Origin of the sequence: Bacillus sp. FSL W8-0102 (genome assembly GCF_038007225.1) — a bacterium.
In the GTDB taxonomy this organism is placed as follows: Bacteria; Bacillota; Bacilli; order Bacillales; family DSM-4216; genus Bacillus_O; species Bacillus_O smithii.
In genome coordinates, this window is sequence record NZ_JBBOWT010000001.1 from 3,121,688 (window position 1) to 3,179,358 (window position 57,671).

At 42.4% G+C, this 57,671-nt stretch carries 46 protein-coding genes, 1 tRNA gene, 3 rRNA genes and 3 pseudogenes; 22 read left to right on the forward strand and 31 right to left on the reverse strand.

Features of this window, described 5'->3' with window-relative positions:
- Positions 1-314: 314 nt before the first annotated feature.
- Positions 315-419, forward strand: a complete 105-nt coding sequence (locus tag N1I87_RS14815) for a YjcZ family sporulation protein (RefSeq protein ID WP_082142338.1) — start codon at positions 315-317, stop codon at positions 417-419.
- Between the two features lie 39 nt (positions 420-458).
- Here the strand turns inward: N1I87_RS14815 and N1I87_RS14820 are convergent, their stop codons facing one another.
- From N1I87_RS14820 to N1I87_RS14840, 5 genes are all read right to left on the reverse strand, one after another.
- Positions 459-1,118: a uracil-DNA glycosylase gene (locus N1I87_RS14820; protein WP_341102590.1), complete on the reverse strand. Its 660-nt coding sequence runs from the start codon at positions 1,116-1,118 to the stop codon at positions 459-461.
- A 443-nt stretch (positions 1,119-1,561) separates the two neighbouring features.
- Complete coding sequence (locus tag N1I87_RS14825; protein ID WP_341102593.1) at positions 1,562-1,846, reverse strand: DUF5316 family protein; 285 nt, start codon at positions 1,844-1,846, stop codon at positions 1,562-1,564.
- Positions 1,847-1,992: 146 nt separating this feature from the next.
- A 5S ribosomal RNA gene (gene rrf / locus N1I87_RS14830) occupies positions 1,993-2,108 on the reverse strand.
- 76 nt (positions 2,109-2,184) lie between these two features.
- Positions 2,185-5,117 (reverse strand): 23S ribosomal RNA (locus tag N1I87_RS14835).
- A 135-nt stretch (positions 5,118-5,252) separates the two neighbouring features.
- Positions 5,253-6,807, reverse strand: a 16S ribosomal RNA gene (locus N1I87_RS14840).
- The 16S, 23S and 5S rRNA genes sit together here, the layout of an rRNA operon.
- A 791-nt stretch (positions 6,808-7,598) precedes the next feature.
- On the opposite strand from N1I87_RS14840, the gene N1I87_RS14845 reads away from it, so the two are divergent.
- Complete coding sequence (locus tag N1I87_RS14845) at positions 7,599-8,852, forward strand: methyl-accepting chemotaxis protein (protein WP_270584712.1); 1,254 nt, start codon at positions 7,599-7,601, stop codon at positions 8,850-8,852.
- 562 nt (positions 8,853-9,414) lie between these two features.
- On the opposite strand, the gene N1I87_RS14850 is transcribed toward N1I87_RS14845, so the two are convergent.
- Positions 9,415-10,059, reverse strand: coding sequence for a spore coat protein (locus N1I87_RS14850; RefSeq protein WP_341102597.1), 645 nt, complete (start codon positions 10,057-10,059; stop codon positions 9,415-9,417).
- 346 nt (positions 10,060-10,405) lie between these two features.
- Entirely contained in the window at positions 10,406-11,518 is a 1,113-nt protein-coding gene (locus N1I87_RS14855) for an RNA-guided endonuclease TnpB family protein (protein WP_003353982.1), read from the reverse strand.
- A gap of 87 nt (positions 11,519-11,605) precedes the next feature.
- Between N1I87_RS14855 and N1I87_RS14860 the strand changes: the two genes are divergently transcribed.
- Positions 11,606-11,746 (forward strand): ribbon-helix-helix protein, CopG family, encoded by a 141-nt coding sequence (locus tag N1I87_RS14860; RefSeq protein ID WP_003352379.1) that lies wholly within the window; start codon positions 11,606-11,608, stop codon positions 11,744-11,746.
- 191 nt (positions 11,747-11,937) lie between these two features.
- Entirely contained in the window at positions 11,938-13,326 is a 1,389-nt protein-coding gene (locus N1I87_RS14865) for a hypothetical protein (RefSeq protein WP_341102600.1), read from the forward strand.
- Between the two features lie 974 nt (positions 13,327-14,300).
- Here the strand turns inward: N1I87_RS14865 and N1I87_RS14870 are convergent.
- From N1I87_RS14870 to N1I87_RS14880, 3 genes are all read right to left on the reverse strand, one after another.
- Complete coding sequence (locus N1I87_RS14870; protein ID WP_003352599.1) at positions 14,301-14,939, reverse strand: class D sortase; 639 nt, start codon at positions 14,937-14,939, stop codon at positions 14,301-14,303.
- Entirely contained in the window at positions 14,936-15,958 is a 1,023-nt protein-coding gene (locus N1I87_RS14875; protein ID WP_341102602.1) for a processed acidic surface protein, read from the reverse strand. Before N1I87_RS14875 ends, N1I87_RS14870 begins: the two co-directional genes overlap by 4 nt.
- A 641-nt stretch (positions 15,959-16,599) precedes the next feature.
- Complete coding sequence (locus N1I87_RS14880) at positions 16,600-17,976, reverse strand: ISLre2 family transposase (protein WP_341102605.1); 1,377 nt, start codon at positions 17,974-17,976, stop codon at positions 16,600-16,602.
- A 234-nt stretch (positions 17,977-18,210) separates the two neighbouring features.
- Between N1I87_RS14880 and N1I87_RS14885 the strand changes: the two genes are divergently transcribed.
- The 5 genes from N1I87_RS14885 (at position 18,211) to N1I87_RS14905 (ending at position 22,305) form a co-directional block, all read left to right on the forward strand.
- A complete protein-coding gene (locus tag N1I87_RS14885; protein WP_341102608.1) occupies positions 18,211-18,756 on the forward strand; it encodes an RNA polymerase sigma factor in 546 nt (181 codons plus the stop codon).
- Entirely contained in the window at positions 18,749-19,255 is a 507-nt protein-coding gene (locus N1I87_RS14890; protein ID WP_048624000.1) for an anti-sigma factor family protein, read from the forward strand. Before N1I87_RS14885 ends, N1I87_RS14890 begins: the two co-directional genes overlap by 8 nt.
- Positions 19,256-19,268: 13 nt before the next feature.
- Positions 19,269-20,120, forward strand: coding sequence for a hypothetical protein (locus tag N1I87_RS14895; protein WP_341102611.1), 852 nt, complete (start codon positions 19,269-19,271; stop codon positions 20,118-20,120).
- Positions 20,121-20,233: 113 nt separating this feature from the next.
- Positions 20,234-21,472: an MGDG synthase family glycosyltransferase gene (locus tag N1I87_RS14900; protein WP_341102613.1), complete on the forward strand. Its 1,239-nt coding sequence runs from the start codon at positions 20,234-20,236 to the stop codon at positions 21,470-21,472.
- An 86-nt stretch (positions 21,473-21,558) separates the two neighbouring features.
- On the forward strand, positions 21,559-22,305 hold the full coding sequence (locus tag N1I87_RS14905) for a polysaccharide deacetylase family protein (protein WP_340403698.1): 747 nt from the start codon (positions 21,559-21,561) through the stop codon (positions 22,303-22,305).
- 42 nt (positions 22,306-22,347) lie between these two features.
- On the opposite strand, the gene N1I87_RS14910 is transcribed toward N1I87_RS14905, so the two are convergent.
- The 5 genes from N1I87_RS14910 to N1I87_RS14930 all read right to left on the reverse strand — a co-directional run bounded on the left by N1I87_RS14910 (position 22,348) and on the right by N1I87_RS14930 (position 27,081).
- On the reverse strand, positions 22,348-23,655 hold the full coding sequence (locus N1I87_RS14910) for a VTT domain-containing protein (RefSeq protein WP_341102616.1): 1,308 nt from the start codon (positions 23,653-23,655) through the stop codon (positions 22,348-22,350).
- Between the two features lie 197 nt (positions 23,656-23,852).
- Positions 23,853-24,440 carry a DNA-3-methyladenine glycosylase gene (locus tag N1I87_RS14915; protein WP_003352608.1) on the reverse strand — a complete coding sequence of 196 codons (588 nt, stop codon included), beginning with the start codon at positions 24,438-24,440 and terminating at the stop codon, positions 23,853-23,855.
- A 185-nt stretch (positions 24,441-24,625) separates the two neighbouring features.
- Positions 24,626-25,804, reverse strand: a complete 1,179-nt coding sequence (locus tag N1I87_RS14920) for an RNA-guided endonuclease InsQ/TnpB family protein (protein WP_341102633.1) — start codon at positions 25,802-25,804, stop codon at positions 24,626-24,628.
- The gene (locus tag N1I87_RS14925; RefSeq protein WP_270584269.1) at positions 25,767-26,417 is read right to left on the reverse strand and encodes an IS607 family transposase; all 651 of its coding nucleotides are present in this window, start codon (positions 26,415-26,417) and stop codon (positions 25,767-25,769) included. The genes N1I87_RS14920 and N1I87_RS14925 overlap by 38 nt, the downstream gene beginning before the upstream one ends.
- 439 nt (positions 26,418-26,856) lie before the next feature.
- Positions 26,857-27,081 carry an AbrB/MazE/SpoVT family DNA-binding domain-containing protein gene (locus N1I87_RS14930; RefSeq protein ID WP_003352614.1) on the reverse strand — a complete coding sequence of 75 codons (225 nt, stop codon included), beginning with the start codon at positions 27,079-27,081 and terminating at the stop codon, positions 26,857-26,859.
- Between the two features lie 559 nt (positions 27,082-27,640).
- Between N1I87_RS14930 and N1I87_RS14935 the strand changes: the two genes are divergently transcribed.
- A complete protein-coding gene (locus tag N1I87_RS14935) occupies positions 27,641-27,799 on the forward strand; it encodes a hypothetical protein (RefSeq protein ID WP_341102637.1) in 159 nt (52 codons plus the stop codon).
- A gap of 340 nt (positions 27,800-28,139) precedes the next feature.
- Here N1I87_RS14935 and N1I87_RS14940 read toward each other — a convergent pair.
- The 4 genes from N1I87_RS14940 to efeO form a co-directional block, all read right to left on the reverse strand.
- Positions 28,140-28,212, reverse strand: a tRNA-Lys gene (locus N1I87_RS14940).
- Between the two features lie 170 nt (positions 28,213-28,382).
- The gene (locus N1I87_RS14945; protein ID WP_341102640.1) at positions 28,383-30,134 is read right to left on the reverse strand and encodes an FTR1 family protein; all 1,752 of its coding nucleotides are present in this window, start codon (positions 30,132-30,134) and stop codon (positions 28,383-28,385) included.
- A gap of 30 nt (positions 30,135-30,164) precedes the next feature.
- Positions 30,165-31,472 (reverse strand): iron uptake transporter deferrochelatase/peroxidase subunit, encoded by a 1,308-nt coding sequence (efeB, locus tag N1I87_RS14950; RefSeq protein ID WP_341102643.1) that lies wholly within the window; start codon positions 31,470-31,472, stop codon positions 30,165-30,167.
- Positions 31,472-32,326 (reverse strand): iron uptake system protein EfeO, encoded by an 855-nt coding sequence (gene efeO, locus N1I87_RS14955; RefSeq protein ID WP_341102646.1) that lies wholly within the window; start codon positions 32,324-32,326, stop codon positions 31,472-31,474. The genes efeB and efeO overlap by 1 nt, the downstream gene beginning before the upstream one ends.
- Before the next feature lie 345 nt (positions 32,327-32,671).
- On the opposite strand from efeO, the gene N1I87_RS14960 reads away from it, so the two are divergent.
- Positions 32,672-34,039 carry an ISLre2 family transposase gene (locus N1I87_RS14960; RefSeq protein ID WP_003355652.1) on the forward strand — a complete coding sequence of 456 codons (1,368 nt, stop codon included), beginning with the start codon at positions 32,672-32,674 and terminating at the stop codon, positions 34,037-34,039.
- A 261-nt stretch (positions 34,040-34,300) separates the two neighbouring features.
- Complete coding sequence (locus N1I87_RS14965; protein ID WP_003352623.1) at positions 34,301-34,888, forward strand: nitroreductase family protein; 588 nt, start codon at positions 34,301-34,303, stop codon at positions 34,886-34,888.
- Positions 34,889-35,640: 752 nt separating this feature from the next.
- On the opposite strand, the gene N1I87_RS14970 is transcribed toward N1I87_RS14965, so the two are convergent.
- From N1I87_RS14970 to N1I87_RS14990, 5 genes are all read right to left on the reverse strand, one after another.
- On the reverse strand, positions 35,641-36,360 hold the full coding sequence (locus N1I87_RS14970; RefSeq protein ID WP_048624009.1) for a YebC/PmpR family DNA-binding transcriptional regulator: 720 nt from the start codon (positions 36,358-36,360) through the stop codon (positions 35,641-35,643).
- 440 nt (positions 36,361-36,800) lie between these two features.
- Positions 36,801-37,184 carry a hypothetical protein gene (locus N1I87_RS14975; RefSeq protein WP_327804531.1) on the reverse strand — a complete coding sequence of 128 codons (384 nt, stop codon included), beginning with the start codon at positions 37,182-37,184 and terminating at the stop codon, positions 36,801-36,803.
- A 12-nt stretch (positions 37,185-37,196) separates the two neighbouring features.
- The gene (locus tag N1I87_RS14980) at positions 37,197-37,727 is read right to left on the reverse strand and encodes an NAD(P)H-dependent oxidoreductase (protein WP_341102649.1); all 531 of its coding nucleotides are present in this window, start codon (positions 37,725-37,727) and stop codon (positions 37,197-37,199) included.
- A 33-nt stretch (positions 37,728-37,760) separates the two neighbouring features.
- A complete protein-coding gene (locus N1I87_RS14985; RefSeq protein WP_341102651.1) occupies positions 37,761-39,383 on the reverse strand; it encodes a DHA2 family efflux MFS transporter permease subunit in 1,623 nt (540 codons plus the stop codon).
- Positions 39,384-39,419: 36 nt separating this feature from the next.
- Positions 39,420-40,055, reverse strand: coding sequence for an HlyD family efflux transporter periplasmic adaptor subunit (locus tag N1I87_RS14990; RefSeq protein WP_341102653.1), 636 nt, complete (start codon positions 40,053-40,055; stop codon positions 39,420-39,422).
- Between the two features lie 1,004 nt (positions 40,056-41,059).
- Between N1I87_RS14990 and N1I87_RS14995 the strand changes: the two genes are divergently transcribed.
- Positions 41,060-41,515: a MarR family winged helix-turn-helix transcriptional regulator gene (locus tag N1I87_RS14995; RefSeq protein WP_048624015.1), complete on the forward strand. Its 456-nt coding sequence runs from the start codon at positions 41,060-41,062 to the stop codon at positions 41,513-41,515.
- A gap of 52 nt (positions 41,516-41,567) precedes the next feature.
- Here N1I87_RS14995 and N1I87_RS15000 read toward each other — a convergent pair whose 3' ends face one another.
- The gene (locus N1I87_RS15000) at positions 41,568-42,671 is read right to left on the reverse strand and encodes an ABC transporter ATP-binding protein (RefSeq protein ID WP_341102656.1); all 1,104 of its coding nucleotides are present in this window, start codon (positions 42,669-42,671) and stop codon (positions 41,568-41,570) included.
- Between the two features lie 113 nt (positions 42,672-42,784).
- Between N1I87_RS15000 and N1I87_RS15005 the strand changes: the two genes are divergently transcribed.
- Positions 42,785-43,039: an alpha/beta-type small acid-soluble spore protein gene (locus N1I87_RS15005; RefSeq protein ID WP_048624017.1), complete on the forward strand. Its 255-nt coding sequence runs from the start codon at positions 42,785-42,787 to the stop codon at positions 43,037-43,039.
- A 192-nt stretch (positions 43,040-43,231) separates the two neighbouring features.
- On the opposite strand, the gene N1I87_RS15010 is transcribed toward N1I87_RS15005, so the two are convergent.
- Positions 43,232-44,410 (reverse strand): RNA-guided endonuclease InsQ/TnpB family protein, encoded by a 1,179-nt coding sequence (locus N1I87_RS15010; protein WP_341102659.1) that lies wholly within the window; start codon positions 44,408-44,410, stop codon positions 43,232-43,234.
- Positions 44,373-44,669 (reverse strand): annotated as a pseudogene (locus tag N1I87_RS15015) (recombinase family protein); the annotation flags it as partial. The gene N1I87_RS15010 and the pseudogene N1I87_RS15015, both read right to left, overlap by 38 nt.
- 131 nt (positions 44,670-44,800) lie before the next feature.
- On the opposite strand from N1I87_RS15015, the gene N1I87_RS15020 reads away from it, so the two are divergent.
- Entirely contained in the window at positions 44,801-46,003 is a 1,203-nt protein-coding gene (locus N1I87_RS15020) for a transposase (RefSeq protein ID WP_063210481.1), read from the forward strand.
- Positions 46,004-46,113: 110 nt separating this feature from the next.
- Here N1I87_RS15020 and N1I87_RS15025 read toward each other — a convergent pair.
- Positions 46,114-46,500 (reverse strand): annotated as a pseudogene (locus N1I87_RS15025) (IS607 family transposase); the annotation flags it as partial.
- A 313-nt stretch (positions 46,501-46,813) separates the two neighbouring features.
- Here N1I87_RS15025 and N1I87_RS15030 point away from each other — a divergent pair.
- From N1I87_RS15030 to N1I87_RS15045, 4 genes are all read left to right on the forward strand, one after another.
- Positions 46,814-48,190, forward strand: coding sequence for an ISLre2 family transposase (locus N1I87_RS15030; RefSeq protein ID WP_341100688.1), 1,377 nt, complete (start codon positions 46,814-46,816; stop codon positions 48,188-48,190).
- Between the two features lie 263 nt (positions 48,191-48,453).
- Positions 48,454-49,230, forward strand: a complete 777-nt coding sequence (locus tag N1I87_RS15035) for an arginase family protein (protein ID WP_341102661.1) — start codon at positions 48,454-48,456, stop codon at positions 49,228-49,230.
- Between the two features lie 283 nt (positions 49,231-49,513).
- Positions 49,514-50,098 (forward strand): 3-oxoacyl-ACP reductase, encoded by a 585-nt coding sequence (locus N1I87_RS15040; protein ID WP_341102663.1) that lies wholly within the window; start codon positions 49,514-49,516, stop codon positions 50,096-50,098.
- A 429-nt stretch (positions 50,099-50,527) separates the two neighbouring features.
- Complete coding sequence (locus N1I87_RS15045) at positions 50,528-50,902, forward strand: cytochrome-c oxidase (RefSeq protein WP_341102665.1); 375 nt, start codon at positions 50,528-50,530, stop codon at positions 50,900-50,902.
- Between the two features lie 229 nt (positions 50,903-51,131).
- On the opposite strand, the gene N1I87_RS15050 is transcribed toward N1I87_RS15045, so the two are convergent.
- Entirely contained in the window at positions 51,132-51,377 is a 246-nt protein-coding gene (locus N1I87_RS15050) for a hypothetical protein (protein WP_341102666.1), read from the reverse strand.
- A gap of 675 nt (positions 51,378-52,052) precedes the next feature.
- Between N1I87_RS15050 and N1I87_RS15055 the strand changes: the two genes are divergently transcribed.
- From N1I87_RS15055 to N1I87_RS15065, 3 genes are all read left to right on the forward strand, one after another.
- Entirely contained in the window at positions 52,053-52,412 is a 360-nt protein-coding gene (locus tag N1I87_RS15055; protein WP_270584631.1) for a P-II family nitrogen regulator, read from the forward strand.
- 5 nt (positions 52,413-52,417) lie between these two features.
- On the forward strand, positions 52,418-53,722 hold the full coding sequence (locus N1I87_RS15060; RefSeq protein ID WP_341102669.1) for an ammonium transporter: 1,305 nt from the start codon (positions 52,418-52,420) through the stop codon (positions 53,720-53,722).
- Between the two features lie 320 nt (positions 53,723-54,042).
- Entirely contained in the window at positions 54,043-55,011 is a 969-nt protein-coding gene (locus tag N1I87_RS15065; protein WP_341102671.1) for a bile acid:sodium symporter family protein, read from the forward strand.
- Between the two features lie 1,003 nt (positions 55,012-56,014).
- Here N1I87_RS15065 and N1I87_RS15070 read toward each other — a convergent pair.
- Positions 56,015-56,602 carry a hypothetical protein gene (locus N1I87_RS15070; RefSeq protein ID WP_341102674.1) on the reverse strand — a complete coding sequence of 196 codons (588 nt, stop codon included), beginning with the start codon at positions 56,600-56,602 and terminating at the stop codon, positions 56,015-56,017.
- An 85-nt stretch (positions 56,603-56,687) separates the two neighbouring features.
- Positions 56,688-56,948, reverse strand: a pseudogene (locus N1I87_RS18110) (flagellin); the annotation flags it as partial.
- Between the last annotated feature and the right edge of the window lie 723 nt (positions 56,949-57,671).

Below are 57,671 nucleotides of genomic sequence, written 5' to 3' on the forward strand. Positions count from 1 at the left end.
CTCCACTTCCTTTTCCTCTCTGCAAGCGAGAAAGATCATCGCCTGCTTGACGGACGAATATTCCCTAATGAAAAAAACAAAGATTTTTGGAAAAAGAAATACTTGTAAATTGAAAGTCATTAGCATGCTTTGCTAATGGCTTTTTTGAAGCAAAATTCCTTACCTAAGCAAGAATTCCAATTCAAAGACAATGATGGGCTCAGCTCGCTAAACATATTTCATATGACTAAGTTTTTTTAATTGGCTATCTTGTCCAAACACAGTGACAAGCTATTTCATAAATTATACTAACCAATCTGTTGGGGGGTGAAAGTATGTCTGGCTACGGAGCAAGCGGTTTTGCTTTGATTGTCGTGCTGTTCATCTTGTTGATTATCGTAGGCGCCTCTTTTGTAGGTGGCGGATACGGAGGCTATTAGATCACATTTTTGTAAAGGGAGGATGCTCATCCTCCCCTTTTACATAGCACCGTTTAAACGAATCCCTTCTTCTTTTATATAATTTTTCAATTGATCTAAGTCCTCATAAATCTCCTGAAGCAAACGTCGATTATAAAAAACGGCAGCGGGATGGTACAGCGGAAAAATCTTATATTTTCGATCTGTCCATACCATTTCGTTGCTATCCAACCTTTTTAATTTTTGCACCGGCGTGATCATCATTTTGCCATGAATCTTTTCCAGGTTTCCTTTCATCCCCGTTACTCTTTCCAACGCAATTTTCCCCAACGTAACAATAATTTTTGGCTGAATGGAACAGATGTTATAATCCAATAAAGGAGCATGGGCTAAAATTTCCTTTTGAGTCGGCGTCCTGTTATATTTCTTTACTATTATTTGTCCATCTTTCTCTTTCTTCACGACCTTATAAGGGCGGCTTCTAACAGCGCTGGTAATAAACACATCTTCACGTGAAATCCCCAAGTAATCTAAAAACTCGGATAATTGTTTTCCCGCTCGGCCGCTGAAAGGGATTCCGTTATGGATTTCCGTTTCCCCCGGAGCTTCGCCAACGAGCATAATCTCCGCCTTCTCCGGCCCCTGGCCATAAACAAAACCTTCACAAGGATATTTTTCGATTCTTTTTTGGCACTCTTTCACCAGCGATTCAGGATACATTCCTTGCTCCCCTTTCATGAACCGATGAATCGATTTCTGAATCTATACACAGATGCTTGTATCAGTATTCCTTTTTAAGGCATTGAACTTGTTACTGATTCAATAAGCAGCGAAAGAATTCCCAGAAATATCGTTATTGAAGTTGATATCAAATGAACCTTTTTTAATATTTCGAACGATTTTTCACGAGCATTTAATGATAAATAGAATCGGTGAACGATCAGCCCAAAAATAATGGAGCCACTCCAAACGATTAACCCGTCATATGTTACAAGTTTTCTCCAATCCACTATCCAAAAGTATAAAACAGTCGATTGGATTATTACTAAGAATACCGTGGATAGAAGCAATAAAATTCTTTTCAACATTGATTCTCCTATCGTTTTCCATAATCTCCTCTGAGAAGTGTCCACTAACAAAAGAAGAAGAGTGACACAAAAATTTCAGTGTAAAGAGTAAGTAAGAAAAAATCCGATGATGCTTGGAAGAGCTATAAGGATGATATTTTTAGAAGTGTCTATTCTCCAGTTTCTATCTTCCTTTGTTTCGGTTGCTGCGTTAGCACGAATTCTATCTCCACTTACTCCCAATCCGGATAGTACTACGGCTAATACGATCAAAAGGACAGAAACAATAAAAAAGATTCGGCTTACATTTAAATTGCTTACAGCACCTGTTATCCAAATGATAAGACTTACAATGATTCCTGTAATAAATGACTTAAGCATGTTTTATCTCTCCCATAACTTCTTTTCTTTATGAATCTAAACAACATTTAATGGAAAAGACATCCATCTCTTTTACCATCATCTTACCATGAAATCAGAATAAAAAGAAAAGGAGAACAGCACTTAGGCTATTCTCCTTTTCTTTTGCCTGGCAGCGTCCTACTCTCGCAAGGGGAATCCCCTCACTACCATCGGCGCTGAAGAGCTTAACTTCCGTGTTCGGGATGGGAACGGGTGTGACCTCTTCGCCATCGCCACCAGACGGTATGCAGTTGTCGGAACGATTGTTCCTTCAAAACTAGATAGAAGAAGCAGTTTCACCGATTTCGCGCTTTCTTTTGGTTAAGTCCTCGATCGATTAGTATCCGTCAGCTCCACGTGTCACCACGCTTCCACCTCGGACCTATCTACCTGATCATCTTTCAGGGATCTTACTTTCCGAAGAAATGGGAAATCTCATCTTGAGGGGGGCTTCATGCTTAGATGCTTTCAGCACTTATCCCTTCCGCACATAGCTACCCAGCGATGCCTCTGGCGAGACAACTGGTACACCAGCGGTGCGTCCATCCCGGTCCTCTCGTACTAAGGACAGCTCCTCTCAAATTTCCTGCGCCCGCGACGGATAGGGACCGAACTGTCTCACGACGTTCTGAACCCAGCTCGCGTACCGCTTTAATGGGCGAACAGCCCAACCCTTGGGACCGACTACAGCCCCAGGATGCGATGAGCCGACATCGAGGTGCCAAACCTCCCCGTCGATGTGGACTCTTGGGGGAGATAAGCCTGTTATCCCCGGGGTAGCTTTTATCCGTTGAGCGATGGCCCTTCCATACGGAACCACCGGATCACTAAGCCCGACTTTCGTCCCTGCTCGACTTGTAGGTCTCGCAGTCAAGCTCCCTTCTGCCTTTGCACTCTGCGAATGATTTCCAACCATTCTGAGGGAACCTTTGGGCGCCTCCGTTACCTTTTAGGAGGCGACCGCCCCAGTCAAACTGCCCACCTGACACTGTCTCCCACCCCGATCAGGGGTGCGGGTTAGAATTTCAGTACAGCCAGGGTAGTATCCCACCGGCGCCTCCACCGAAGCTGGCGCTCCGGTTTCCAAGGCTCCTACCTATCCTGTACAAGCTGTACCAAAATTCAATATCAGGCTGCAGTAAAGCTCCACGGGGTCTTTCCGTCCTGTCGCGGGTAACCTGCATCTTCACAGGTACTATAATTTCACCGAGTCTCTCGTTGAGACAGTGCCCAGATCGTTACGCCTTTCGTGCGGGTCAGAACTTACCTGACAAGGAATTTCGCTACCTTAGGACCGTTATAGTTACGGCCGCCGTTTACTGGGGCTTCGGTTCGCACCTTCAAGCAAAGCTTTAAGCGCTCCCCTTAACCTTCCAGCACCGGGCAGGCGTCAGCCCCTATACTTCGCCTTACGGCTTCGCAGAGACCTGTGTTTTTGCTAAACAGTCGCCTGGGCCTATTCACTGCGGCTTCTCGGGGCTATGCACCCCAAAAAGCACCCCTTCTCCCGAAGTTACGGGGTCATTTTGCCGAGTTCCTTAACGAGAGTTCTCTCGCACACCTTAGGATTCTCTCCTCGCCTACCTGTGTCGGTTTGCGGTACGGGCACCTTTTTCCTCGCTAGAGGCTTTTCTTGGCAGTGTGGAATCAGGAACTTCGGTACTATATTTCCCTCGCCGTCACAGCTTGAGGTGAATGGCAACGGGATTTGCCTCGCTGCCCCTCTCACTGCTTGGACGCACATCCAACAGTGCGCTTACCCTATCCTCCTGCGTCCCCCCATCGCTCAAACGGAAAAGAGGTGGTACAGGAATATCAACCTGTTGTCCATCGCCTACGCCTGTCGGCCTCGGCTTAGGTCCCGACTAACCCTGAGAGGACGAGCCTTCCTCAGGAAACCTTAGGCATTCGGTGGAAGGGATTCTCACCCTTCTTTCGCTACTCATACCGGCATTCTCACTTCTAAGCGCTCCACCAGTCCTTCCGGTCTGGCTTCTCTGCCCTTAGAACGCTCTCCTACCGCGGACACCCGAAGGTGTCCACCCGCAGCTTCGGTGATACGTTTAGCCCCGGTACATTTTCGGCGCAGAATCACTCGACCAGTGAGCTATTACGCACTCTTTAAATGGTGGCTGCTTCTAAGCCAACATCCTGGTTGTCTAAGCAATTCCACATCCTTTTCCACTTAACGTATACTTTGGGACCTTAGCTGGCGGTCTGGGCTGTTTCCCTTTTGACCACGGATCTTATCACTCGCAGTCTGACTCCCAAGGATAAGTCACTGGCATTCGGAGTTTGTCTGAATTCGGTAACCCGATGAGGGCCCCTAGTCCAAACAGTGCTCTACCTCCAAGACTCTTCCCTTGAGGCTAGCCCTAAAGCTATTTCGGAGAGAACCAGCTATCTCCAAGTTCGATTGGAATTTCACCCCTACCCACACCTCATCCCCGCACTTTTCAACGTGCGTGGGTTCGGGCCTCCAGTAAGTGTTACCTCACCTTCACCCTGGACATGGGTAGATCACCTGGTTTCGGGTCTGCGACCCCATACTCATGCGCCCTGTTCAGACTCGCTTTCGCTGCGGCTCCGTCTTTCCGACTTAACCTCGCATGAGATCGCAACTCGCCGGTTCATTCTACAAAAGGCACGCCATCACCCGTAAACGGGCTCTGACTACTTGTAGGCACACGGTTTCAGGTTCTCTTTCACTCCCCTCCCGGGGTGCTTTTCACCTTTCCCTCACGGTACTGGTTCACTATCGGTCACTAGGGAGTATTTAGCCTTGGGAGATGGTCCTCCCAGCTTCCGACGGGATTCCTCGTGTCCCGCCGTACTCAGGATCCACCAGGGAGGGAACGAAGTTTCGACTACAGGGTTGTTACCTTCTCTGACGGGCCTTTCCAGACCTCTTCGTCTACCTCGTTCCTTTGTGACTCCACAATTGGTGTCCTACAACCCCAGAAGGCAAGCCTTCTGGTTTGGGCTGTTCCCGTTTCGCTCGCCGCTACTCAGGGAATCGCTGTTGCTTTCTCTTCCTCCGGGTACTTAGATGTTTCAGTTCCCCGGGTTGCCTTCCTTACCCTATGGATTCAGGCAAGGATGCTGCCCCATTACGGGCAGCGGGTTTCCCCATTCGGAAATCTCCGGATCAACGCTTACGTACAGCTCCCCGGAGCTTTTCGGAGTTAGTCCCGTCCTTCATCGGCTCCTAGTGCCAAGGCATCCACCGTGCGCCCTTTCTAACTTAACCATGTTGGTTTTATCCTAGATGGCGATACTCGGTTTATGCTGCTTCTTTCTTCTATCTAGTTTTCAAGGAACAACTTGGAAGGATGAAATCCTTCAAAACTGAACAAAACGAAAGCGCTCCTTCATATATCCTTAGAAAGGAGGTGATCCAGCCGCACCTTCCGATACGGCTACCTTGTTACGACTTCACCCCAATCATCTGCCCCACCTTCGGCGGCTGGCTCCCGTAAGGGTTACCTCACCGACTTCGGGTGTTGCAAACTCTCGTGGTGTGACGGGCGGTGTGTACAAGGCCCGGGAACGTATTCACCGCGGCATGCTGATCCGCGATTACTAGCGATTCCGGCTTCATGCAGGCGAGTTGCAGCCTGCAATCCGAACTGAGAATGGTTTTTTGGGATTAGCTCCACCTCGCGGTTTCGCGACCCTTTGTACCATCCATTGTAGCACGTGTGTAGCCCAGGTCATAAGGGGCATGATGATTTGACGTCATCCCCACCTTCCTCCGGTTTGTCACCGGCAGTCACCTTAGAGTGCCCAACTGAATGCTGGCAACTAAGGTCAAGGGTTGCGCTCGTTGCGGGACTTAACCCAACATCTCACGACACGAGCTGACGACAACCATGCACCACCTGTCACTCCGTCCCCCGAAGGGGAACCCTCTATCTCTAGAGGTAGCGAAGGATGTCAAGACCTGGTAAGGTTCTTCGCGTTGCTTCGAATTAAACCACATGCTCCACCGCTTGTGCGGGCCCCCGTCAATTCCTTTGAGTTTCAGCCTTGCGGCCGTACTCCCCAGGCGGAGTGCTTAATGCGTTAGCTGCAGCACTAAAGGGTGGAAGCCCTCTAACACTTAGCACTCATCGTTTACGGCGTGGACTACCAGGGTATCTAATCCTGTTCGCTCCCCACGCTTTCGCGCCTCAGCGTCAGTTACAGACCAGAGAGCCGCCTTCGCCACTGGTGTTCCTCCACATCTCTACGCATTTCACCGCTACACGTGGAATTCCGCTCTCCTCTTCTGCACTCAAGTCTCCCAGTTTCCAATGACCCTCCACGGTTGAGCCGTGGGCTTTCACATCAGACTTAAGAGACCGCCTGCGCGCGCTTTACGCCCAATAATTCCGGACAACGCTTGCCACCTACGTATTACCGCGGCTGCTGGCACGTAGTTAGCCGTGGCTTTCTGGTCAGGTACCGTCAAGGTACCGCCCTGTTCGAACGGTACTTGTTCTTCCCTGACAACAGAGCTTTACGATCCGAAGACCTTCTTCGCTCACGCGGCGTTGCTCCGTCAGACTTTCGTCCATTGCGGAAGATTCCCTACTGCTGCCTCCCGTAGGAGTCTGGGCCGTGTCTCAGTCCCAGTGTGGCCGATCACCCTCTCAGGTCGGCTACGCATCGTCGCCTTGGTGAGCCGTTACCTCACCAACTAGCTAATGCGCCGCGGGCCCATCTGCAAGCGGCAGCTTGCGCCGCCTTTCAACCTTCCTTCATGCGAAGGAAGATATTATCCGGTATTAGCCCCGGTTTCCCGGAGTTATCCCCGTCTTGCAGGCAGGTTGCCCACGTGTTACTCACCCGTCCGCCGCTAACTTTCAAAAAGCAAGCTTCTTGAAAGTCCGCTCGACTTGCATGTATTAGGCACGCCGCCAGCGTTCGTCCTGAGCCAGGATCAAACTCTCCAAAAAGAAATTTGACTTGGCTTGTTTCTATCGAAACATTGGTTTACGCTTCGTTTTGTTCAGTTTTCAAGGATCATCATAACAAATTATATTTTATTACAATAATACTAATTTGTCAACATCTGTAGAACCATGTTTATTTAAGTCTACCATGGAGCGTCACTCATCAAGCGACGTATTACATAATATCACCCGATTTAAATAAAGTCAATATCTTTCTTTAACTTTTTTTATTGCTTGCTACCGGGAATCATATTGCTGCCACTGCGCAACGATATTTACATTTAACTGTCATTAAAAAGTTTTAAATAAATTAAGTAACCACGACCGCAATTCCATTCGTTTAAAAACGGAAAATGAAACGATTTCCTCATATTCTTATTTTATGAATCTTTGACTATATGGGTGCAAGTCCACCGCACTTCTTTTAAAAACAAATGAAGCATCCATCTCTCCTTTTTTATTCCATGCCATCATGTCATTCGGCGGCTAGTAACGAAAAAGGCTATATCTTTCACAAAAAAATGCCTTTCAATCATTCAACATAATTTTTTTCCGCCGTTTGAGAAATTCTAAAGTCAAACCGTATTCTAAAATTTTTCGTCATAATTTGCATTTTCTACTATAAACGAAGTAAGAAATAGCCATAAAAACCTCCTGATTGTAACAGTTCAGAAAAAGCTTTTTTTATAATTTTCTCCAGTTGTTTTATTCGGAAAATTTTGTCTTATATTTTATCGTTTTGATATAATGAAAATAGTAAAAATAGGTAAAAAGAAATATGAGGAGGGACCGATTTGTTTAAAAGCTTACGATCCTTTTTTGTTTTTTCTGTTTTTTTATTAGTCTTTATGACAATGGGACTGACCATTTTTCTCTTCACAACCTTTTCCGTCACAACGGCTATGATTCTTTGCTTATGTTGGGGACTGCTGATTTCTTATTTTTTTCTTTCCTATACTTCGAAACATGTTCAACAGCCGCTGCGGGAGTTCGATGTAACGATCCGTTCCGTCACAGATAAAGTCGATTTATCTAAAAGATCCGGGTATCGCTCACAAAATGAAATGGGGATCGTTTCACATGGATTGAACAAAATGTTGAAAGGTCTTCGAAATATTTTATTGGATGTAAAAGAGTATGCCGTACGGTTTTCCGATGAGTCGGACGAAATCGCTAAAGCAAGCCATATGTTGGCCGGAAATGCTGACACCCTTTCCTCCGTTATTGAAGAGTTGTCAAACGGAATTACCGATCAAGCCAACCGAGCCGATATCTCAAAAACGACAATGGAAAAAATGGTGAAAGACATAAAAGAGGTTGAACAAGGGTCTAATTATTTAAACGAAGTGGTCAACACGGCCGATCATCGTGTCTACGAAGGAAGAGAAAAAGTCAAGCAAGTCAATGCCACGATCATGGAAAGTGTCAAAATGGCTGAATCTTTGAACGAAGCCACTTCCCAGCTGAAACAAGCTTCCTCCAAGGCAAACAACATTCTGCAATTAATTGGCAACATCGCCAATCAAACTAATTTATTAGCATTAAATGCGGCCATTGAAGCAGCCAGAGCCGGAGATCAAGGAAAGGGATTTGCCGTTGTCGCCGAAAAAATTCGTTCTTTGTCAGAAGAAACTTCCAAATCAGTTGAACAAGTAAACGAAATGCTGAAACAGATACAACATTATGTCCATACTTCCGCTTTAGAATCCAAAGCGATACACGAAGTAACCAATCAACAAGAACAATTATCCAAACAACTTGACAACGCCTTTCAAAATATCTCTGATATCATGCATACTGTATCAGAAGAAACGAAAAAAATGACGGATGCCAGCCACGATACGCTGAAAGGAATCGAAAAAGTTTTTTCAGAGATGGAAGCGGTATCATATGCTGCCGCTTCATTAGCTTCCGGTTCACAACAAGCCGCCGCTTCCATTCAAGAACAATCAGCGACGACAAAAGAAGTTGCAAACAGGATCAAAGAAGTGGCGGATCTCGCTGTAGAGTTAAGACATCTGTCAGAACGATGGAAAGGTTTAAAGTGACTATGTCTCCTGAAATTGATCTTTCCCTGCCGGCATATCGATAGCCATCCATTCACCGAAAATCGAGTTAGAGGAGAGGAAAAAGCCCCCTCCTCTCACGCCGTCATATGTACTGCCCCCGGCTATTATATTAATCGATGGCCTTTTTCACTATCCTGTTCATATGAACTCTTCAACCTTTTTTGCATTTTCAAAATGAATAATCAAGGTTTTTTACATAAAATCAACGATACAAGGTGAAAATTAGCAACCAAATGCTCCTTTCATCCAAAAATCCCTTGACCATGCAACAGTTAAAATTCCATGTATTAGACAGTTGTATACAACATCGAGCCATAATATTCGGAGCCCCCTAGCAGGAAGCTCCAATCAAAATTTGAACGAAATCAACGCGAAACGTGCGAGACTACTCTAGGAAAAACAAGCCAGGTGAGACTTCAGGCATGATACGGGCGAGGAGGATCACGGATCACCCGCTGAAGGCAAATGAATTCCGCTATCCAACAACGCCCGACAGAAATCTTGACATGAAAGGATGCCCCACTTTTAGGACTGATCCTTTTTAGTGTGTTTGGTTATAGCCTGTCGCTTGATTTTGCGGAAGGTTTGTTTGTACCGGCGCAAAGCGATTGACAGTTGTCTCCGTCGTTTGTCTATCAAATTGCGGTACTTGATAATAACCGCGTTTATTTTGATACAGGAAAATTTCATACGCCATTTCCAAATAGTTTGGAACATTGTCAGCCAATATTCGTCTTAGAACCGGATTGACCGTTTCGGATGCCGCTATCGTGTGAAGAAAGGCAGCCGATTTCATCATTTGCAGCATTTGAGTAGAAATTTTTTGGTCATTGATTTCCGTTACGGATTGCACTGCTTTAGCCGGATTGGAAGGCTTTATCCCATAAACGGTGCTATGATCTTGTTTCATCATATATGTCTGCTTTGGATGGGACGGTTTATTCCCCGTTTTCAAAGCTTCTACTGTAATGTTGTAACTATCGGACACAAATTGATACTGACGGTTCATCATGTCCACTAATTCCGGATCTTTTGCCAATTGGCGTAATATCATATATTGGTCGAGAAGGCTGATCGTGTTGGACAGCAATTCATGAATTTCAAACAACTCATGACCACCGTGATACATTTGTCCAGGTATATTTTGCATAGAAGGAGCGTTGTTTTGATGGATTGGCAGTTCCATTAGAATTCCCTCCTTTCAAGATTGGGCGGCATGCCCTTGTTTAGAATGCGATGAAATTTGAAGGATTATCGTTTTGAATTTTCCGCGAGTGCTCGGAAAAACAACGATTAAACGATGAATTCCTGACAATCAAACCGTCATAAGGAATCTTCCGGTTGTGCTTGAAAATATCATTTTAGGCGTACAAAATGTCACAAAGGGGAATGGGATGGCTATACCAAACGATGTGAACTACCCTCCACTTATCAACCTTACGGTTTGATTGAAGTGGGGGCTTCTCGGGTAATCCCGTCTAATGACAGAAAATTGACCGAGCTAACCCTCTCGTTCCGAAAGTTATTATTCTTTATGCTAATAAGCGTAATCCCTCATTTTTGATATTGATTGCTGAATTGTGATCGCGATCTAATACAAAGCCGCAAGAACATTTATATACACGTTCAGATAATGGCATTTCTTTTTCCTTGCCGCAACATGAACACTTCTTAGTGGAGGGAAACCACTTATCAATTTTCACAAGTTGTTTCCCCTGTTCTTTTAGCTTATACGCTAAGAAAGTAGTGAACATCCCCCAGCCGTTATCATGAACGCTTTTTCCAAAGTTGAGGGCTTGAGACATGCCTTTCATGTCTAAGTCCTCAATAATCACAGCGTCATAGTTTGTTGCTAATTCTTTTGACTTATGATGAAGAAAGTTTCTGCGCTGATTCGCTGTCTTTTCATGTAGCTTAGCCACTTTCAGGTGTTGTTTTTCCCATCTTGCAGAACCTTTCTTTCTTCGAGAAAGAATTCGTTGTGCTTTTGCTAATTTATCTAAGGCTTGCCGATAGTAACGTGGGTAATTGGCTTTCTTACCCTGTTCACTCTCGACATATAGACCATCCATAGCAAAATCCAAACCAACAACTTTCTGTATTTTAACTGGACGAATATCTTTCTCATATTCTGTCAAAATTGAAATGTAGTATTTGCCTGTCTTTGTTTTAGAAATAGTGCAAGATTTGATTTTATAATCAGCAGGTATCTCTCTATGCTGTTTCATTTTTATTGGCTTTTTGATTTTTGGCAGTTTGATATGACCATTTTCTAGCTTAATATTTCCGTTGACCATATTAGTTGTATAGGATTGTTTTGCTTTACGATTTTTGAACTTTGGAAAATCCGCATTTCCTTCAAAGAAATTCTTATAAGCAGTCTGTAAGTTCATTTGTGCATTTGCCAAAGCTAAAGAATCCACTTCTTTTAGGAATGGAAATTCACTTTTATATTTTGCAGGGGTCGGAAACTTTTGCTTTTTAAGCAATTCTTTATCATCCTTGAACTTTTCATACGTTTCTTTGCGTTCAGCTAACATCTTATTGTAGACAAAGCGAACACAACCAAATGTCTTAGCTAATAATGCGGATTGTTCTTTGTTTGGTAACAAACGAAACTTGAAAGCTTTGTTTTGCTTGGCCATATCAATTCACCTCACTTTGTGCGGAAAAATTTCGTATATATTGATTATACCGTAAAAAATCCGTACAATCAATATGAGGTGATAATCATGAGAGAAGAGAAAGAACGTGTAGAAATTCGTATGCCTAAGACGATATTAGAAAAATTGGAGCAATATCAAAAAGAAAATGGGATTCCAACTAGAACAGCCGCAATCTTAGAATTGTTGAGAAAGGGATTGGAAAAATAACTTTGGCTAAAGCCAACCGAAATTCATCTCCCACCTACTCATTGGTGCTATTCACACCTTCACATTCCTAGAGGATGGGAGACTTCTTTCGGAAAGACGTTAAAGACTGTGCTCGAGTTTGTGTTGCAATCATGGTACAATAAAATCAAATAAGAAAATAAAAAGTATTTTCACTATTGGAGGGGTAAAGAATGACAGAAAATTATACGCTAACCGTTCTCGATCATCATAAAGCGAACAAGTTGGATATAAAAAGAATGGCCGTGTACCATATGTTTAAGTTGATCGAGGCGTCGGATTCCAAAAAACAGACTTTCTTTCTGATTTACTTTAAAAACCGATTGCTTGCTGCTATAAAACCTTTGCGTTTCAACGATCATTCCCAATTGTACAAAGCCTTTCAAAACGGAATCGTATTTCAGGCCCCTCATCCTTTTATAGACACCCTCATTCACCAAAATCGCCCCTCTGCGATTCAAAGTTTCCAACATCTTCTGAAACAATGGCAACATCAATATTCTTCTCTCGAAATTGCCCACATTCTCCCTTTATTCGACTCCATTCTTGAAAAAGAGACGATTATCAAGCTGATTCGAGACATTTTTTATGAATACCGGCGAAACGGCAAATACTTTCTTGCCTATCGAGTCATACGCCTGTTAAAACAGTATGCTCCGGAAAATCCATGGGTAGAACAAATAGCCAACGATCTTGATTTCCGAAAATACGACGACATTTATCAAAACGATGATGCCTTATGGGAAAAAGATAAGCTTATGGCTGAACAACTCTTTTTTGAGCGTACCGCCTATGATGAAAAAGCCTATGCAAAGCTTCAATCCGAGCTTCTCAAACAAAATCGGTTGATCGATGCAGCGGCTTTATCCATCCATCGCCTGTTGCATTCCAGCACACCGGAGCAAGATTATGAATCATTGCGGACGACACTCTCGACCTTTCTATCCGACCAAGATACAGCCCTCGTTTTGCTCCAGCTTCATCAACAAGGTGCAGCATTTCCAGCCCTTGAGTATGATCTATTTGATCTGCTTCTCAAGCTTCATTGGTATGAACGTGCGGTCAACTTTCTTTTTGATCAGCACTCCCCGATTACGGAATATCAATCTCAACAATTTGCCTCTATCTTGGCTGATCCCGCCATTCAAATGGATGAAATTCAGTTGGAAAAAATTAATACCCTTCCTGTCAACAAACAGAACGCAGGGACAATAGAAAAAACGATCCGATTGATTATTCCTCTTCTGCTGAAAAAACACGATTTGAACTATGTAAAAAAATGGCTTCAGCCTTTTGAAGAAAAGCATATCCCTTTGCCTTCAGCAGCCAAAATCAATCGCATGCTGGCCATACAAGACGATCCTGATCAACAGTTTCTGCTTGGCGAACTGTATTATGAATTTCAACAGCCCAAGAAAGCAATCGACTGCTTCAGCTGGGAAATGGAGCTTCACCCGAACGATCCGAAACCTGTTCAGTGGCTGGCCAAAATATATAGTCATTTAGGAATGACGGAAGAAGCAAAAGCCTATCAATACATGTACTCCACCATGAAAAAATAAACATTGTATAGGTTCTTCCCGTTCCTTTTATCGTTTTCAAAAGCCGTTGGCCAATCATCATCATTCGATGATTTAGACATCTCTTTTCGTTCCAAACAAGTAAAGGGCCACGCACGACGCTCTTCAATCATCGGATGCCGTAGTCATCAGTCTATCCATAAACATTTTTCCATGAATCAAACCAATCGAGTAGGAGGGAGCGATTAACTCCCGTCCTCTCACACCACCGTACGTACGGTTCCGTATACGGCGGTTCAATTAAGATCATTGACGCAAGTCTTTATAACTTCCGTGAATAGCTGTTCTCTTTATGCCAGTGGTCACTCCACCCTCCAAGAGGTCTCCCACGGGATTCACCGCTTCCTCCCTCAAGTGAGGTACTACGTTTTCTGTGTTCATCATGACTCACTGAATACCAAGGGCTATTCTCTCTTAATTGTTCGGTCCTTCTTAGTTGTTCTAGACCAACTAATACTATGACCTCTGCTGACTTCTGACGGTTCAGCTACTTATCACTAAGTAGGTTATGAAGAGTACTTCACATATCCGCCAGACCTCCCCGGGTAAGTACATGCACTTTCACACCATCTATCCGCCTCATTTACTCGATATGACCTTCGACAGAAAGAGCTTTGTTTTGTTATGCAAACTCACTCAATCATACCTAGCCTTATATGAGGTTCGTGTTCCTCGGACCGGTGTTTTGCCTCCAGCTTCCTTCAGATTCCGCGTCACCACGGACACCCTTGCTCTTGGCTAACCTCTACTTCTGTCTTCGGGGTTCGGGACTTACAACCTATAGTTCATGTACATGCCGGGCGCACATAAAGAAGACGGACTGATCGTCCGTCTTCAAATATCAATAAAATAATGCCATTTGAATGGGTTGTTGCATATTTTTTCGGGAATTTTAAAAATGTATCATCTAAAGCATTATACTGTCTTTCATTGAGAAAAAGCAGAACAGCTCCTTCTTATCCCGCTTTCTTCTCTTGATGAATTCTTCTTTCCTTTAATTTTTCAGAGATTAATGCAGCCACCAGCACATAACGTTTCGGTGCGCTGCCAATATAGTGGAATGGATAGCATGTCGTCAGCGTCAATGTCGCCCGCGGCTTCGGAACGATAACGGTGCGATCGTTTTTTGGAACGATGCGAACTTTATAGACTTTATAAGTAAACGTTCCCGCAGATGTTTCAGCAATCAACAAATCATTTTCCCTAACCTTTCCCAATTTTCGAAATACCGTATCCCGATGACCGCTCAACACACAATTATCTTTTTCCCCCGGCAATACACTTTCGGCAAAATGACCGACACCTTTCGCCAGTTCATCCTCATTTGTCCCTTCGTAAATCGGCATACTGGCATGGAGCTTCGGAATAAAGAGTTCGCCAAACTTTTCACCCTGTTTTGGCCGGGCTGCATAGAACGGTTCTTCTTTTAGAGGCTGTACAGCTTGTTTTGCGTCGACCTGAACAGCCTTTTCATTTTCGTATTTTTCAGAAAAGAAAAGAGATTTCAAACTATTCCCGGTTAGGTAAAGGCCACCGATCAGGAAAGCAACAGCGGCGATAAAAATCAGTCCATTTTTTTGTAAAAAAAGATTCATGAATGGTTCACGCGCCATTTGCGCAGTAATACGGCACCAATCAACAATGCGAAAATTCCGGCGAGTAGCTGTTCCATATAATGGCCGGCCGTTTTCGGCATCAGTCCGCCTTTAACAGTATGTTTGATCAGATGTGCTTTCGGCTGCCCTTTTGCGGCGCTGCCATTTATGGCTTTATTCACCGTATTTTCAATCACATCCGAGCCAAACAGATCAGCCGTAAAAATCATATCTGCCAAAAATTCTCCATGATCATTATAAAGTTCAATGAGCAAATTGCTTCCATTCGTTTTTTCCAACGTAATCAATTGCTTCCAGGACAGCGGGGTTTTCCGGCCGTTTTTCTCTAAGTAAAAACGGGCATCCATATGAAAAAGACTCAAGAAGTCGTGAAAAATATCTGCAAGTTCGGTAAGTTGAGCGTCCGTTAGATCAGAGGCGCTATCGAATTCCCCAATCGCTTCCATCCGACGATTCAACTCTTCCAATGATGGCAGCAACTGTTGCTCGTCTAAGTTTAAAGACTTCAAATGATCGATCAGCCGTTGTGTCTCCTCTTTAGTCAATCCAAACGGGGAAAGGGCATCGGCAATCGAATCGACATCCAGCCAATTTTCTTTGTTTTCCGGCATAAGCGCATAAAACGAAACGGTGTCTTCCAACGGGTTCATAAATTTATAAACATCGCGGATATCTTGGCCTTTTTCCAGTTCGCCGTATTCCACAAGCATTTGCTCCAATTCATCTTCAGAAGAAAACCCATACCTTGTCAATAAATCTTGAAAATCATGATCGTTAATCGGATTTCCAAGAACTTGTCTTACCTCTTCCACCGAATCAAATGAATCTAAATCTTCGCCATAAAATTTTTCCAATTGACTATTGACTACTTCTTTCGACATTCCTATTTTTTGAAGATATTGAGTCAGTTCTTTCTCTGGCGGCGCAGCAAGCTCAAGCGAAGGATTTACAGACAAAACAATAGCGGCAGACATGATGACGGCAGCAACTTTTTTCAATAAAATCCCCCCTAAAATATTATGATCCCACTAAATATAAAGGAAAACGACAAGAATAAATAGAATTGTAAATTTTCAGGAAATATGATAAAATACTTTCCATTTTCACCATGATCCGACAAATCCCTTATGGAAAAATCAGCTTTGAAAGCATAGAAAACGTTCTATTCAATTATTTATTTGCCTTCTTTCCTCAAAAAAGTATTTCACGTCGTCATTACCTAAGAATGCTGAAAATGATTTTCGGCAAAAATGAACCTATCTTATTTGAACGGCGTCTTTTGTAAAGAACAGAAACGGACGATCGATTTTTGAGAAAAAAGACGAAACATTCCATATTATAAGGGAAATTTGAGTGATTTCCACCCGATTTTCCCCGATCTTCCGCATCTGAATTCCGGCACCGGCAAATGGATCCTTAAATCTCCTTATAAGAAGGCGTCCCATTATTTTAGCAAGAAATGTCGTTCCGATCTATCAACCATAGAAGGCTGAGTCAGTCAAGATTTTGTGGGAACTTTTTTGGTTCGCTAAAAAACAGGTGTAAGTCATAGGTTAGCGAACCATTTTTTTGAATTTCATCCGTAAGCGCTTTCGGACTCTCATCCCTTGCCATGACAGACCGATATGTATACCTTTTTTTACCATCCCTTGAATTCAGACAGGGCATGATAGATCGGAGTCCCGGACGATTGCTGTAAATATGGCACGTTATTCCGCGTGATCTCCGGCCAAAGACGGCGGACGCGTTGTTTCGCCTTGTTCACGATCGTCTGTTTGGTGGATGCCGTCGACACCGTTTCCTCCGCCGGATGCGACGATTCTTCTCCTAAACGACGTCCGAAAAGACGAATCCCATCCATCCGGGCAATCATTGCCTTGAAAAACGCCCTAAGTCCCTTGTCTGTCCAACTGCGGCGGTATTTCACCCGATACGCCAACTGGCTCATCACGCTTTCAGCCCTCCCCATCGGATACATGCCCGTTGTGTCCACTCCTTGCTCCTTCAGCCATTCCCGGTAATCACGGATGCATCCCGGCATCGATTCGATCCGGTGGATCAAGGCAGCCAGCTGTTGTTCTTTCGCTTCGTCCCCCAGCGTGCCGAGGGCGCTGTTCAGTTCCACAAGCAGCTTCTCTTCATCCTGCTTCGCCAGCTTTTGCCGAATCGCCTGCCACCGTGGATGGCCCGAGAGGCATTGGCGCAACTCACGCGCCACGTGGAATCGATCCAATTGGAAGCAGACCCGTCCCTTGAAATACTCCCGGCACGCGGTAATCCATGGAGCGCCGTCCCCGTTGATGACAAGAAGATCCCGACACGGATCATAGGCATATTCATTTATCAAAAATTCCTCGAAGCCTTCCCACACCTCCCCCTTGCCCTCATGGACGTAATGGCGCTGATTGACAAATTCGATCCGTGAGCCGTTGCGCTTCCACCCTTCGTGAACGGTTAGGATCTTGTCTTCCTTGGCCCGTTTTCCCTTCCCTTGGCGAGAAACAAACAGTCCATCGGCCTCCACAAACAGCACCCGTCCATATCGCTGGTTGACCGGGCAGTGCAGCGGAGCTTCAGCTTCGAGCACCAACTGGCGGATCGCCTCATGGCTCATCACCGGATACCCGACCATCTGGGCAAGCGTATGAGCCGCTTTGCGATAGGAAGAGCACTCCACAGCCAATCCCATCGCCGTTTCTTCTAGACAAGGGCTGATTGACTGCGATCCATCAAACGCTAAAAAGGAATCAAGCAAAAACGTGTAACGGTTTTGTTCTCGGTCTAAATAGTAGTTTCGCTCAAAGGTAACTTCGCCAAACAAGGTTTGAATCGTGGTGCGTCGTTTGTCTTTCAAGTGGTACCGGCGCTTGTCCCGGGTTTCCGCCAATTGTCGGTCGATGTCCTCCAACAGAGCCGTAAACAGCTCGGTGAAGGCGTTTTGCAAGGCTCGAAACAAATCAAGTTCGATCTCTTTCCATGTCAACGAATTTGTGGTAAGATGTTGTTGAATATTCATAGGACTCTCTCCTCCTGTTTGATGGTGTGAACAATGATCATCTTACCAGGGAGAGAGTCCTTTTTTCATGTTTCCTGCTTGGGATCCTACCGCGCTTTGCTTGGTGGCCCCGATGAGGGGGATTGCGAACCTACGTTCCCAACCCCCTCATCGGGGAATTCTAAGAATTTCTCCCACAAACATTTTACTCACACTAGAAGGCTCGAGCTTTTCTTCACAGGGGGTTGAAAAAAGGTGGATCAAGAACTCACCAATTTAATACAAAAGGCCAGGAGCGGGGATTTGGGGGCGTTCTCTACACTGGTTTCCAAATATAAAGGCCAAGTATTCCGCCATGCTTTTTCGATCGTGAATGACCGAATGGAAGCGGAAGATATCGCTCAGGAAGCTTTTGTAAAAGCTTACTCATCGCTATCCAAACTGGATAATGACTTTGCCTTTGTTTCTTGGCTGACAAGAATAGTAACGAATATTTGTTACGACAAATTAAAAAAAAGAAAAAAAATACAAAAATTGCAGCTGCAAAGCAAGGATCGAGCCGAACACATGAGTATGACCTCATCTATCGATCGGACACAATTGAAGCTTGAAATTCAGGAAGCGATGCAAAAATTATCCCCGGACCAGCGCACCATACTTTCGCTGCGCGACATCCAAGGATATTCGTACGATGAAATTTCCAAAATGTTAAGCATTCCCCTTGGTACAGTGAAATCACGCATCCATTCGGCCAGAATCGCGTTGAAAAAAGAAATTTTCGGAGGCGAGCACAATGAATGACCATGTTCATGAACTCCTGTCAGCGTTTATTGATGGAGAATTAAACGAAGAGGAAAGAAAAAAAGTAGCAGACCATGTAGCAGAATGCCGTCAATGCAGCACTGAGCTAAAAGAACTTCAATGGCTGAAAGAAGAACTGTTTGCCGTTTATCATTCCATCGAAATACCGAATGTTCAATTTGAACACTCTGTTGTCCGGAAAATAAAACAAATCTCCTCGCCGTATCGCCCAATGAATCGATATGTTCGTTGGACTATGAGTTTCATCGCCCTACTGATGGCTGCCTTCATTCTCTCGAAAATGGGGAACGTGTTTTATGTAGGAATTACACTGGCCACTTCCTTTGTGCATATCGGATTAAGCGTGACTCATGCACTGGCCTCGGTTCTTTCGTCCATTCCATTGCTCTTTCTCGCTTGTGTTATCATTTCCATGGTTATTTTAGGAACATCGATTTGGGCCATTCAGTTTTTGCTCAGGGTAAAAAGTCTAGAATAGGGAGATGTAGAACATGAAAGGGTTTAACATTTTGAGTGCCTTTCTTTCCATCATGGTTTTGACTTTGCTGATCGTTCACCCTGCTCTGGCAGCAGATAAACTTATAATAGACAAAAAAGATGTCATCGTTCCCGAAAAAGAAAAAGTGGAAAATGTGGTTGTACTTGGAAATGACGCCGAGATCAGCGGACATGTCAAAGTCGGAGTCATCGTCGTGAACGGTGACCTTACGATGAACAAAACAGCCGTTGTAGGCGGTCCTGTCATTGTGATCGGCGGTCATGTTCATCAAGAAAAAGGGGCTCGTATCTCCGAGCATCTCATCACCGTTAATCTAAACGATCCCATGCAAAACAGCTTTATCTTCGGCGGATTTCTTTATTTATTCACTTGGGGCATACGGCTTGCTTTTAGTATTATATTAGTGATTGGCACCGTACTGTTAGGAATCATTCTGAAACGCAGAACATTCAGTCACGAAGAACTTTTAATGAAAAGACCCGGTAAAACGTTGATTATCGGATTTATGGCAAGCTTAGCGCTGACAACGTTATGCACACTTCTGGCTCTCACCATTATTGGCATACCGGTTGCCTTGTTGGTATTTGTCGCAAGCGCTCTTTCCTTTTTTATCGGATTGCTTGTATTCAGCAAAGAATTGGGCAAACAATTGAAATTCATGGATGGCAAACCTGAATGGATGAAATTACTCTTCGGTTCAGCGCTGGCAGTCTCTATGATTAATTTTCCTGTCGTTGGAAGTGTCTGTCTGCTCTTGCTCATATGGTTTTCATTGGGCATTGCGATGACATGGCTTTTTTCAAAACCGCTCTTTGAAAGGAAAAAAAGCAAAACCTCTGATTAATTCATAAAGGGTTTTTGTTTTTTCTTTCTCAGCCCGCTTTTTTCTGACATGAACTTTTTATGGACAGCCTCAGTCTTTTTCTATTGATCACAAAGATTATTGGGGGAAGAAGAATGTCAAAAGTGACGAAAAACAAGATCCTTATTCTTTCAGGTACGTTCGGACAAGGACACCTCCAAGCTGCCAAAGCTCTGGAAGAAGCCGTTCAGCTATGTTTTCCAAATGTCCAACCTGTTGTTTTTGATTTTATTGCATGGGCTCATCCTCATATGTATCCAATTAGCAATTATCTTTACATAAAAGGATTGAAAGTCTTTCCTCAACTATATGGATTTTTTTATCAAAAAACCCATCCAAAAAGCGTATTTTCAACAAGAATACAGTCGTTGTTTTTCGTTGGATTAAGAAAGATGCTGCTATTGTTGGAGAAGGAGAAACCAGCGGTCGTCGTCAGCACCCATCCATTTGTGTCCGGAATACTTTCTAAACTGAAAGAATATGGATTAACGAATATCCCTTTTGTGACCGTGATTACAGATCATACGGATCACAGTTGTTGGATTCACCCTTTTACGGATCTTTACATAGTAGGTTCCAATGAAGGGAAAAAGAGATTGCTCAGACGAAATGTCCCGGAAGAGAAAATTGCCAGTACGGGAATCCCCATTCAGACAAAGTTTCTTTATCCTTATAAACGCGATGAATTTATTGTCAAGCACGGACTGGATGCCGAGCTTCCTACCGTTTTGATTATGGGAGGCGGAGATGGCCTTTTTGGCAAAGGTTTTCTCAATTTGCCGACGCTTGAATCCATCCCGGAAACTCTGCAATTGATTATTTTGTGCGGACGCAATCAGAAATTAAAACAAAAGTTGGAACTGGAACTAAAACAGTCTAAACATCGGATTCATTTATTCAGTTATGTAGAATATGTCCATGAACTGATGGCAGTTTCGGACATCATTATCACAAAACCGGGAGGAGTGACCACGTCAGAAGCTTTGGCCATGGAGCTGCCCATGATTCTCTATCATCCTCTGCCCGGTCAAGAACAAGAAAACGCTCGTTATTTAACAAAATCCGGAGCAGCCATTCTGTCTGAAAATCCCGATGACTTAATCCATCAAATTTCCAATTTGATAAAAAATAAGCCGCTCCTGCTGAAGATGAAAAAGAACTCTGAAAGAATCCAAAAAAAAGCCGCCGCATTCGATGCGGTGTTGGCCATTTATCAACTAATGGCCATGACAAGCCACCCTACTTACATCGTGGCAAATGGACTCCAATTGAAAAAACGGAAATCAGCACGTTTTTTTAAAAAAAGAACGTCTATCCTCCACATCAACGGCTGAACCGTTATAATAGGATAAAGATAGGGAGATTCCTGTGTCATCTATGAATCTTCCTAGGCCTTGTAGAGAAGAAAGGATTTTGATTTATGGAGAAAATCATGATCTGCTTTTTTGTCTTTTTATGTTTTTATATGTTTATTCCTTATCTATTATCCTTTTGGTTCGGTGTTGGAGCATTTCGAAAAGGGAACGGTGAAAGCCAAGTCGCTTTCACTTTCGACGATGGCCCCGATCCCGTGTACACAGCACAACTGCTTGATCTTTTAAAGAAATATGGGGTCAAAGCCACCTTTTTTGTCGTCGGATCGAAAGCGAAAAAATACCCTAAACTCATCTTACGAATGCATAAAGAAGGCCATTTGATCGGAATTCATAATTACGTCCATCGATCCAATTGGCTGATGACTCCTTGGTCCGTTGTCCGCAACTTGCGGGACTCCGCGGCCATTGTTCAAAATATCACCGGCGTTCGGCCGTCTTATTACCGTCCGCCTTGGGGTCTGATGAATCTCTTTGATTTTTTTCTGCACAAAGAATTTCGCATTATTTTATGGTCCGTTATGGCAGGCGATTGGCGCAATAAAGGAACGAGCTTAATTATACAGAATAAGCTTCTGAAAAGGATTAAGCCCGGGGACGTCGTTTTGCTGCATGATTGCGGAGACACGCCGGGCGCCCATATTGACGCTCCCTACTATATGTTAAAAGCATTAAAAGAAGTTTTGAAAGAGTTGAGGCAGCGTAACATTCAATTTGTCCGTTTAGATGAAATGATCGATAAACGTCCTATGAAAGTCCTCCCAAAACGCTCCCAACATCATCGAAAAAGATAAAAATTTTCTGGAAAACGGGCGGGAAGTTTCTTCTTCGCCCGTTTATTCTGCTTTCTCCATATGACTTCGTTTGGAAGCTTTGATCATATTTAAGAGCCTGGAAATTTCGATCATTAAAATGATCAAGCTTACCCAAACTCCTCCAAACGTATAGCCAGCCACTAAATCACTTGGATTTTCCGACCCTAAATAAATGCTGCTGACTGAGATCAGTGCAAATATCAGCATTTCTAATACAACAATCAAAACACTTCCCATTTTTCTTTGACTATGCCGAAGCACGATGTACAGAAAAAAGATGTAAAGCACAACCCATAAAAAACTTAATTCGCTCGGAAAAGATTGGCTGAACATGTTTGCAGCCGCAATATAGCTGAATAAAATATGGAGGCCTTTGCTTAAAATAAGAGCTCCCAGTATGCAAATGACATAATATTGGAATTCCAACCATTTGTTTTTTCCTTTGAAGAAAATCCATATAATCGTTAAAAAACCCACAAACAAAAGAGAGTTTCGCGACAATAGGGAATACATAGAATCGATCGTCTGTTTCCAACGAGGATCCACTATATACGAGACGACAGCCTTCGTGATGGTATTAAATTGCCCAAATTCATTTTCGATAAAATCTTGAATCATCCCTACCATCAGACTGAACATAGCGATAAACACAATGGCCATCCCGAAAATCAGCAGCTTCATGCCAAGGAAGCTGTGAAATCGTTTAAACATGGCTTCAAATAACAAAATCAAGTTTTCTCGAATCTTGCGGATGTTTACTTTAATGTATAAGTATATAGCGTACACAAGACCAATCACGATGCAGCCAATGATCATATATAATTTGGCCTCTTGATGAAATTGCTCCCATTTTGGGCCGAAAATTTTTCCCAAAAAAATGAACGTCCCTACCCACAGAAACACGCCGATATACGCAAAAACAACAAAAGATCGAAAAGGCAAGCGGGTGATTCCCGAAAATAAACTAGTCACATGACGAACGCCGGGAATAAAAAAAGAAAATAACAATAATCTTCTTCCGTATTTCTGATTCCATCTTGAAATTCTTTCTATTTTCTCCGGTCCTAAATGAAACTTGCTTCCATATTTATAGAAAAAAGGGGCTCCCAATTTAAATCCAATCCAATAGGAAATCGTGACTCCCACAATTCCCCCCAAGCCCCCAAAAAGGATAGCGAGAGCAAAATGGACTTTTCCTTGATAAGCAAGAAAACCGACATAGCTCATAAGAATTTCGTTCGGGACAGGAACAATGATCAGCTCCAGCATTAACGAAAAGAAAAGGACGATGTATCCATATTGATCGATTAAATGGATCAATAAGTGCAACTTTGAACTCCTCCTGATTTTGAAGCATTCTATCGTAAAAGACTTTCCATGATTTCCAAAAGTTCAGCTTCATTTAAAATCAAATGATCGGATAGATACTATCTATAGATCGCCCCTCTCCATCACATCGATTTTTTTCTTACCATCATCCCTGCGTCAAACACTTCTTCTGTCATCGTTTTTGGTGGAATTTTGATCTATTTCGAAACAAATCGGTTTCCACTTACCCAGAATCGCCATGGGTAGTCTTTTGCTTCTCCCGTATTTTCGATGCCGATTCTCTTTCCTTGTGAAATTGCCTCAGGTACAAATCCTTTTGCTATAAACAAGGGAGGTTTTTGAAGAGGACGGCCATAGTCTGCCATTGTAATCCCTAAAGCCTTCGTCAATTTGCCGGGGCCGTTTGTCAGCTGGCGCACGTCCTTAATCTTGCTCCTTCTTTGAAACATCAAATCGATGCCGTCATAAGGTTCAAGAGCACGAACCAGCACCGCTTCCGGCTGTTCTTTGCCGCCGCTTACTACATTAAACAAACAATGGGTATGCATCACGTATGTATAAGCCACCCCGGCTTCATGAAACATAATCTCCGTCCGTTTTGTCCTCCTGTTGCCATAGCTGTGGGCTGCGCGGTCGGTCGGACCCATATATGCTTCCGTCTCTACAATAAAGCCAGAGGCTATTCCCTCTTCCGTCTCTTTTACAAGCAGACAGCCAAGCAAGGCTTTTGCCAATTCAAGGGTCGGCTTCTGGAAAAATTCTATCGGCAATGGTTGATACTTCATATGCCCGTTACAGAAAACTTATAAAAAGTTATAATTTCCTACAACTTTTATGTTTCATTACTTCTTCATCGTGTCTGCTTTCACGTCTATCTATTAAACAGATCGCTACTTGCATTTGGTGTAACACTCCAAAGTCGTAAATTCCCGACTAACGAATCGGTACATGTCTGCATTAACTTGCATTGTTAAGATGCAGATTCTAAAACATTTTCACCATATTTTTTAAGATTTATAGACGCTTGATAATCTCGATCAACAATATTTCCACATTCGCATTCAAAAGTTCTATCGGATAACTTCAAGTCTTTTTTAACTTTTCCGCAACAAGAACACAACTTAGAACTTGGAAACCATCTATCCGCCAAAATGAAGCGAATATTATTCCAATTTGACTTGTATTCAATTTGTCTTCTAAATTCATGGAAACACTGTTGTTGAACAGATTCAGCTAAATGTTTATTTTTCATCATACCTTTTACATTCAAATCTTCTAAAACAATAAACATTGGTTTTCTGTTTACGATTTCAGAAGTGATTTGATGTATGTAGTTATGACGAATATTCGTTAGTCTTCGTGAAACTTTTAAAAGTTGCTTTTCACTTTTTATAATGTTGTTGGTTTTCCTGTAACGGTTTCCCTCCCTTCCTTTTTCATATTTTCTTGAAATTTTACGTTGCAACCTGCGCTTTTTCTTTTCTAATTGCCTAATTCTTTTTGTTTTATTAATATTTCCATAAACTTTACCATCAGAACAAACAGCTAAATCTTTTATTCCTAAGTCAATACCTATTCCTTCTGTTTTTGAAGGAGAATAACCACTATCTGTTTCTATCCCAACAGATACCCACCAATTCAAACCATCAAATGTAAATCGAGGATTCATATACTTAACATTTTCACCAAATGGAATACGTCCTTTTTCTGCTAATCGAATCCAATTTATCTTTTGTTTATTCGACTTCTTACTTGAAGCAAATCCTTCTACTTTTACATGTGTTTTTGTGAATTTAATTTTCACATTGTCTTGATAAAAACTGGGTGTAGATTTCTTTTTACTCTTAAATTTTGGATATTTTGATAGTCCTTTAAAAAATCGTTTGTAAGCATCACAAGCATCTTTAATAGCTTGTTTCGTTACATTATTACTTACATTATTCAGCCAATTAAATTCATCAAGATTTTTCATTTGAGTAAACTGTTTTCTCAAAGTTGAATCATTGATGAATTTACCACCATTTTGATAATTTTCTTGTTGCTTTGCAATTGTCCAATTATAAGCAAATCTAGCTGTATTCGCATATAGAAATAATTTAGTTTTTTGCTTATTATTTGGTTTCAACATCACTTTTATTGACTTTATCATTTAGCAACTCCTCATTTTCCTCAATTAATTCATCTACTAACTTTCTAGTTTTATTAGCACGTTTTCCTTGTAATCTACAACTAAATACTGTAACAATCTGTATTAAATCTTCTACAAGTTCTTGTTCATCTGTTTTTTCAGTGCTATCTAAAACTTCAATCTCACACCCATTAAGGTTTGCCATATACTCAACCAATTCAAAACCAAATCTAAGAAGCCTATCTTTATGGAATACTACTATTTTATCTACTTCTTTGTTATTTATCATTTTGATTAGTTGACGCAAACCTTTTTTCTTGTAATTAATCCCACTACCAATGTCTTGAATGATTTCATATTCAACATTTAACGATTCTAAATATTTTTTCATATTTTCAACTTGTCTTTGCAAATCATCTTTTTGTTTATTAGAAGAAACTCTGCAATAACCAACCACTTTTTGACTAGTTTCTTTAATACCAAGTACCTCTTTAAGTTGATCGTGAGAATAATATCTATAGCCGTTTGAGCCAGTATGATGTGGTTTTAATTTTCCACTTTTGTCCCAATTTCTTAAAGTTTGTGGCGTTCGATTGATTAATTTGGAAAATTCATGAATGCTATAATATCTCATGCTATATTCCTCCTTAAATTAAATATAGCATAAAAAAATTATAAAGTAAATAAAAATTTTATAACTTTTTATAAGTTATTTAAAACTGTTTATGCCCTTCCATTTCTTTTTCCTCCACTTTGCTGTTATTCCTAGCTTTCATGATAATATTATCGAAATCCCTTTCTCTTTTCATTACAAAGAAAAAACCTAAAAATAGCAAGGCGCCTGCCTTTAAAACGCCTTGCTTCAGAATGTAGACAAAAAGGCATCCGATTGGGCATAACCGGACGCCTTTTTGTCTACACTCTCTGAGGCCGCATCAAACTTAATCAGTCTTCAATACAGCCGAGGATAATTTTTTAAACAAAAAGTATTTACAATGTTATAACAATGTAATAACATATAACTAGAGAATAGAGTCTGCCCGCCCCCTATTCTCATGAATTCGTACAGGTTTCTACTTTCTTGTTATGTCAAAATATTTTTCCACAACGTCTATCACTCGTGATTCAAAATCACTATTGATAGGCGTGATTTTTTTGTTTCTTAGTACGATCTCACCTTTGTCTTTTCGCAACTCGACTTCAACGGTGTCGCCCTCATTTAATTGTATTTCTTTCAGCATATCAGCAGGCAAATTGACACCTAATGAGTTGCCGATCCTTCTGATTTTTCTTTCCATTCAATCACCACCAGCCTTTATTATAGCAATTTCGCCCGCTTAATATGCCAGAGACCATAATCATGCACAATTCCTCTGAAATTATTAAAGGGACTATCATCAGCCCCTTCCAAAATAGCAGCTATGACATTAAGGGAATTTGATATTGAATCCTCTTTTTTATGCCATCACAAACGCCTGAAATAGTGTAAAATGAATGATGTAAAGGGCCTCGCTTCCCCTTAATGTCAAAAAAACAACAAGAAATACTCATCATAAAAATATCATCATGATGGATGCGTTATATTCTGATTAGGGAAAACGGAAATCAAAAAACTGGAAAGTAAGCAGAAAATGATTGCAACGATCCATTTCAATGTTACCAAATCGGATCTTTAAGAAAGAGAGCATATACTAGAATGGTTAAAAAATGACTATTCTTATTGGGAAAAAGTTGTTTTTGATAAAAATTTTCCTTGTATTTTGAAACTGCTGCTGAGAAAAAAGGGATTTTTAAGGGGTCTGATAGGGACATGAAACATTAGGGATAATTAAAAATTGCAATAGGATGGCGAATAGAATGAATAAAAACACTTTAAGCCAAATTTCATTTGTTTTGTCGGGCATTTCGGTCCTTATATTCGGAATTATCAAAAGACAAGGGCTGACAGCATGGGGGCTTTTTGCTTTTTTCTTTGTTTTAGCGATTTTGCTTCGAAACTATGACAAAAAACGATGAGCAATAAAAAATGACCAGAAATCAAAGCATTATCCTTCCAGAGCGTAGACAAAAGGCATCCGAATAAACACATTCGGATGTCTTTTGTCATTTTCATGCTTTTAAAGATTGCGGTCAGACCACGCCAAAAAGCTTATTTTATGCTATTACCGGACTTTTCGATGGCCGGCAAGCCACCTTCTTCACATTCATCGCAGCAAAAGTATCTTTGCCAGCATTTCATCCATCTCTATTTTTTAATGACACACAAAAAAGCTATCGGCAAATCCCGGTTTCGGATTTGCCGACAAACGAAAAAGCAAGGCGCCTTTAAAACGCCTTGCTTTTTTGGACTTTATAATGGGGCATGCAGGGTTCGAACCTGCGACCTGCTGATTAAGAGTCAGCTGCTCTCCCAACTAAGCTAATGCCCCGTCTTCTTAAGAACATCTATTATGTTACCATAATTTACTTTATAAATCAAGCCTTTACGGATGAAAGTTTTACCTCAAAAAATCCGGGGAGCGCGAATGTTCCGATATGGATCGAATCGACATCAAGAGAAGGCGACCGGTGATTCATACGGAACGCTCCCCTTATTAGGTTAAGCCGCCTTCTCACTTTTACGGTTTGATTTCTCTACCCAGTAAGCCGCTCCTGCAATGAGGACAACCAGTACAATCTGCGGAAGGATCGTTTCCATTGTCGGATAAAAACCGATCCATTCAATATTAGGCAAAGATGCCAAAGTATGCGCCGGAAGCAACTTGGCAACTTGCAAGGCATGGACGCTTACTCCGAGAATTTTAAACGATAAGAAGTAAATCAGCACAGTAGCAACCAAGAAAAACGGCCGGACCGGGATTTTGACGCTAAAATGAATAATCAAAAACCCAACGATGAACAAGATGACCAACGCTATTCCGATTCCTGCCAGCAATCGGCCGACACTCATCGAAGGAGCCATCCCAACATAAAAAATAATGGTTTCTGCTCCTTCTCTGAAAATAGCAAGAAAACTGATCAACGACATCGTCCAAAGACGGCCGCCTTCAAGCGCTTGATTCATTTGCTGCTGGATATACCGATTCCATTGACGAACGTTGGACTTATTATGAAGCCATGCCCCTACCGTTAACATCATGACAACAGCAACGATTCCGGCAAACCCTTCAATATACTCACGGCTGGAAGCACCTGTCATTTTGGAAAAGGCCAAACTTAACACGATCGCAAACAATGCACTGGCGAGAATACCAGCGCCGGCCCCTCCCCATATCCATTTTTGTTTTTCCGCCTGATTCGTTTTTTTCAAAAAGGCGACAAGAGCCGCAATCACAAGCAATGCTTCCATGCCTTCACGCAGCAAAATCAAAGCAGCGTCCCAAATGCTGTAGCTTGTTTGTTTCATTAGAGACTCGAGGCGGGAATGTAAGTCATTGATGATGGCTTCTGCCTTATGGATATCACCGCTGTTGGAGCTTAAAATACTGACTGCCGTCGGTACTTTCGTCTCCATATCATTGTACAATGCAGCGTCCCGAGTTTGAACTTCCCCTTCTACCATCGGCCAAATCGTTAAAACCTCATTTAAGGAGGAAACGGCCTTTGATTTATCATCCTTTTGGATCGCTTGGACACTATCCTTTAATAGTCGGTTTAAATCAGAAAGAGTATACTCTTTTGAGTTCGTTTTGGCGGACGCCTTTCCGGATAAAAAGTCATCAACCGATTGTTTCAATGACTGAAGGCTGTCTGTTGCCTTTTTTTGATCCACTGGCTCTTGGGTAAGAGCAATTCGCAAAAAGGACATATTTTTTTCGATTTCTCCATAAGAGGCAACACTTTGTTGTCGAACAGCCATTTCCGCCTCTCGATTCCATACGGTCTCAAATTGGCGATATTGATTATAGGCTTGTTCCCATTTTTTACTTTCAATCAAAGTTTTCATTTGTTCCATCATCGGCTGCAGTTGACGGACTTTATCTTTTTCTTCCTCTTTATTGCCTTTTGATTGCTGTTCTTCCAAAAGAATCAGCTGGCTTGATAAAGCGGAGAGAGCATGACGGAGATCCCCTGCATTTTTTTCGTGTAAAGCTTTTTTCGTCTTTTCCAGTTCTTGGTTGATCTGCTTTTCCTGTTTGCCGCTTGGTTTTTGAAGCGTATTCCATTCTTGCTCAAATTGCTGGATATCCTTTTGAATGACATCCCAGTCAGCTGATGATTGCGTATGCGTTAATGCATCACCGATAGGAACATACAATTCATCATACCCTTTCTCGGCATAAGCAGGAGAAATCTTTAGAAAACAAACCAATATGCCGATCATGACGATGATGATGTGAGATCGTTTCAAAATATCATCTCCTCATTTCCAAACGAGACTCTATTCAAACAGAGACTCTCCGATATAGCCACCTTTTTTTACACCGGGGAAGCAGGCAAAAATGGCGCTTCCGCGATGGGTAATATATTCGTTTAATTTGTCGTTTTGAGAAAGCCTGGATTGAATGGGAATAAATTGCCGGCTAGGCTTGCGTTGGTAGCACATAAAGAGCAAGCCTGCGTCCAAACTTCCGGTTTTTGGATCCATCCCGTCGGCATAAGAATATGAACGACGCAAAATTTTTTCCGTTCCGTCATGATGCGCCAGCCGAACATGTGAATCGACCGGAATGTAATATTGACCATCTGGCCGTTTTTTCTTTAAATCAAGAGGATCGAATTCATCTTTTTGACCAAGCGGAGCCCCGCTTGCTTTATGACGGCCAAAAGTCTCTTCTTGGTCGCGCAAACTGGACCTGTCCCATACTTCAATATGCATTTGAATTCTTCTGACGACTAAATAAGATCCGTTGATTAGCCAATTAGGCCCGTCTCCCGGCTGAACCCATACATACTGGTTCATTTCTTTTGCATTGCGCACATCAGGATTGACCGTTCCATCTTTAAATCCAAATAAATTCCGCGGCGTATCTTTTTTGGAGGAAGCCGCTTGCTTGGAACGCTGAAACCCGGCTTGCGCCCAGCGGATCGTCGCTTTGCCGCGGGCGATTCTGACCAAATTTCGGACCGCATGGAAGGCCACCTGGGCATCATCGGCGCATGCTTGAATGCATAAATCTCCTCCGCACCATTTCTCATCCAACGCATCGAGAGGAAACTTCGGCAGTTCTTTTAATTCTCCGGGTTGCTTACGCTTTAAGCCAAAGCGATCCTTTCCATCTTTTACAAAAAGCGTGGGCCCCACACCAAAGGTAATCGTTAAATTAGAAGGCGAAAGCTCCGCTGCTTCTCCTGTATCTTTAGGGGGCAAAAAGTCGTTGCCGGAATTCTCTCCGACCGGCTTTCCGGCCGTCATCAAAGCGGCGGCTTTCGTCCAATCTTGAAAGAGTTGGATTAATTCTGATCGGCTCTCAGCAGTTACATCCATTGCAGCAAAGTACACATGATTTTGCATCGGTGTCGCAATTCCTGCTTGATGGGTACCATAAAAAGGAACGGTTTCGTCCTCTTTATCTTTTTCGGCCGCTTCCGGGAATAAGTTCGTCATCGTCAGCAAACTGCCGGCGCCGCTAGCCCCAAGCGCAAGGCCAATTCCTCCGGCTCCCGCTATTTTCAGCATATCTCTGCGGGAAATCTGCTTAGACAAAAAAGTTGGTTCTTCCGGTTGTTTCTTCGATTGTTCCGTCATTATGATCCCTCCACAACAATGCCCATTTTGGAAAGAGGCTCTGCCAGTGCATCAATCGCTTGGCTTAATTCTTTTACTTCTGCGGACGTTAACTCAGTGTATGGAACATATCCGTCGCCTTTTTTATGCTGATTGAGCAATTGGTTGACTTGATCAAAATGACTTCCGATTTCATCCGAAAGCTTCTTGTCTTTTTTCTCTAAAGCAGGCTTCAGCAACTCATAAATTTTTTCAGCTCCTTGGACATTTGCGGCAAAATCGTATAAATCAGTATGGGAATAGCGATCTTCTTCCCCCGTTACTTTCGATGTCGACACTTCATTCAATAAATCAACCGCACCGGTAATTAATATGTCCGGCGTCACTTTGACCGTTTCTACTTTGGCACGCAGCAATTTTACATCTTTCAACAATTGGTCTGCATATTGCTCATAGCCAACTGTCGTGTTCTCTTTCCACAAACCTTTTTCAATTCGATGGAATCCCCGCCATTCCGATGCCGGAACATCTCCTTCACGGGCGTCAATTTCAGGATCGAGGTCTCCAAATACTTCTGCAATCGGTTCTGACCGCTCATAATGCATCCGAGCCAGCGGATAAATTTGTTTTGCCTTTTCTATGTGACCGCTTTTGACAGCGTTTGTAAATTGTTCCGTGTCTTTTACAAGTTCATCTATTTCTCCAATAGTATAATCTCGATACTCTTTTGTTACTTGAGACAATTCATTTGACTGCTGTGTTGAAGCACTTTTGTCCGTCTTCTTAGGCTCAGAGTCTGTTTTAGAAGATTGAGAACAGCCGAATAACAGGCTGGATGATAACAATGTCACGAATGCAGCTTTCCAAATTTTCACTTTTCTTTTTCCTCCTCTATAGATGAATATGTATTCTATCAATCGAATAAAATATCAAACCGTTACAAATGTATTATATATAATAATGAGAATCATTTTCAATACTATTTTCATTCATTTTTCACAAAAATCCAACAAAAAGAGAAAAAACGTGTGAGTAAAATGTTTGTGGGAGAAATTCTTAGAATTCCCCGATGAGGGGGTTGGGAACGTAGGTTCGCAATCCCCCTCATCGGGGCCACCAAGCAAAGCGCGGTAGGATCCCAAGCAGGAAACATGAAAAAAGGACTCTCTCCCTGGTAAGATGATCATTGTTCACACCATCAAACAGGAGGAGAGAGTCCTATGAATATTCAACAACATCTTACCACAAATTCGTTGACATGGAAAGAGATCGAACTTGATTTGTTTCGAGCCTTGCAAAACGCCTTCACCGAGCTGTTTACGGCTCTGTTGGAGGACATCGACCGACAATTGGCGGAAACCCGGGACAAGCGCCGGTACCACTTGAAAGACAAACGACGCACCACGATTCAAACCTTGTTTGGCGAAGTTACCTTTGAGCGAAACTACTATTTAGACCGAGAACAAAACCGTTACACGTTTTTGCTTGATTCCTTTTTAGCGTTTGATGGATCGCAGTCAATCAGCCCTTGTCTAGAAGAAACGGCGATGGGATTGGCTGTGGAGTGCTCTTCCTATCGCAAAGCGGCTCATACGCTTGCCCAGATGGTCGGGTATCCGGTGATGAGCCATGAGACGATCCGCCAGTTGGTGCTCGAGGCTGAAGTTCCGCTGCACTGCCCGGTTGACCAGCGATATGGACGGGTGCTGTTTGTGGAGGCCGATGGACTGTTTGTCTCTCTCCAAGGGAAGGGAAAACGGGCCAAGGAAGACAAAATCCTGACCGTTCACGAAGGATGGAAGCGCAACGGCTCACGGATCGAATTCGTGAATCAGCGCCATTACGTCCATGAAGGCAAGGGGGAGGTGTGGGAAGGCTTCGAGGAATTTTTGATGAACGAATATGCCTATGATCCGTGTCGGGATCTTCTTGTCATCAACGGGGACGGCGCTCCATGGATTACCGCGTGCCGGGAGTATTTCAAGGGACGGGTCTGCTTCCAATTGGATCGATTCCACGTGGCGCGTGAGTTGCGCCAATGCCTCTCGGGCCATCCACGGTGGCAGGCGATTCGGCAAAAGCTGGCGAAGCAGGATGAAGAGAAGCTGCTTGTGGAACTGAACAGCGCCCTCGGCACGCTGGGGGACGAAGCGAAAGAACAACAGCTGGCTGCCTTGATCCACCGGATCGAATCGATGCCGGGATGCATCCGTGATTACCGGGAATGGCTGAAGGAGCAAGGAGTGGACACAACGGGCATGTATCCGATGGGGAGGGCTGAAAGCGTGATGAGCCAGCTGGCGTATCGGGTGAAATACCGCCGCAGTTGGACAGACAAGGGACTCAGGGCGTTTTTCAAGGCAATGATTGCCCGGATGGATGGGATTCGTCTTTTCGGACATCGTTTAGGAGAAGAATCGTCGCATCCGGCGGAGGAAACGGCATCTACCAAACAGACGATCGTGAACAAGGCGAAACAACGCATCCGCCGTCTTCTTCCAGAGGTAACGCGGAATAACGTGCCATATTTACAGCAATCGTCCGGGACTCCGATCTATCATGCCCTGTCTGAATTCAAGGGATGGTAAAAAAAGGTATACATATTCGTCTGTCATGGCAAGGGATGAGAGTCCGAAAGCGCTTACGGATGAAATTCAAAAAAATGGTTCGCTAACCTATGACTTACACCTGTTTTTTAGCGAACCAAAAAAGTTCCCACAAAGTCTTGACTGACTCAAGTTCCCACAAAATCTTGACTGACTCAGAAAAAACCAATTATTTGTCTGAAAAATAAAACTGTTTTACAATAGAACTAGATTCATATAAACGACATGGTAGGAGGGGTTCCTATGGGGAAAACGGAAGTCGTACGTCAGCCGGAATACGAAATTGATTCTGTATTTTTAGAGCGCTGGTCTCCACGTTCATTTTTAGAAAAAGAGGTGCCGGAAGATATCCTGCTTAGCCTGTTTGAAGCGGCACGATGGGCGCCGTCTGCTTTCAACCTTCAACCATGGCGCTTCATTCTGGCTCGGACTAAAGAAGACCGGGAAAAATTCATGACGTTCATCGGTGAATTTAACCAAACTTGGTGCAAAAAAGCTCCCGCATTCGCTTTGATTATCTCTCAATTGACTAGTGAAAGGGGCAATATCGGTTCTCACGCTTTCGACGCAGGCGCCGCTTGGGGTTATTTATCCTTGGAAGCAACGAGAAAAGGCTTGATTACGCATCCGATGACAGGAATTGATTTTGACAAAGCTCGTGAAGTATTGAATATTCCGGAAGACTATGCGATCGATGCTCTTATCGCCATTGGCTATCAAGGAGAAAAAGAAGCTTTGCCGCCACACTTGCAAGAAAGAGAAGTGCCATCCACTCGCCGGCCTGTGAAAGAATCCATCTTTGAAGGCAGCTTTGGCGAACCGCTTAAATAAGCAGTGGTGTACCTCTTATCTTTCACACATCGTACATATCTGTTACGTTTCTTTGATCGTTTTCATTGTTTTTTCTGGCGTTTTCGTTTTAATCGAATACGCCAAGAGCTAAGCGGTCGAGTATAGGTTCGATCGTTTTATCGTGTGATTACAAGCTATTTTGAATGAATATTGAACGATTTTTTCTCGTAAAAAAACGGTGCCCCGGAAGTCAGTCAGATAACCCGGGGCACCCTTTTTAATGTAAATCTTTTTATAGTATGATCGCGAATTTCATTCGCTTTCCGCGGGCGAACCGCAGCCTTCTCGCTCGTCCCTCGCTGCTAGGTATCGCCTAGTCTTGCTTTTCCCGCAGGAGTCTCGCCCATTTTGAGATCGTCACATTAAAATGCACCTAATGGTAGCCGTTTTGGCCATTAGCTGAACCGGATGTTTTCCCCTTCGGCTTTTGCTTGCTGTTTTGTTTCGTTCCGCCGTCTTTTTTCTTAGCCAACGAACTCCCTCCTTCGCATATAGGTAACATGCATTCCTTAATATGCGCAAAAAACGGAAGAAAATTTATCCCTTATTTACAAGAAAAGAGCGTTGATTACATCCTGCTGAGAACACTCGCCCTTTATGCCTCGATTGGTCTACTCTCCATCCTTCGAGAAAAAATCCTATTTATTCCCTTTAGTACATTTTTAAAGCATAAAAAAACCCAGCAACCTTTGTTGTTGCTGGATCGTTCTTTTTGGGCAAATACTCGGAAGTTATTCCCCTAAATCCACATTGTGGTACACTTGCTGAACATCTTCTAAATCTTCTAATGCGTCAATCATTTTTTCAAATTTGGCTTGATCTTCTTCTGAAAGGGTGACGTAATTTTGTGGAATCATCGTTAATTCCGCCACTTTAAAATCCGTTATTCCCACATTCTTGAATGCTTCTTGAACGGCATGAAATTGATCAGGGTCAGCATATACGATAACCGTGTCATCTTCTTCAAATACGTCCCGTACGTCCACATCTGCTTCTAATAATAATTCCAGCACTTCATCCGCTGTTTTCCCTTCGACTCCAATAACCGCCGTGGCATCAAACATATAAGCTACGGACCCGCTCACACCTAAATTACCGCCATTCTTTCCAAACGCTGCACGCACTTCTGACGCCGTACGATTCACATTATTCGTCAGTGCGTCCACGATCACCATCGATCCATTTGGTCCGAATCCTTCATAACGAAGTTCATCGTAGTTTTCATCGGAACCGCCCTTCGCTTTTTCAATCGCACGTTCAATAATCGCTTTAGGCACATTATACGTTTTCGCACGTTCCAGTACCACTTTTAACGCACGGTTGGCTTCCGGATCCGGTTCTCCTTGCCGGGCCGCTACATAAATTTCACGTCCAAATTTCGCATAAATACGACTCATATTCGCATCTTTCGCAGCTTTTTTATCTTTTATATTATTCCATTTACGTCCCATGAAGTTCCACTCTCTTTCCGACACAAAATGATTCACAACACTTTTAAAACATCCATTCAAGGTGTGGAGACGGAATTTTTCATAAAACCACTAAATCATACATGAAGATGACGCACTTATCTGCTTTTGAATTATACACCAATTGCATAGGTGGTTTCGAGTGTTGTTTCATACGTTTCAAGAAAAAGATACAATATCTTCTATTCCGCCTGTTTTTTCCTTATTCCTGGATGAAACATGAAGGAATGCCGTTTTTGCTGCTTTTCACGCAAAATTTACTATCATTTTCCGATTCAGAAAAATATGGATAAGTTTTTTTATCCTTTACGGAAACGATCCTTTTGCTATTAAACTTACTGAGACAAGATCCCTGCCAAACACATTGGTGAAACGGCAAAAAAAGGACCATCAGCAGAAAAGCAAGTTTCTGCTGATGGTTTTTATTGGTCATCTTGATCTTTATTCATCAAACGCAAAGCTTCCCGATATTGATCATCTTTTATGGGATCTTCCTCTTTTGGAGGATTTTCCTCATCTGAATGGTCGGCGTCTTTCGAAACTTGCTTCCAAAAGTTTTTCAGCACTTGCCGATACTCGTCATCCGCCATGATCGATTGAAGATCTTCATCCTCGTGATGCCGGACATGATCGTCAGATTGGGAGAGCGGCGGCCGATCAGTTCCGGACTCTTCCTCTTCTTGACGTTGAGTACGTTCTTCCTCCGATCGGCCTGATGGTTCCTTAGTGACGGCACGGGTATTGACGGTCACTAAACCGGTGAGTACCAAAATCGAAAGGATGATACAAATAATCGTTGTCAGCATCCGGTCATCCCCCTATTCTTCCTCTGCCATTTTCTTGGCCACCCGAGCCACCCGCTCACCAAGGGCCCTTCCCAATTCCAACCCATTGTTGTCAATCGGTTCAGGGGAGTCAGGCGGACAGCTGATTCCCACGCCATAATACGAACCGTAAAAAGCATTTTCAGGAATATTCCCCGGCAAGCCGACGACAATCATTCCATGGTGAAGCATGGGGGTGATCAAATTCAGCATGGTGGATTCAATGCCGCCGTGAATCGTAGCAGTCGTGCAAAAAACGGCTCCAACTTTATTCACCAGCTTTCCTTCCGCCCAAAGGTAGCCGAGACGGTCAATCCAAGTTTTCAAGCCTGAACTGACCGTGCCAAAATGTCCCGGTCCTCCCCAAATAATGGCATCCATTTCCGGAAGTTTATAAATATCGGCATCCTTCACATGATCGATGAGGACTTCCGCTCCGGGCACTTTCTTCGCACCCTCCGCAATGGCTTCAGCGAGAGTTTTTGTATGCCCGCCTTCGCTGTCATACACCACATAAATTTTCATAGGGTCTACCCTCCTGTTCTTTGAAACTTAAGCTTACACTTCCTTCGGCCGCTCAGAAGGAGAAGGAAGCATTGGAACATTCCGCTTTCTTTTTGCCGTTTTATCGCGTACTTTGTCTTTTCGGACATCGCGCAAAAACAAGCTTAGGATGAGCCCGACGATACATAACCCGGTTGCCCAATAGAAGGCATCATTGATTCCGTTCACATTGGCTTTCAGCAAGATTTGGCTGTAAAGTGAAAAAACAGAAAGTTGCTGAGCCATTTCCACCGGCAAATGCGTCGCCCCCGCCATCGAATGGACAAAAGCTTGAAACGACTGCATAAACGTTGGATCAGCTGTGCTCATGCCATCCGCCAAGTTCGCATAATGGAAATTGGTTCTGTTGGAATAGATAGTGGTAATTAAACTGGTTCCCAACGCACCGGATATTTGGCGAAGCGTATTCGTCATCGCCGTTCCATGGCTGTTCAAATGTCTAGGCAATTGATTCATTCCGGCTGTCATAATCGGCATCATCAATAGCGACATCCCAAAAGAACGAATCATGTAAAGGCCTAAAATATGTTCATAAGAAGTATGGATGGATAAGCGAGTAAATTCATAGGTTGTCAAGATCGTGACAAGTAAGCCGACTGCCGCAAGCGGCCGCGGTCCTACTTTATCAAACAGCATACCTGAGACGGGCGACATCACCATCATGACAAGTGCACCCGGAAGCATTAACAATCCGGCTTGAAGCGGTGTAAATCCCCGCAAATTTTGCAAATAGATCGGCAGCAAGAAAATCCCCGCAAACATCGCCACTGTAATGATCGCGTTAATCACATTGGATAACGAAAACATATCGTATTTAAAAACGCGAAAATCAAGAATCGGTTTTTTCGATGTTAATTGTTGAACGACAAAGGCTACAATGCCAATCAAACCAATGACAATCGTTGTGACAACGACCGAATCAGTCCATCCGTCTGTTCCCGCTTCACTGACTCCATATAATAGAGAAGCCACGCCTATTAAAGACAATAAAGCTCCCAAATAATCGAGTTTGATCTTTTTCGGCTCCATAATGTTTCGCAATGTAAAGAAGGAAATCAGAATGATTAAAATTCCCAGAGGCACCATGGCGTAAAACATAATGCGCCAAGTGTAGTTTTCAATCACCCATCCTGATAAAGTTGGGCCGATAGCCGGGGCAAACATCATCGCCAAACCAAAAAGCCCCATCCCTCTTCCGCGCATTTCCGGCGGGAAAACAAACATAATGATCGTCATAACGAGAGGCTGCATCACTCCGCCGCCAACCGCTTGAATTAAACGACCGATTAACATGGTGGAAAAATTAGGGGCAATTCCGCATATAAAAGTCCCCAACGTAAAAAATACCATGGCCACTAAAAACAAAATCCGAGTGCCGAAACGTTCGATTAAAAAGGCTGACAACGGAATCAACGCTCCGTTGACTAGCATGAATCCTGTAGACAGCCATTGGATCGTCGTAGCTCCAACCCCAAAATCCGTCATCATATGGGGCATGGCAACGCTTAGAAGCGTCTGATTCAAGATGGCCAAAAACAGCCCCAGCATGAGGACCGCCAATAACGGGATATGCTGCCGGATTCCTCGGTTCGTTGTATCAGCTGATTCAGAAGCCATTTTCGACTGCCTCCTTTCCGATTGAATTCATGACGATTATTTAGAAATTTTCACTTCTGCGTTCATGCCTGGCAGAACTTTATCCGATGGATCTTTGATCGAAATTTTCACCGGAACTTTTTGTGTGACTTTTGTGTAGTTTCCGCTGGAATTTTGTTCAGGCAATAAAGAGAAAACAGAGTTCGTTGCATATCCGATTTTTTCCACTTTGCCATCAAATGTCGTATCCGGATCGCCATCAACCGTTATGGTTACTTTATCTCTTTTTTCAATGTCCTTAAGATCGGTTTCTTTAATATTGGCCACAATGTAGAGGTGACTCAAGTCAGCTGTTTGAGCCAACGTTTGTCCCGCTTGAACAATTTGATTTTTTTGCACTTGATTTTTAATAATGGTCCCTTTTTCAGGAGATGTTACCGGAATCGTCGTTTTGCCGTCAGAAATTTTTCCAAGCAAATCGTCCTTCAAAACTTTATCTCCTTCTTCTCCGGTCCAGTCCACTAATTTTCCGGAAGTTGTCGCCACAACCGGAACCATATCCGCTGATACTTTTGCATCATCGGTTTTCAAGTAGTTCGTGGTTTGATAGTAATAATAAGCTCCTCCTGCCAATAACAAGATCACGACAATGATCCCTACTAAATTCAATAGAACTAAACGTCCTCTTGACATTCTCTTTTTCTCCTTTCATCTCTTTATACTTACTCTATGCATTTAACATAAATAGAAACCGGAAGTTTTTCACAAAAAACCTCCATGAAGCGAACCCAGTATAAATGAGTCATTTCCATCCCTTAGAACAAAAAAATTCCTGTGAAAGGTTATTTTTTTGCTCAAGCCACCTTATCGCCACCCCTTTGAAAAACCATTTTTCAACGGCAGAATCATTACTTAATTTCCGCATTTCTTCCTTGGCGATGCAGGTTTTTCAGAAATCCATCATCGGATCCTTTCGTCCGGATATACCATGAATAAGTAAAAATCCTCCACCCAGGATCCGCCGTTTCAATCAAACCGTTCGAAAACAATTCCAGTCGCAAGCGGCTTAATTTTTCACTAATGCCATTCTTTCAAAAGCAAATTTCCGAAAGAACTAGCAATCTCCCAACTTCCTATTTGTGGATTAGTTCACAATCCTTTTTTAGCCACAAACCATGCTAAAGAACTGAAACGGATGGTTAACCTTTTTTCCATTGTCTGCATATAAAAGGTCGCCGCTTTTGAAATTTCGTCAACCATACGGAATGGAAACGACCGATGGTGAACGGTTCAAGTATTCTTATTGAAGTGAGCACTTGATTTTTTATGGATGGATGACAGCGATCCCATCATGCCTACTTCCCGGCGATGGAATGAATCAGGTCATGTTGATGGCACTCGGCTCACTCCTTTCCTAAATAAAAATTTAAGCGATTTAAATATTATTACAGACAAGTTCACAATGTCAACCATTTTGTCACAATTTTTTTCTTGGATTCTTGCTCTTTTCGAAACGAGAAAAATGCGTCTGATCTCCCAATAAAAGCGCATTTATGAGAATAAAAAAATAAAAGTAGTACCTTCTGGCCAAATCATCCTACTTTTTATTTGTCTTGTGAAAGTTTGACAACACCTTTTAAATTGTTTAATATTTAATTAGGTAAAATATCAGCAGGGATATGAGAGGACGAATGAAGATGCTCCAATACGAAAAAGAGTTTTTAGATAAAATGGAAATGATTATGGTTTCTATTAGTAAAAAACTGCGCCCATTGATAGAAAAAAATATGCAGCCATTCGGGATTACCGGGCCCCAGTATCATATCATGAAAATGTTGAAGCGCGAAGGTCCTGCCCGAGCGACTCAATTAGCGGACATGATGAATGTGAAACCAAGCGCCATTACTGTGATCATTGATCGATTAATTGAACGCGGGCTTGTCGAAAGGTGCCACTCCGACACAGATCGACGAGTAGTCATGATGCAATTGACGAAAGCCGGCGAAGAGCTGGTGGAAACTGTCAGTGTATCTTTCAGTCAACTGATGGGCACCTTTTTTTCTCATTTTTCCAACGCGGAATTGATGACCTTTTACCAATTATATAAAAAGCTCGATCAAGTCATCGACGAGGTTTTGTCCGAAGAAAAATGATCCCTTTTTGAAAGCAGGATAGATCAACGTCGAACAAAAAGTCGGTTCCTGCTCAGGAGCCGGCTTTATCGATCCGCCATTTCGTTTTTGCATCAAAAAAGCAGGATTTCTCCAGTTGAAAACGAAACGCCGCCTGTTCTCCCGCTTTCCATCCTTTATCGGAAGGCACTTTGGCTAAACATGGTTGACCTCCGACGAGAAAAGACAAGATGGTTTCGGCCCCCATAAACTCGACTAATTGAATATTCGCCACCACGGTTGCAGAATCTGTCATCCCCTCAGAAAACGCGATAATGTGCTCCGGGCGAATGCCTAGAAGGACCGTTTGCCGATCATACCCGCGTGCTTTCAGAAACGATGCTTTCTGTTCCGGCAGCTTAAAAAGCATGTCGCCGATCTGAAAGAAACCATTTTCCAACCTTCCAACGAAAAAATTCATCGCGGGGGAACCGATAAATTCGCCGACAAATTGATTAGCCGGATTTTCATACACTTCTTGCGGTGTTCCCACCTGCTGAATTTCCCCCTCTTTCATAACAACCAACCTTGTACCCAACGTCATGGCTTCTACCTGATCATGCGTTACATAAATAGAAGTCGTTTTTAATTGTTGATGAAGCTTTTTGATTTCATTTCGCATTTGAACCCGGAGCATCGCATCTAAGTTGGACAGCGGCTCATCGAATAAAAACGCCTGCGGATGACGAACGATGGCCCTTCCCAGCGCTACTCGCTGCCGCTCGCCTCCCGACAACTCCCTCGGCTTCCGATCCAGTTTTCCTTTTAACCCCAGCACATCTGCCGCCCATCGCACCCGCTTATCGATCTCTGATTTAGGAAGTTTTTGCAGCTTCAAACTGAAAGCCATATTTCCGTAAACGGTCATATGGGGGTACAAAGCGTAATGTTGAAACACCATGGCCAAGTCACGGTCTTTCGGTGGAATGTTGTTGATTAATTTTCCGTCTAAATATAAATTCCCTTTTGTAATCTCTTCAAGCCCCGCAGCCATTCGCAGCACCGTTGATTTTCCGCTTCCAGACGGACCTACTATCACGAGAAACTCTTGATCTGAAATATGTAATGAAAAATCCCTTACCGCCTTTATGCCGCCGTGATACACTTTAGAAACGTGTTCAAACCGGATGTCAGCCATTCATCATTTCCCCTTCCCGAACGCCTTTCTCCCTTCAAGTATAAACTTTCCCATTTATGAAGCAAAAATTTTTTCGAATCGGACACACTATCAACGAAAGGAGGAATGCGATCATGGCAAGAAACAACAGGCCTCTTGTACCCGGTGCCAGAAAAGCGCTCGATCAGCTGAAAGCGAATATCGCCGGCACTTCTCGTCCCCAAGATGCCAAATTTGAAGCGGCAAAAGAAGCGGGCGTTCCGTTAAAAAAAGGGTATAACGGCGATCTGACATCTGAACAAGCCGGAAAAATCGGAGGAAAGATCGGCGGAAATATGGTGAAAAGATTGATTGAACTGGCAGAAGAAAACTTAACGAAAAGAAAATAAGCACGTGGTCTCCGTTACAGAAAACTTATAAAAAGTTATAATTTCCTACAACTTTTATGTTTCATTACTTCTTCATCGTGTCTGCTTTCACGTCTATCTATTAAACAGATCGCTACTTGCATTTGGTGTAACACTCCAAAGTCGTAAATTCCCGACTAACGAATCGGTACATGTCTGCATTAACTTGCATTGTTAAGATGCAGATTCTAAAACATTTTCACCATATTTTTTAAGATTTATAGACGCTTGATAATCTCGATCAACAATATTTCCACATTCGCATTCAAAAGTTCTATCGGATAACTTCAAGTCTTTTTTAACTTTTCCGCAACAAGAACACAACTTAGAACTTGGAAACCATCTATCCGCCAAAATGAAGCGAATATTATTCCAATTTGACTTGTATTCAATTTGTCTTCTAAATTCATGGAAACACTGTTGTTGAACAGATTCAGCTAAATGTTTATTTTTCATCATACCTTTTACATTCAAATCTTCTAAAACAATAAACATTGGTTTTCTGTTTACGATTTCAGAAGTGATTTGATGTATGTAGTTATGACGAATATTCGTTAGTCTTCGTGAAACTTTTAAAAGTTGCTTTTCACTTTTTATAATGTTGTTGGTTTTCCTGTAACGGTTTCCCTCCCTTCCTTTTTCATATTTTCTTGAAATTTTACGTTGCAACCTGCGCTTTTTCTTTTCTAATTGCCTAATTCTTTTTGTTTTATTAATATTTCCATAAACTTTACCATCAGAACAAACAGCTAAATCTTTTATTCCTAAGTCAATACCTATCCCTTCTGTTTTTGAAGGAGAATAATCACTATCTGTTTCTATTCCAACAGATACCCACCAATTCAAACCATCAAATGTAAATCGAGGATTCATATACTTAACATTTTCACCAAATGGAATACGTCCTTTTTCTGCTAATCGAATCCAATTTATCTTTTGTTTATTCGACTTTTTACTTGAAGCAAATCCCTCTACTTTAACATGTGTTTTTGTGAATTTGATTTTCACATTATCCTGATAAAAACTAGGTATAGATTTCTTTTTCCTTTTAAATTTTGGATATTTTGATAGTCCTTTAAAAAATCGTTTGTAAGCATCACAAGCATCTTTAATAGCTTGTTTCGTTACATTATTACTTACATTATTCAGCCAATTAAATTCATCAAGATTTTTCATTTGAGTAAACTGTTTTCTCAAAGTTGAATCATTGATGAATTTACCACCATTTTGATAATTTTCTTGTTGCTTTGCAATTGTCCAATTATAAGCAAATCTAGCTGTATTCGCATATAGAAATAATTTAGTTTTTTGCTTATTATTTGGTTTCAACATCACTTTTATTGACTTTATCATTTAGCAACTCCTCATTTTCCTCAATTAATTCATCTACTAACTTTCTAGTTTTATTAGCACGTTTTCCTTGTAATCTACAACTAAATACTGTAACAATCTGTATTAAATCTTCTACAAGTTCTTGTTCATCTGTTTTTTCAGTGCTATCTAAAACTTCAATCTCACACCCATTAAGGTTTGCCATATACTCAACCAATTCAAAACCAAATCTAAGAAGCCTATCTTTATGGAATACTACTATTTTATCTACTTCTTTGTTATTTGAGCATTTTGCATATTTTTTGACCCAAGAGCCATAAGGATTTCAAAGACACAAAAAAGGACTTCACCCCTAAAATGTAGAATTTTTGAAGTGACGAAAGCACAAAAATTCAAAAGGAGGAAGTCACTTTGTATATTCTACAAGAAAGCCTATTTTCCTTTGAAGAACTGCAAAAATTAGAGTCAAAAGAGAAATTACCTATCTTTTTTAGCTCGCTTGATTTACGCCCTTATGCTAAACAGTTGAGAAGTTCTTCACCCCGAGGGGCTGACGGTCATTCCAGAGAAGGGATTCTAAGGGCTCTCATCGCTGCCCCACTCGAAGGCATCGACACCTTTACCGCCCTTCATCATCGATTGGATAAAGACCTTCGTTTCCGTTATCAATGCGGTTTATCGATTGATCGCCCCGCACCGTCTATCTCCACTCTCAGCCGGGTTTTTGCGGCACTTACCAAAAAAAAGCTGGCTGAAAAGATCTTCCTTGACTTGGTACAGTTAGCTCAGGAGGAAGGAATAATTGACGGCAGCCACCAGGCCATCGACAGTGCCGCCATTGATGCCTATGAAAAGAAACAGCCCAAAAAGCGTAGTGAACAAACGGGTAATGCCAATTGGGGCGCAAAATATGATTCCTTCGGCAATAAAATTACCTGGTTTGGCTATAAGATGCATCTTTCAGTCGATACCGCAAGCGAACTGCCAATGGCCATAAAAGTAACCCCTGCCCATGTGAACGATGGAGAAGTCGCACCAGAATTAATAGAGCAAGTGGCAGAGCGTACCAAATCCAAAATTGAATTTCTGATCATGGATGGCGGATATGACCAACTAAAAAACTATGAATCAGCCAAAAACATTGGAGCGCAAGCCATTATCCCGCTCAATTTGCGCAACGAAAAAGAGCCTCCTGAAGGGATTTCTTCCAATGGAACTCCGCGTTGTTCCATGGGTTATGAAATGACTTATTGGGGAGCTGATAAGGACCAGCTCAAGTTCAGATGTCCTCACGCAACCGGCAAAGTGGATTGCCCATTAGGAATGGCAGCCTGTTCATCTTCCAACTATGGAATGGTGGTAAAAGTCGACATCAAAAAGGATGTGCGCCGATATTCCAATCCGCACCGTGATACAAAACGTTGGAAAGAGCTTTACAACGAGAGGACAAGTGTAGAACGCTGTAATTCAAGAATGAAAAGCTACCTTACGGCGAACTCCCTACATGTATGGGGAATTGAAAAAGTAAAGACCCATATTTACCTGAACGCTATTGTATTACTTGTTTCAGCGCTAGCGATGGCAAAGGAAAATAAAGGGAAGAAAGCCGCTTAAAAAAATTCAATGTGAAAAATTCTGTAGGTATGCCCGAAAACAAGATTATTGTAATATTTTGTAAAATAACATGCTGGTAGCTATTTGTCGAGTGCTTTATTTTTTATACTTTTATCCAAAAAATCTAATTTTGCAAAATGCTCATTTATCATTTTGATTAGTTGACGCAAACCTTTTTTCTTGTAATTAATCCCACTACCAATGTCTTGAATGATTTCATATTCAACATTTAACGATTCTAAATATTTTTTCATATTTTCAACTTGTCTTTGCAAATCATCTTTTTGTTTATTAGAAGAAACTCTGCAATAACCAACCACTTTTTGACTGGTTTCTTTAATACCAAGTACCTCTTTAAGTTGATCGTGAGAATAATATCTATAGCCGTTTGAGCCAGTATGATGTGGTTTTAATTTTCCACTTTTGTCCCAATTTCTTAAAGTTTGTGGCGTTCGATTGATTAATTTGGAAAATTCATGAATGCTATAATATCTCATGCTATATTCCTCCTTAAATTAAATATAGCATGAAAAAATTATAAAGTAAATAAAAATTTTATAACTTTTTATAAGTTATTTAAAACTGTTTAAGCCCTCCAAGCCCCTTATAAAGGAGGAGTGTGAGTAAAATGTTTGTGGGAGAAATTCTTAGAATTCCCCGATGAGGGGGTTGGGAACGTAGGTTCGCAATCCCCCTCATCGGGGCCACCAAGCGAAGCGCGGTAGGATCCCAAGCAGGAAACATGAAAAAAGGACTCTCTCCCTGGTAAGATGATCATTGCCAAACCATCAAACAGGAGGAGAGAGTCCCATGAATATTCAACAACATCTTACCACAAATTCGTTGTCATGGAAAGAGATCGAACTTGATTTGTTTCGAGCCTTGCAAAACGCCTTCGCCGAACTGTTTACGGCTTTGTTGGAGGACATCGACCGACAATTGGCGGAAACCCGGGACAAGCGCCGGTACCACTTGAAAGACAAACGACGCATCACGATTCAAACCCTGTTTGGCGAAGTTACCTTTGAGCGGAACTACTATTTAGACCGGGAACAAAACCGTTACACGTTTTTGCTTGATTCCTTTTTAGCGTTTGATGGATCGCAGTCAATCAGCCCTTGTCTAGAAGAAACAGCGGTGGGATTGGCGGTGGAGTGCTCTTCTTATCGCAAAGCGGCTCGTACGCTTGCCCAGATGGTCGGGTATCCGGTGATGAGCCATGAGGCGATCCGCCAGTTGGTGCTCGAAGCTGAAGCTCCGCTGCACTGCCCGGTCAACCAGCGATATGGACGGGTGCTGTTTGTGGAGGCCGATGGACTGTTTGTTTCTCGCCAAGGGAAGGGAAAACGGGCCAAGGAAGACAAGATCCTAACCGTTCACGAAGGGTGGAAGCGCAACGGCTCACGGATCGAATTTGTCAATCAGCGCCATTACGTCCATGAGGGCAAGGGGGAGGTGTGGGAAGGCTTCGAGGAATTTTTGATAAATGAATATGCCTATGATCCGTGTCGGGATCTTCTTGTCATCAACGGGGACGGCGCTCCATGGATTACCGCGTGCCGGGAGTATTTCAAAGGACGGGTCTGCTTCCAATTGGATCGATTCCACGTGGCGCGTGAGTTGCGCCAATGCCTCTCGGGCCATCCACGGTGGCAGGCGATTCGGCAAAAGCTGGCGAAGCAGGATGAAGAGAAGCTGCTTGTGGAACTGAACAGCGCCCTCGGCACGCTGGGGGACGAAGCGAAAGAACAACAGCTGGCTGCCTTGATCCACCGGATCGAATCGATGCCGGGATGCATCCGTGATTACCGGGAATGGCTGAAGGAGCAAGGAGTGGACACAACGGGCATGTATCCGATGGGGAGGGCTGAAAGCGTGATGAGCCAGTTGGCGTATCGGGTGAAATACCGCCGCAGTTGGACAGACAAGGGACTTAGGGCGTTTTTCAAGGCAATGATTGCCCGGATGGATGGGATTCGTCTTTTCGGACGTCGTTTAGGAGAAGAATCGTCGCATCCGGCGGAGGAAACGGTGTCGACGGCATCCACCAAACAGACGATCGTGAACAAGGCGAAACAACGCGTCCGCCGTCTTTGGCCGGAGATCACGCGGAATAACGTGCCATATTTACAGCAATCGTCCGGGACACCGATCTATCATGTCCTGTCTGAACTCAAGGGATGGTAAAAAAAGGTATACATATCGGTCTGTCATGGCAAGGGATGAGAGTCCGAAAGCGCTTACGGATGAAATTTAAAAAAATGGTTCGCTAACCTATGACTTACACCTGTTTTTTAGCGAACCAAAAAAGTTCCCACAAAATCTTGACTGACTCAAAGGAGGAGTCCTTTTTTCATTCGCTGTGTGTTTTGTGCTATAGTAATAGAATAGAAAACCGAATGTCGCTTCATTCTCAAAACCTATGATTCAACCAAAGGGAGATGAAAACAATGGGTTTAGTGAATAAGGGTATGACGGTTTTACATTTTGATGAAACATACAAACTGCAGTCAAAACTTCAGCTTTTTCCTCACGAAAACATTGACTTCTACGATCTCCAACACGTGAACTTATACTGCGAACAAGATTCTTTAACCAAAATTGAACAACGTCTTGCCGAAAGACGGAAAAAAGGGATGACGCTGATCGGAAGCGGAAACTACCATTATGTCACATCCTCTTTGTTAAAAGAAATCAAAGAGCCCTTTACGCTTGTCTTATTCGATCACCATCCTGACATCGGCCGTTCCGACGAATCAGACACATTGCTTTCTTGCGGATCATGGGTATCCTATGCCCTAAAGAACATTCCCATGCTGAAAAAAGCCGTGATCATTGGACCAACCTCTCTTAAGAATCAGGATTCTTCTTTGCCTAACGCGACCATTTTTCCATACAACAGCCACAGAGTTTCTTCCAAGATGATTCTTTCCAACATACCAACAAACACCGTTTATATCAGCATCGATAAAGATGTGCTCAAGAAAACAGACGCCATCACCAACTGGGATCAAGGACAAATGTCTCTCGCTTCATTGCTCCATTATATAGAGGAACTGCTGCAATATAAAAACGTATACGGAATGGACATTTGCGGAGAAGCAAAATTCTCGCCCGATCAGTATTTCGATCCAAACTTTCAAGAAGCCCTTCGCAAAAACGAATCCGCCAATATCAAAATTTTGCAAACTTTTTTTGAAGGAGCTTCCCATCTAAAAGGAGCATAACGAGATAGTCCTTCCATCCACGCTTGTTACATTTCTAAAAATATATGCCACTTTCAACGGAAGTACTGAAATGGTCGTATGAAGAAGACTTCAAATATTGAAACGGCTCCAGTTAACACCGGCAGAGGGAAGCAAATCCATTCGTTCATGCACTGCTTTCCTTTCTCGGGAAAGCAGTTTTTATTTTGCTTGAACGGCAGTCCTGCCATACAGATTGAAAAGGTCCATAATCATAAATGAAGGAACCCCTTCAAAAATTTTTTGCCAAGAGGAGGAAGAACAAATGAAGATCAATGAGCAGCTCGTATTAGTAACCGGTGGAAGCAGAGGTCTTGGAGCGGCAATAGTCCGTTCTTTTGTCCGAGAAGGAGCACAAGTCATCATCAATTATTACCAAAGCAAAGAAAAAGCTGAAAAATTGGCGGAAGAACTCGGACCTCGTACATTGGCGCTGCAAGGAGACGTCCGCAGCAAAGAAGATATGGAAAACCTGTTTCGAAAAGCAGAAGAGCATTTCGGAAAATCGGTCACGACCATTATTCATAATGCCCTGATTGATTTTCAATTTGATTCCGATAACAAAAAAGACGCCTTTACGATTGAATGGGAAGATGTTCAAAAGCAGCTGGAAGGGAGCGTACGTGGAGCGCTGAACATCATTCAAGCCGGTTTAGAAAAAATGAAAGCCTCCAAATTCGGCCGAATCATCACCATCGGAACCAATCTTTTTCAAAATCCCGTCGTTTCCTATCATGACTATACAACAGCCAAGGCGGCATTGCTTGCTTTGACAAGAAACATGGCACAGGAATTAGGCCCATATAACATCACCGTCAATATGGTGAGCGGCGGATTGGTGATGGACTAACGAAACGGCACTTACATTTGCATATGGGAACACGGAAAACTTGGTTGACCCGAAAACGCCGTTGGAAAGGACATTTTGATTCCGTCCAAATGAGGAACTTGGATGATGCTGACAAGTAGATGATCAGCATCCTTTTTTTATCCGCTTAAATCTTGGATCCCCTATACCAATCAGTTGAAAAAACAAGCCGGCTCATGTTGTTTTCCCTTTCCTCTAACAAGGCCCGCCGTTATTTTGGATTCCCAAGCCAAAATGTATGTACGTCCATTTTCTGTTCCGCCTATATACGTATTTTCCACATTTTGTCCTTTTTTCGCTAAAACGAAGGCTTTTTACCTATTTCTCAAAAACAACCATTTTTTGTCATCCTCCAACTCATCTTTTCGAACAAACAACATAATATGGTAAAGGAAAAAGGAGGTGAACAACATGGGAATCCGATTCATTAAAATCGCGGTTGTTTATTTTGTCATTGGCATTTTATTAGGATTATATATTTCGTTATCCCATTCATACATCCTAAGCGACGTGTACACATCCATTCTTTTGCTCGGCTGGACATCCTTAGGCTTAGCCGGACTTATTTATCATCAATTTCCTCAACTCGGCACCACAGCTCTAGGAAAAACACATTTTTGGCTTTATAACATCGGTTTTCTAGTGTTGATAATTGCTCTCGCTTATTTGCAGTCAGGATATCCGTCGGCCGAAACTGCAGCGTTGGTAGGACTCATTCTCGTGGTCATTGCAGTTATCCTTTTTGCCATCAATGTCTTGTCTAATTTAAAAAACAGCAGCACTTAAATACGGTGCAACTTCCATCAGCGGGGTTTTTCTGTCACCCCACTGATGGTTAGTGGAGCAATCGGTCATTTGAGGAATTTTTCTTTTATCTGAATATCTTTTGAAGCAAAACTTCCAAAGCAAAATCATAGATGTCGTAACGGGTGTTGGTATATTCAACGAAAGCCCAAAAAAGAAGACGTTCATTGTTGACTAAATGGAACGTCCTATTTTTATTTGTTCTTGATTATCATCCGTAGGCTTTATATCCCAAACTTTGATTGATTCGTTGGACGACAGGTGATTTTTGATGACCATTTGGATCTAGTATTCCTAATTCGCCAGCTCTTTTTAACGCTTGAATCAGAAGTTCGCTGTTTCCGTTGCTGCGAAGTCGGCGTTCTTCGTCTGCTGACATATGGATCACATTCTCTGGATGAATGGGTCCTGTTGCATTTTCCATCATATCACGAAAACCTTTGCCATCTAACATCACCCAATTATTTTTTCCTCTATTACATGTCCTTTATATCCATAAAGAGAACGAAGCAACAAAAGCTGACAATTAGAATGAAAATTGGCAATCTGTTCTTGGTTTAATCTGCTAAACATAATTCTCACTTCCTTTTTTATCGATGAGAAAGGTTCATAAAAACAGCCATCTCTTCCAAGAATCTTTTTGAATTACGATATTGAACAGAAACACCACTATGGCCTTTTACTTCAACATGATAAACCATCTATCCCCTTCAACTTCAGCGATTCCTATAACAAAGATTCTTTCATTATGAACGGATTGGATTGGCGGCGTTGTTCCTATCCTTCTTGAATAAGCTCAATCATAAAGTGCCCATTCTACTCATCCTTCATTTTTATCGGCTTTATGAACCAAATTTTTATAATGTTGCTAAAAATGCAAATATCTTTCATCACCTCCGTTTTAATGGACTAAACCGTCCGTCTAAAAAACGATAAACGCGAAAAAGCGAAAAAAAATTCGCCAAAATGTTCATCTATTCCGATGAAAAAGCGGACTTTCCGGCTAGGACAGGCTGGCAAGTTCGCTTTTTTCTCGTTTTACAAATCATTGGTCGTTGACAGAAGCAAAAATATTGTTATAATTAATATCAAATTAATGTTAGAAAATCTAACATGAATCGGGTGCAATGAAATGAAAAAGATCGAAGCCATTATTCGACCGGAAAAAGTAACCGAGACGATTAAAGGATTAAAAAATATAGGGATTACAGGTTTTACGGTTTCTCAAGTAGTCGGCAGGGGGAAACAAAAAGATACTCAAGGGGTGTATCGGGGAAAAAATTATAAAGTGACGCTCCATCCTAAAGTGAAATTAGAAATTGTTCTATCGGATTACATGGTGGAACCGACCGTTCAAACGATTATTCAATGCGCACAGACAGGAGAAGACGGCGATGGGAAGATTTACGTCTACCCGATTTTGGAAGCTTATAATATTCGGACCGGTGCATCCGATTGGAGCATTGATGATTTAGCCAATCAAGGAGGATGAGATCGATGCAACTAACCTATATCAATACCGTTTGGGTTTGTCTCGCAGCGGCGATGGTGATGTTCATGGAAGGCGGATTCAGTTTGCTGGAATCCGGTTTCGTTCGCACGAAAAACGCGGTGAATGTCACGATGAAGATTTTTGTTGATTTAACGGTTGGCGCTCTGGCCTTTTGGATCATCGGCTTCGGCATTATGTTCGGGAAAGATGCTTTCGGGTTGATCGGCACCAGTCTTTTTGGCAGCCCTAAAAACATTCACCTTACTCTCCATTTGCCGAGCGCTGCTTATATTTTGTTTCAAATGGGATTTGCGGTCGCTTGCATTTCCATTATTTCAGGAGCTGTAGCGGAACGGATGAGTTTTAAAGCCTATGTATTAACAGCCGCTCTGATTGCGGGCATCATCTACCCTCTTTCCGGGCACTGGATTTTTAACAGCGAAGGCTGGCTGGCCAAAATGGGAATGAAAGATTTCGCCGGATCAGCGGCCATTCATGCGGTCGGCGGATTTGCTGCGTTGGCGATGGCCAAATGGCTGGGACCGCGTAAAGGCAGATTTAACTCCGACGGCAGCGTCAACGTGTTTGCTCCAAGCAATATTCCGTTAGCTTCGTGCGGTGCATTCATTTTATGGTTTGGCTGGTTCGGCTTTAACGCCGGAAGCACATTAGACGCCTCCAACACTCATCTTGCATCGATTGCGTTAAACACTATGCTGGCTGGGGCAAGCGCCGGTACTTCCGCCCTTCTTTTCAGCATCGGAAAATACGGAAAAGCGGATCCTAGTTTAACCATCAATGGCGTTTTATCAGGATTAGTCGCCATCACAGCCGGCTGTGCGTATGTTTCAGAATGGAGCGCAATCATCATCGGAGCTGTGAGTGGAATCATCGTCATTTATGCGACTCTTTTCATCGATAATTTAAAAATTGACGATCCGGTCGGCGCGGTTGCCGTCCATGGCTTTAACGGCGTATTCGGCACGATCGCCGTCGGCTTGTTCGATTCCACGCAAGGGCTGTTGACCACCGGGCACTTCTCCCTTTTAGGCGTTCAGGTGCTGGGATCCGTCGTGGTCATCGCCTGGGGCCTAATCAGCGGCACAGTCATTGCGAAAGTAGCTGAGAAAACAGTGGGATTCCGCGTCGAAGAACGAGAAGAGGACGAAGGGCTGGACATGGCTTACCATGGAATTCCGGCTTACAACGATTTAGAACGATTTGCAGACATTCCGAGCAATCTTTATAATTTTGAAGAATCCACCGGCATCACCATCGCCCCCGTGGAAAGCAAAAAAATCTCCGGATAATCTTGATTGGCTTTTCATAAGACTATAACCACCTCACAGGTCGGCTTAACAAGCCGGCCTGTTTTGTTTATTGCTTCTTCCAACCAATCTCATCTTCATTTGTACCTATCTCTTCCATTATCTCTGAACTTCTTAAGCTTCAAAAGCACTCTTTTTTCCCCACAAGGATACAATAAAGATATACTCGTTGAACCGTTATCGTCATGGCCAAAAAGAAGAACAGGAAGTATCTAAACTTTTTTCTTTTCGGTCTTTTCGATAAAATGGAAATATCCGTTTTCATGAAGAAACAGATATTTTGGATGACAGAGGCGAAAATCATGTTACAACAGTTCAATGCACAACTGGAAAAAAGAATGCCGATTATCACGCCGGTCAGCGTGATCCTTGGCGTATTATTCGCCCATTCTTTGCATTCCTTTGCTTTTTTAGTTCCGTGGCTTTTTGCGTTTATGACATTTGCCGGCAGCTTAAGTTCGAATTTTCGATCGTTTAAAGAAGCCATTCTGCACCCGCTGCCCATTTTTTTAACTTTGGCCATCCTCCATATTCTAATGCCGCTTGGAGCGTGGGCTTTTGGCCATCTTGCTTTTCACGGAGATCTTTACACCATCACGGGGCTCACTTTGGCTATGGCCATTCCAACCGGCATCACAAGCTTTATATGGGTTTCCATTTATAAAGGAAATATTCCTCTTACTCTTTCGGTGATTTTGATCGACACGTTTCTCTCGCCGTTTATCGTTCCTTATACGGTTTCCTTCTTCATCGGAGCCAAAGTGGAAATGAACACGATGGATATTATGAGTGGATTGATCGGAATGATCGTCATTCCGTCGCTGATCGGCATGCTGGCCAACCAAATTTCAAAAGGAAAAGCCAAGGAAGTGCTCGCCCCTCGCTTGGCCCCGTTTTCGAAAATCTTTTTAGGAATCGTCGTCTTAATCAACAGCTCAGTGATTGCTCCGTATTTGCGCCATATCGATTGGAAACTGGTCGAAATTGCGGCGGCTGTATTTTTGATCGCTTTTAGCGGCTACTACCTGTCCTTTATTATCGGCCGGATATTCAAACAGAAAAAAGACACAGTGGTCGCGATCACATTCCTTGGAGGCATGCGCAACATCAGCGCAGGTGCGGTCGTCGCAGTTTCTTACTTCCCGGCCAAAGCCGCCGTTCCCGTTGTGATCGGCATGCTCTTCCAGCAAATCCTCGCCTCCACATACGGACACATCGTGGACCACTATTATCAGAAACAGGCTAAGGCTTTGGAAAAGAGGGTGTCTTAGTAGTACAAACGCCGTTACGGAACCGTACCACAACTAATCGAGTAGGAGGGAGCGATTAACTCCCGTCCTCTCACACCACCGTACGTACGGTTCCGTATACGGCGGTTCAATTAAGATAATTGACGCAAGTCTTTATAACTTCCGTGAATAGCTGTTCTCTTTATGCCAGTGGTCACTCCACCCTCCAAGAGGTCTCCCACGGGATTCACCGCTTCCTCCCTCAAGTGAGGTACTACGTTTTCTGTGTTCATCATGACTCACTGAATACCAAGGGCTATTCTCTCTTAATTGTTCGGTCCTTCTTAGTTGTTCTAGACCAACTAATACTATGACCTCTGCTGACTTCTGACGGTTCAGCTACTTATCACTAAGTAGGTTATGAAGAGTACTTCACATATCCGCCAGACCTCCCCGGGTAAGTACATGCACTTTCACACCATCTATCCGCCTCATTTACTCGATATGACCTTCGACAGAAAGAGCTTTGTTTTGTTATGCAAACTCACTCCATCATACCTAGCCTTATATGAGGTTCGTGTTCCTCGGACCGGTGTTTTGCCTCCAGCTTCCTTCAGATTCCGCGTCACCACGGACACCCTTTCGTTGAGCTAACCTCTACTTCTGTCTTCGGGGTTCGGGACTTACAACCTATAGTTCATGTACATGCCGGGCGCACATAGTAAAAGGAGAGCAGATCATCTGCTCTCCTCAGACTGTCGGCAAATCCGGTTTTTTCGGATTTGTCGACAGTCTGAGACCCCTTAGAGGGGTCTAGTCCCAACCTTTAAAGTATAAAAATGTCAAAAGGCATCCGAATACACACATTCGGATGCCTTTTGTCTACACTCTGACTCTAGGATGAATTGTCCTAGAGTTTCTTTTAAAATAGCATTCCATTTAATGCTTTTTTGCTTAACCTTTTATAGATAAATCTCTAGATTAAATCTAACAAATCGTAGAGATTGACCGTAACCAATACTTATTTTTCAAAAAAATATCCTTACTAATTCTTAAATTCATTAAAGTATAAACTAGTAAAACCAGGTAAGGATTGATTATCTAACTTCTCTTCCCCCATCATAATTTCCACTACAGCTTTTGTAAATGGATCAAGACTTTTCATGATATTATTAGTTTTCTCAAATGCTTCTTTTTCATATGATCTTTCACAATAAGGTTTTAGACTTTCTCTCTCAAAAATCTCCTTAGACAATTTTCCAACTTTTAATTGCCAAACATGAATTAACTCATGAACCAAAATACAATGAACCATTATCTTAGATACTTTTTCAAAAATCTCTTCTAATTCTATTATAACTTCAAAAGTAGTTGATAACAACTCAGCTATTTTTCTCGTTGAGAAAAATACAGATTTTATGTCATTGAGACTATATACCTTTCCTAAAGTAGCAAAGGAGGTTAACTTATTACATATACTATACGGTGTTTGAACATTTTGTATATCTAAATCCTTTTTTATCTTAGCTTCAAAAGAATAATATTCTTCGGAACCAATATATTTCTTTAAATCTTTTTCCGTCGACTTTACAAGATATTCTTTAATATTACCTGTACTTACCATATAACACACAAATTATCACCATACCGTTGTAAATTATATCAAAAACAAGAAAGAGACCCCAGCAAAACTAGAGTCCCTTTCATGTAATCTAAAATTAACGAAGAAGTTGCAATACTCCTTGTGGTTGTTGGTTTGCTTGAGCCAACATAGCTTGCGCAGCTTGAGCAAGAATAGAAGCTTTCGTTTGTTCCATCATTTCTTTTGCCATATCTACATCACGGATACGAGATTCAGCTGCAGTTAAGTTTTCAGAAGATGTACTTAAATTATTGATTGTATGTTCTAAACGATTTTGATAAGAACCTAATTTAGATCGTTCAGACGACACTTTCTTAATAGCCTCATCAATAACTTTTACAGCATCTGTAGCTTTTGCAGCACTTGATACGTCTAAAGCATACTCTGTCCCAGCTGTTACATCTTTAGTAATTTGGTTGTCTTCTCCAGAAGTAAATACTGCATTTCCAGCACCTGCATCAGCATCTCCGCCAGGTGATGTACTAGCAATTCCTAAAGCTACCGCGCGCATATCGTTAATTGAAAGCACAATTTGTTGATCATTGTTTGCTCCGACTTGGAATGTCAAGCTCCCGTTTGTACCATTAGAACCTTGAGCTAGCTGTGTTGTAACTGGATTTATACCCCTCTTAAACTTAATCTGTCCATCACCAGCTTGCCCATCGTAAGCTCCACCAACACGAGCTGTGATAGTAATTCCTTCGTTACCATCTGAAATAAAATTAAACTCACTGATTGAAAGGCTTGGATCAATGCCACGCATTTTTTCAAATGCAGCTTTTAGCCGATCGCCTAATTCATTTGGATCAGAACTGTTAGTTGCAATCGTAATAGTTCTCGTAGATGCGTCTACACCATCAGCACTACCGTCGTCATTATTATTCGTTGTATTATCATATACAATAGTATAATCAGTTCCACCGATTGTTAAAACTGTATTGCCTGTAGCTCCAGTAGTGATACCAGATAAATCAAATTTAACACTTTCTTGAACTGCTCCAGATCTACCTGCCCCCCTTGCATCACCATTAATTAATTTCTTAGTGTTAAATTCAGTATT

Coding starts and splice junctions, on each gene's coding strand:
- N1I87_RS14815 (WP_082142338.1), top strand. CDS start 315: ATGTCTGGCTACGGAGCAAGCGGTTTTGCTTTGATTGTCGTGCTGTTC.
- N1I87_RS14820 (WP_341102590.1), bottom strand. CDS start 1,118: ATGTATCCTGAATCGCTGGTGAAAGAGTGCCAAAAAAGAATCGAAAAA.
- N1I87_RS14825 (WP_341102593.1), bottom strand. CDS start 1,846: ATGCTTAAGTCATTTATTACAGGAATCATTGTAAGTCTTATCATTTGG.
- N1I87_RS14850 (WP_341102597.1), bottom strand. CDS start 10,059: ATGGAACTGCCAATCCATCAAAACAACGCTCCTTCTATGCAAAATATA.
- N1I87_RS14855 (WP_003353982.1), bottom strand. CDS start 11,518: ATGGCCAAGCAAAACAAAGCTTTCAAGTTTCGTTTGTTACCAAACAAA.
- N1I87_RS14860 (WP_003352379.1), top strand. CDS start 11,606: ATGAGAGAAGAGAAAGAACGTGTAGAAATTCGTATGCCTAAGACGATA.
- N1I87_RS14865 (WP_341102600.1), top strand. CDS start 11,938: ATGACAGAAAATTATACGCTAACCGTTCTCGATCATCATAAAGCGAAC.
- N1I87_RS14870 (WP_003352599.1), bottom strand. CDS start 14,939: ATGAATCTTTTTTTACAAAAAAATGGACTGATTTTTATCGCCGCTGTT.
- N1I87_RS14880 (WP_341102605.1), bottom strand. CDS start 17,976: ATGAATATTCAACAACATCTTACCACAAATTCGTTGACATGGAAAGAG.
- N1I87_RS14890 (WP_048624000.1), top strand. CDS start 18,749: ATGAATGACCATGTTCATGAACTCCTGTCAGCGTTTATTGATGGAGAA.
- N1I87_RS14895 (WP_341102611.1), top strand. CDS start 19,269: ATGAAAGGGTTTAACATTTTGAGTGCCTTTCTTTCCATCATGGTTTTG.
- N1I87_RS14900 (WP_341102613.1), top strand. CDS start 20,234: ATGTCAAAAGTGACGAAAAACAAGATCCTTATTCTTTCAGGTACGTTC.
- N1I87_RS14905 (WP_340403698.1), top strand. CDS start 21,559: ATGGAGAAAATCATGATCTGCTTTTTTGTCTTTTTATGTTTTTATATG.
- N1I87_RS14915 (WP_003352608.1), bottom strand. CDS start 24,440: ATGAAGTATCAACCATTGCCGATAGAATTTTTCCAGAAGCCGACCCTT.
- N1I87_RS14920 (WP_341102633.1), bottom strand. CDS start 25,804: ATGATAAAGTCAATAAAAGTGATGTTGAAACCAAATAATAAGCAAAAA.
- N1I87_RS14925 (WP_270584269.1), bottom strand. CDS start 26,417: ATGAGATATTATAGCATTCATGAATTTTCCAAATTAATCAATCGAACG.
- N1I87_RS14930 (WP_003352614.1), bottom strand. CDS start 27,081: ATGGAAAGAAAAATCAGAAGGATCGGCAACTCATTAGGTGTCAATTTG.
- N1I87_RS14935 (WP_341102637.1), top strand. CDS start 27,641: ATGAATAAAAACACTTTAAGCCAAATTTCATTTGTTTTGTCGGGCATT.
- efeB (WP_341102643.1), bottom strand. CDS start 31,472: ATGACGGAACAATCGAAGAAACAACCGGAAGAACCAACTTTTTTGTCT.
- N1I87_RS14960 (WP_003355652.1), top strand. CDS start 32,672: ATGAATATTCAACAACATCTTACCACAAATTCGTTGACATGGAAAGAG.
- N1I87_RS14965 (WP_003352623.1), top strand. CDS start 34,301: ATGGGGAAAACGGAAGTCGTACGTCAGCCGGAATACGAAATTGATTCT.
- N1I87_RS14970 (WP_048624009.1), bottom strand. CDS start 36,360: ATGGGACGTAAATGGAATAATATAAAAGATAAAAAAGCTGCGAAAGAT.
- N1I87_RS14975 (WP_327804531.1), bottom strand. CDS start 37,184: ATGCTGACAACGATTATTTGTATCATCCTTTCGATTTTGGTACTCACC.
- N1I87_RS14980 (WP_341102649.1), bottom strand. CDS start 37,727: ATGAAAATTTATGTGGTGTATGACAGCGAAGGCGGGCATACAAAAACT.
- N1I87_RS14985 (WP_341102651.1), bottom strand. CDS start 39,383: ATGGCTTCTGAATCAGCTGATACAACGAACCGAGGAATCCGGCAGCAT.
- N1I87_RS14990 (WP_341102653.1), bottom strand. CDS start 40,055: ATGTCAAGAGGACGTTTAGTTCTATTGAATTTAGTAGGGATCATTGTC.
- N1I87_RS14995 (WP_048624015.1), top strand. CDS start 41,060: ATGCTCCAATACGAAAAAGAGTTTTTAGATAAAATGGAAATGATTATG.
- N1I87_RS15000 (WP_341102656.1), bottom strand. CDS start 42,671: ATGGCTGACATCCGGTTTGAACACGTTTCTAAAGTGTATCACGGCGGC.
- N1I87_RS15005 (WP_048624017.1), top strand. CDS start 42,785: ATGGCAAGAAACAACAGGCCTCTTGTACCCGGTGCCAGAAAAGCGCTC.
- N1I87_RS15010 (WP_341102659.1), bottom strand. CDS start 44,410: ATGATAAAGTCAATAAAAGTGATGTTGAAACCAAATAATAAGCAAAAA.
- N1I87_RS15030 (WP_341100688.1), top strand. CDS start 46,814: ATGAATATTCAACAACATCTTACCACAAATTCGTTGTCATGGAAAGAG.
- N1I87_RS15035 (WP_341102661.1), top strand. CDS start 48,454: ATGGGTTTAGTGAATAAGGGTATGACGGTTTTACATTTTGATGAAACA.
- N1I87_RS15040 (WP_341102663.1), top strand. CDS start 49,514: ATGAAGATCAATGAGCAGCTCGTATTAGTAACCGGTGGAAGCAGAGGT.
- N1I87_RS15045 (WP_341102665.1), top strand. CDS start 50,528: ATGGGAATCCGATTCATTAAAATCGCGGTTGTTTATTTTGTCATTGGC.
- N1I87_RS15055 (WP_270584631.1), top strand. CDS start 52,053: ATGAAAAAGATCGAAGCCATTATTCGACCGGAAAAAGTAACCGAGACG.
- N1I87_RS15060 (WP_341102669.1), top strand. CDS start 52,418: ATGCAACTAACCTATATCAATACCGTTTGGGTTTGTCTCGCAGCGGCG.
- N1I87_RS15065 (WP_341102671.1), top strand. CDS start 54,043: ATGTTACAACAGTTCAATGCACAACTGGAAAAAAGAATGCCGATTATC.